49 protein-coding genes, 1 tRNA gene and 1 pseudogene (1 of these 51 cut by a window edge) are annotated in these 57671 nt (G+C 48.6%); 24 read left to right on the top strand and 27 right to left on the bottom strand.

Annotated features, from left to right (window positions below; genetic code table 11):
• Positions 1 to 472: the 3' portion of a Mov34/MPN/PAD-1 family protein gene (locus METTU_RS22515; protein ID WP_006892171.1), read on the top strand. 29 nt of this gene lie to the left of the window's left edge; the window shows 472 of its 501 coding nt (coding positions 30-501); the start codon falls outside the window, past its left edge; the stop codon is at positions 470 to 472.
• Positions 473 to 526: 54 nt separating this feature from the next.
• Here METTU_RS22515 and METTU_RS13110 read toward each other — a convergent pair whose 3' ends face one another.
• From METTU_RS13110 to METTU_RS13095, 4 genes are all read right to left on the bottom strand, one after another.
• Positions 527 to 937 (bottom strand): PIN domain-containing protein, encoded by a 411-nt coding sequence (locus METTU_RS13110; protein WP_006892170.1) that lies wholly within the window; start codon positions 935 to 937, stop codon positions 527 to 529.
• The gene (locus METTU_RS13105; protein WP_006892169.1) at positions 924 to 1157 is read right to left on the bottom strand and encodes an AbrB/MazE/SpoVT family DNA-binding domain-containing protein; all 234 of its coding nucleotides are present in this window, start codon (positions 1155 to 1157) and stop codon (positions 924 to 926) included. The genes METTU_RS13110 and METTU_RS13105 overlap by 14 nt, the downstream gene beginning before the upstream one ends.
• A gap of 485 nt (positions 1158 to 1642) precedes the next feature.
• Positions 1643 to 2902, bottom strand: a complete 1260-nt coding sequence (locus METTU_RS13100; RefSeq protein WP_006892168.1) for an IS1096 element passenger TnpR family protein — start codon at positions 2900 to 2902, stop codon at positions 1643 to 1645.
• Positions 2899 to 5715: an ankyrin repeat domain-containing protein gene (locus METTU_RS13095; protein ID WP_006892167.1), complete on the bottom strand. Its 2817-nt coding sequence runs from the start codon at positions 5713 to 5715 to the stop codon at positions 2899 to 2901. Before METTU_RS13095 ends, METTU_RS13100 begins: the two co-directional genes overlap by 4 nt.
• Positions 5716 to 6200: 485 nt before the next feature.
• Here METTU_RS13095 and METTU_RS13085 point away from each other — a divergent pair, with 485 nt between their 5' ends.
• From METTU_RS13085 to METTU_RS13070, 4 genes are read left to right on the top strand one after another with little or no spacing between them, the layout of a single operon-like run.
• Positions 6201 to 7175, top strand: a complete 975-nt coding sequence (locus METTU_RS13085; protein WP_254257920.1) for a hypothetical protein — start codon at positions 6201 to 6203, stop codon at positions 7173 to 7175.
• A complete protein-coding gene (locus METTU_RS13080) occupies positions 7175 to 7600 on the top strand; it encodes a type 2 periplasmic-binding domain-containing protein (RefSeq protein WP_006892165.1) in 426 nt (141 codons plus the stop codon). The genes METTU_RS13085 and METTU_RS13080 overlap by 1 nt, the downstream gene beginning before the upstream one ends.
• Positions 7601 to 7612: 12 nt before the next feature.
• Positions 7613 to 9541, top strand: a complete 1929-nt coding sequence (locus METTU_RS21805; protein ID WP_006892164.1) for an ATP-binding protein — start codon at positions 7613 to 7615, stop codon at positions 9539 to 9541.
• A 2-nt stretch (positions 9542 to 9543) separates the two neighbouring features.
• The gene (locus METTU_RS13070; RefSeq protein WP_006892163.1) at positions 9544 to 10530 is read left to right on the top strand and encodes an HD domain-containing phosphohydrolase; all 987 of its coding nucleotides are present in this window, start codon (positions 9544 to 9546) and stop codon (positions 10528 to 10530) included.
• 212 nt (positions 10531 to 10742) lie between these two features.
• Here METTU_RS13070 and METTU_RS13065 read toward each other — a convergent pair whose 3' ends face one another.
• The 3 genes from METTU_RS13065 to METTU_RS23685 form a co-directional block, all read right to left on the bottom strand.
• On the bottom strand, positions 10743 to 11576 hold the full coding sequence (locus METTU_RS13065; RefSeq protein ID WP_006892162.1) for a quinoprotein dehydrogenase-associated SoxYZ-like carrier: 834 nt from the start codon (positions 11574 to 11576) through the stop codon (positions 10743 to 10745).
• Positions 11577 to 11759: 183 nt separating this feature from the next.
• A complete protein-coding gene (locus METTU_RS13060) occupies positions 11760 to 12674 on the bottom strand; it encodes a quinoprotein relay system zinc metallohydrolase 2 (protein ID WP_006892161.1) in 915 nt (304 codons plus the stop codon).
• Positions 12675 to 12705: 31 nt separating this feature from the next.
• Entirely contained in the window at positions 12706 to 12855 is a 150-nt protein-coding gene (locus tag METTU_RS23685) for a hypothetical protein (RefSeq protein ID WP_006892160.1), read from the bottom strand.
• A 159-nt stretch (positions 12856 to 13014) separates the two neighbouring features.
• On the opposite strand from METTU_RS23685, the gene METTU_RS13055 reads away from it, so the two are divergent.
• The gene (locus tag METTU_RS13055; protein ID WP_006892159.1) at positions 13015 to 13755 is read left to right on the top strand and encodes an SGNH/GDSL hydrolase family protein; all 741 of its coding nucleotides are present in this window, start codon (positions 13015 to 13017) and stop codon (positions 13753 to 13755) included.
• Between the two features lie 115 nt (positions 13756 to 13870).
• Here METTU_RS13055 and METTU_RS24975 read toward each other — a convergent pair.
• From METTU_RS24975 to htpG, 14 genes and pseudogenes are all read right to left on the bottom strand, one after another.
• Positions 13871 to 14195: pseudogene (locus tag METTU_RS24975) on the bottom strand (DUF6855 family protein).
• 172 nt (positions 14196 to 14367) lie between these two features.
• Positions 14368 to 14862, bottom strand: coding sequence for a thiol peroxidase (gene tpx / locus METTU_RS13050; RefSeq protein WP_006892158.1), 495 nt, complete (start codon positions 14860 to 14862; stop codon positions 14368 to 14370).
• Positions 14863 to 15181: 319 nt separating this feature from the next.
• Entirely contained in the window at positions 15182 to 16579 is a 1398-nt protein-coding gene (gene der, locus METTU_RS13045; protein WP_006892157.1) for a ribosome biogenesis GTPase Der, read from the bottom strand.
• 4 nt (positions 16580 to 16583) lie between these two features.
• A complete protein-coding gene (bamB, locus tag METTU_RS13040; protein ID WP_006892156.1) occupies positions 16584 to 17834 on the bottom strand; it encodes an outer membrane protein assembly factor BamB in 1251 nt (416 codons plus the stop codon).
• A complete protein-coding gene (locus METTU_RS13035) occupies positions 17834 to 18475 on the bottom strand; it encodes a YfgM family protein (protein ID WP_006892155.1) in 642 nt (213 codons plus the stop codon). Before METTU_RS13035 ends, bamB begins: the two co-directional genes overlap by 1 nt.
• 116 nt (positions 18476 to 18591) lie before the next feature.
• Entirely contained in the window at positions 18592 to 19866 is a 1275-nt protein-coding gene (gene hisS / locus METTU_RS13030; protein WP_006892154.1) for a histidine--tRNA ligase, read from the bottom strand.
• A 134-nt stretch (positions 19867 to 20000) separates the two neighbouring features.
• The gene (gene pilW / locus METTU_RS13025) at positions 20001 to 20762 is read right to left on the bottom strand and encodes a type IV pilus biogenesis/stability protein PilW (protein ID WP_006892153.1); all 762 of its coding nucleotides are present in this window, start codon (positions 20760 to 20762) and stop codon (positions 20001 to 20003) included.
• The gene (gene rlmN, locus METTU_RS13020; protein WP_006892151.1) at positions 20752 to 21864 is read right to left on the bottom strand and encodes a dual-specificity RNA methyltransferase RlmN; all 1113 of its coding nucleotides are present in this window, start codon (positions 21862 to 21864) and stop codon (positions 20752 to 20754) included. Before rlmN ends, pilW begins: the two co-directional genes overlap by 11 nt.
• Positions 21839 to 22270 (bottom strand): nucleoside-diphosphate kinase, encoded by a 432-nt coding sequence (gene ndk / locus METTU_RS13015; RefSeq protein WP_006892150.1) that lies wholly within the window; start codon positions 22268 to 22270, stop codon positions 21839 to 21841. The genes rlmN and ndk overlap by 26 nt, the downstream gene beginning before the upstream one ends.
• 88 nt (positions 22271 to 22358) lie before the next feature.
• Positions 22359 to 23285 (bottom strand): protein translocase subunit SecF, encoded by a 927-nt coding sequence (gene secF, locus METTU_RS13010; RefSeq protein WP_006892149.1) that lies wholly within the window; start codon positions 23283 to 23285, stop codon positions 22359 to 22361.
• A 66-nt stretch (positions 23286 to 23351) separates the two neighbouring features.
• The gene (gene secD / locus METTU_RS13005) at positions 23352 to 25199 is read right to left on the bottom strand and encodes a protein translocase subunit SecD (protein ID WP_006892147.1); all 1848 of its coding nucleotides are present in this window, start codon (positions 25197 to 25199) and stop codon (positions 23352 to 23354) included.
• A gap of 116 nt (positions 25200 to 25315) precedes the next feature.
• The gene (yajC, locus tag METTU_RS13000; RefSeq protein ID WP_006892146.1) at positions 25316 to 25666 is read right to left on the bottom strand and encodes a preprotein translocase subunit YajC; all 351 of its coding nucleotides are present in this window, start codon (positions 25664 to 25666) and stop codon (positions 25316 to 25318) included.
• 178 nt (positions 25667 to 25844) lie between these two features.
• Positions 25845 to 26960, bottom strand: a complete 1116-nt coding sequence (gene tgt, locus METTU_RS12995; RefSeq protein WP_006892145.1) for a tRNA guanosine(34) transglycosylase Tgt — start codon at positions 26958 to 26960, stop codon at positions 25845 to 25847.
• Between the two features lie 178 nt (positions 26961 to 27138).
• The gene (htpG, locus tag METTU_RS12990) at positions 27139 to 29067 is read right to left on the bottom strand and encodes a molecular chaperone HtpG (RefSeq protein WP_006892143.1); all 1929 of its coding nucleotides are present in this window, start codon (positions 29065 to 29067) and stop codon (positions 27139 to 27141) included.
• A 101-nt stretch (positions 29068 to 29168) separates the two neighbouring features.
• Between htpG and METTU_RS12985 the strand changes: the two genes are divergently transcribed.
• Positions 29169 to 30791, top strand: coding sequence for a tetratricopeptide repeat-containing response regulator (locus tag METTU_RS12985; RefSeq protein ID WP_006892139.1), 1623 nt, complete (start codon positions 29169 to 29171; stop codon positions 30789 to 30791).
• 9 nt (positions 30792 to 30800) lie between these two features.
• On the top strand, positions 30801 to 31487 hold the full coding sequence (locus tag METTU_RS12980) for a sensor histidine kinase (protein ID WP_006892138.1): 687 nt from the start codon (positions 30801 to 30803) through the stop codon (positions 31485 to 31487).
• Positions 31488 to 31611: 124 nt separating this feature from the next.
• Here the strand turns inward: METTU_RS12980 and holA are convergent, their stop codons facing one another.
• The 3 genes from holA to leuS all read right to left on the bottom strand — a co-directional run bounded on the left by holA (position 31612) and on the right by leuS (position 35854).
• A complete protein-coding gene (holA, locus tag METTU_RS12975) occupies positions 31612 to 32625 on the bottom strand; it encodes a DNA polymerase III subunit delta (RefSeq protein WP_006892137.1) in 1014 nt (337 codons plus the stop codon).
• 1 nt (position 32626) lies between these two features.
• Positions 32627 to 33124 carry an LPS-assembly lipoprotein LptE gene (locus tag METTU_RS12970; protein WP_006892136.1) on the bottom strand — a complete coding sequence of 166 codons (498 nt, stop codon included), beginning with the start codon at positions 33122 to 33124 and terminating at the stop codon, positions 32627 to 32629.
• A gap of 231 nt (positions 33125 to 33355) precedes the next feature.
• Positions 33356 to 35854 (bottom strand): leucine--tRNA ligase, encoded by a 2499-nt coding sequence (gene leuS, locus METTU_RS12965; protein WP_006892135.1) that lies wholly within the window; start codon positions 35852 to 35854, stop codon positions 33356 to 33358.
• 84 nt (positions 35855 to 35938) lie between these two features.
• On the opposite strand from leuS, the gene METTU_RS12960 reads away from it, so the two are divergent.
• From METTU_RS12960 to METTU_RS24970, 4 genes are all read left to right on the top strand, one after another.
• Positions 35939 to 36424 (top strand): zinc ribbon-containing protein, encoded by a 486-nt coding sequence (locus METTU_RS12960; RefSeq protein ID WP_006892134.1) that lies wholly within the window; start codon positions 35939 to 35941, stop codon positions 36422 to 36424.
• Positions 36425 to 36482: 58 nt separating this feature from the next.
• Positions 36483 to 37265 (top strand): ParA family protein, encoded by a 783-nt coding sequence (locus METTU_RS12955; protein ID WP_006892132.1) that lies wholly within the window; start codon positions 36483 to 36485, stop codon positions 37263 to 37265.
• A 194-nt stretch (positions 37266 to 37459) separates the two neighbouring features.
• Complete coding sequence (lnt, locus tag METTU_RS12950) at positions 37460 to 39052, top strand: apolipoprotein N-acyltransferase (protein ID WP_050897780.1); 1593 nt, start codon at positions 37460 to 37462, stop codon at positions 39050 to 39052.
• Positions 39039 to 39233, top strand: a complete 195-nt coding sequence (locus METTU_RS24970) for a type II toxin-antitoxin system RelE/ParE family toxin (RefSeq protein ID WP_169624907.1) — start codon at positions 39039 to 39041, stop codon at positions 39231 to 39233. The genes lnt and METTU_RS24970 overlap by 14 nt, the downstream gene beginning before the upstream one ends.
• 644 nt (positions 39234 to 39877) lie before the next feature.
• Here the strand turns inward: METTU_RS24970 and METTU_RS12945 are convergent.
• Together METTU_RS12945 and METTU_RS12940 are read right to left on the bottom strand one after the other, a co-directional pair.
• Positions 39878 to 39964 (bottom strand) — tRNA-Leu (locus METTU_RS12945).
• A gap of 95 nt (positions 39965 to 40059) precedes the next feature.
• A complete protein-coding gene (locus METTU_RS12940) occupies positions 40060 to 40623 on the bottom strand; it encodes a Slp family lipoprotein (protein ID WP_006892126.1) in 564 nt (187 codons plus the stop codon).
• 162 nt (positions 40624 to 40785) lie between these two features.
• On the opposite strand from METTU_RS12940, the gene METTU_RS12935 reads away from it, so the two are divergent.
• From METTU_RS12935 to METTU_RS12885, 11 genes are all read left to right on the top strand, one after another.
• Positions 40786 to 44037: a DEAD/DEAH box helicase gene (locus METTU_RS12935; RefSeq protein WP_006892125.1), complete on the top strand. Its 3252-nt coding sequence runs from the start codon at positions 40786 to 40788 to the stop codon at positions 44035 to 44037.
• Positions 44038 to 44237: 200 nt separating this feature from the next.
• Positions 44238 to 44444, top strand: coding sequence for a DUF2281 domain-containing protein (locus tag METTU_RS12930; RefSeq protein ID WP_006892123.1), 207 nt, complete (start codon positions 44238 to 44240; stop codon positions 44442 to 44444).
• The gene (locus tag METTU_RS12925; RefSeq protein ID WP_006892122.1) at positions 44434 to 44847 is read left to right on the top strand and encodes a PIN domain-containing protein; all 414 of its coding nucleotides are present in this window, start codon (positions 44434 to 44436) and stop codon (positions 44845 to 44847) included. The genes METTU_RS12930 and METTU_RS12925 overlap by 11 nt, the downstream gene beginning before the upstream one ends.
• Before the next feature lie 371 nt (positions 44848 to 45218).
• On the top strand, positions 45219 to 46577 hold the full coding sequence (locus tag METTU_RS12920; protein WP_006889238.1) for an IS1182 family transposase: 1359 nt from the start codon (positions 45219 to 45221) through the stop codon (positions 46575 to 46577).
• A 169-nt stretch (positions 46578 to 46746) separates the two neighbouring features.
• Positions 46747 to 50160: an SIR2 family protein gene (locus tag METTU_RS12915; RefSeq protein ID WP_367301504.1), complete on the top strand. Its 3414-nt coding sequence runs from the start codon at positions 46747 to 46749 to the stop codon at positions 50158 to 50160.
• A gap of 126 nt (positions 50161 to 50286) precedes the next feature.
• Positions 50287 to 50535 (top strand): type II toxin-antitoxin system Phd/YefM family antitoxin, encoded by a 249-nt coding sequence (locus METTU_RS12910; protein WP_006892121.1) that lies wholly within the window; start codon positions 50287 to 50289, stop codon positions 50533 to 50535.
• Between the two features lie 20 nt (positions 50536 to 50555).
• Positions 50556 to 50837, top strand: a complete 282-nt coding sequence (locus tag METTU_RS12905; protein WP_006892120.1) for a type II toxin-antitoxin system RelE family toxin — start codon at positions 50556 to 50558, stop codon at positions 50835 to 50837.
• Between the two features lie 181 nt (positions 50838 to 51018).
• Entirely contained in the window at positions 51019 to 53157 is a 2139-nt protein-coding gene (recQ, locus tag METTU_RS12900; protein WP_006892119.1) for a DNA helicase RecQ, read from the top strand.
• Between the two features lie 252 nt (positions 53158 to 53409).
• Positions 53410 to 54099 (top strand): TIGR04283 family arsenosugar biosynthesis glycosyltransferase, encoded by a 690-nt coding sequence (locus METTU_RS12895; RefSeq protein ID WP_006892118.1) that lies wholly within the window; start codon positions 53410 to 53412, stop codon positions 54097 to 54099.
• Positions 54087 to 54878 carry a sterol desaturase family protein gene (locus METTU_RS12890; RefSeq protein ID WP_006892117.1) on the top strand — a complete coding sequence of 264 codons (792 nt, stop codon included), beginning with the start codon at positions 54087 to 54089 and terminating at the stop codon, positions 54876 to 54878. The genes METTU_RS12895 and METTU_RS12890 overlap by 13 nt, the downstream gene beginning before the upstream one ends.
• Before the next feature lie 330 nt (positions 54879 to 55208).
• A complete protein-coding gene (locus tag METTU_RS12885) occupies positions 55209 to 55856 on the top strand; it encodes a TIGR04282 family arsenosugar biosynthesis glycosyltransferase (RefSeq protein WP_006892116.1) in 648 nt (215 codons plus the stop codon).
• Positions 55857 to 55961: 105 nt separating this feature from the next.
• Here METTU_RS12885 and METTU_RS12880 read toward each other — a convergent pair whose 3' ends face one another.
• Positions 55962 to 56471, bottom strand: coding sequence for a YkgJ family cysteine cluster protein (locus METTU_RS12880; protein WP_006892115.1), 510 nt, complete (start codon positions 56469 to 56471; stop codon positions 55962 to 55964).
• Between the two features lie 275 nt (positions 56472 to 56746).
• Between METTU_RS12880 and METTU_RS12875 the strand changes: the two genes are divergently transcribed.
• On the top strand, positions 56747 to 57622 hold the full coding sequence (locus METTU_RS12875) for a tyrosine-type recombinase/integrase (protein WP_006892114.1): 876 nt from the start codon (positions 56747 to 56749) through the stop codon (positions 57620 to 57622).
• Positions 57623 to 57671 lie beyond the last annotated feature (49 nt).

Genomic DNA, 57671 nt, shown 5'->3' with positions numbered 1-57671 from the left:
ATTACCCAAAAATGAGCTAGTGATAATGCCAACATCGGTTTTAACTAGGTTACACCAATATCGACAACTTAAATTTTGGCACAAAGAAAAAGGCGGAATTTTTTTGGGGAGATACAGGGGGCAATATATTGAAGTCACTGATGTTACTTTACCCCAGCATGATGATATTTGTGGCAGGTTTTTCTTTAATAGATGCTCATCCTTACACCAGCAAACTGCCTATCAACAATGGCAGAATAGTAATTCAGAAATAACGTATGTTGGTGAATGGCATACGCATCCAGAACAATTCTCTACCCCATCCACTCAAGATATAACTGAATGGCAATCGAAATTATCTGGTAGCTTTGAGTCAATGCTACTTTGTATAGTAGGGCAATCTACAGATTGGTTTGGCTGTTTTCAAGATGGGGTTATTTCAAAGGAAACGAGCTCAAGCCTTACATCTTGCCCACAAAACTACCAGCTATAAATATTTCACGGTTATTTTCAACAATGCACAATACAAGCTCCTATCGGTTCTCCCTTAATTATCCAGAAAAGGATTTACGACCATTAATTGACCATCAATTTCTTGACCATGCTGCATATCTTCGGAATACAAAATATCACAGCCGCATTGCAGCGCTGAGCTCACGATCATACTGTCGTACAGAGAAAAACCGAATCGTTCCACAATATCCAGGCCCTGATCATGGGTATCAGCAGTCAGCGCTTGGATTTGACATACGGCACGTACCGTCCCCAACACATCGCGTATTTCGGCATAACTCATCCCAAGTTTTCGCGATGCAACCGAGGCGAATTCATTGAGCACCTGAACGCTTATGATGCCGCCTAAAGCAATAATCGCTTCGGCTCGATCCGCTTTGCGGTTATCTTCGGACAATAAACACAACAGAACGTTGGTATCGAAAAACGGCCTATCGGTTTTCATGGGCTTCCAAGCGGTCGAACTTGAAGTCGGCGGGTAAACGCCCTCGATATTTGCGTAATCGGGCTAACAACTCTTGCGGACTGGGTTTCTTCTCAAGTTCGAAAATCCGCTCACCGGCGATATGAATCTCGATGTCATCGCCTTCTTTAAGTTGAAGTGCTTCGACAACCGGCGCAGGCAATCTTACGGCCAAACTATTACCCCATTTTGCGACTTGCATGACAGACTCCTAGAGTTAAAGATATACAACTTTTATTGTATATCTGCGCTAATTGACTGTCTAAGAATTTCGCCATAAATAACCTCCTTTTATGCTTCCCACGCTTCGCGCTCGTCGTTATACACAAGTCTATAAAAGCACGTCATTCCGGCAGGGATTGCCGGAATCCACGACTGCACGGATGCAGGAGGTAGAGCAACGCAGGAGCGGTTGCCGAGAGCACAGGGATGTGAATGCTCGTCATTAGGCAATTCCCGCGTTGCAAGACTTACTGCCAGTTTGGACATTGCCATCCATGGCTTCTGGATCCCGGCAATCCCTGCCGGGATGACGTTGTCACCCAGACACTTGTGTATAACGACGAGCGCTCCGCGTGGTAACGATAAGCATTGGCTGTCCAATGCCTCTTTATTTGTTTATAAGCGGCCGCAGCCTTTGCCTGCCGGAATGACGACGTAACTTAACGGTATTGCCCTACCCGCCGATCAGTCATCATCCTCATATTCATCTTCCCAATCCGTATACTGCTCAGGCGGCGTCCCGCGTTTTTCAATCACCGTCAGCTCGGAATAATTCGACTCTGCCGACGGCATGGCTTCAACCTGGATTTTAAATTCCCAATCATCGCCGAAATCAAAATGGAAAATGAAGGTCATGCCTTTATATAAAGGCAAGTAACCGACCGGGCAATCCGCGGTGCAATACTCGTGGGTACGATCCGCATAAGGATGTGAGATGCTTTCCTCTATGCCGTATTCGTTTTTATAAATAAATTCATACAAATGATCGTCATCAAAATCGAAGGCCGCCAAAATGCCGTACGCCAATTCATCGAGACTGATGTTGGCGGGAACGGCTATTTTGCAACTTGCTTTACCCAACGACACGTTGAAAATATAAGCTCCTTCTTCCGTTATTTTGCGCTCGACTTGAATCAAGCTTTTTTCCCAGGCTGGAATATATTTTTTAAACTCGTTTTCCCAGGTGCCTGATCCGGCCTGATCGTGCTCATCGTCTTCAAGAAACGACATGACTAAATTATTTTGTACAAAATAGCCGAATATCGCGCGTCCCCAATCGGTGGGCTTAATGACAGACAGCGGCCATGTTTCGTTCTCATCGGCGACGGCACATTCAATGTCAATAAAACCGAATAGCTCCATCAATGCCAGATTGTGCAAACCGGGACTAAAGCGCAGACGATACATAGTGTCGCGATGGCTCTTAACATCGAGCCTATCCCCTAAATATTTCTGAAAAAATAACAAGCAATCGTAAAAGCAGGTCGGACTAAGAAAACCTTGTCTTTCCCCCAGCATTGCCGCGTCCGCACGGTAATAAAACGCTTGCAGCAAAGAAAAATAGCATTCCGCCGGAGTCAGTTTGTTCCAGTCGGCAAGAACGTCTTCGTAGAGCATTAATTTGGTTTTTTTACCGTCGGGAACCACGTAACTCAGGCCCGAGCTGCGTAGCAGCAGGTAAAGTCCGTTAATATAAGGAAAGGATTTTTGCACCGGGCGTTTTAATTTAACATCCAAAGGATGCGTTAACCGCCGGTTTATATCTGCCAGCGTATTCAGGGCAAATAACTGCGTTTTTTCGGAAACGGCAATGCCTGTTTTTCCGATAAATTCCAACAGGCTGTTAAAGTCTTTTAACAGCGTTCCCGGTTCTGTGGCGCTAAACTGTTGCTTTTTCAGAATCTCGATTTGTTCGGGCGTACAGGGAGTTAGTTTGTCGGTCATGGTTTTTCTCCTGTTTGTTCAGCAATCAACTGTTTCAATAACTCTTTACAGAGAACCATGCCTTTTTCATTATATTCGTTCCACCAATCCAGATTAGGTTTATAGACCGGCGACAGCCTGTCAATAATCAACAAGTCGTAAATATTGACCCATTCGTCTTCCACTTTAAGCGCTAGCCGCGGGTTGAAAATATAAGCGCCGTGCTTTACCCGATAGAACAGTTTGCGGTTGTGCTTGTCGTCTTTATCGATTTCGTTTTTGGACAAAATGCTGGATAGATAAGCCCGTTGTTTGCGCCGTTCGGGAAGCACGCAATGGGGGATATGTTGCACCGCATCGATAAAATCCTGGGTCGCAAAACCGTCGAGCCGGTAGGTCATTTTGTTCGGCATCACCCGGTAAAACAGCGCGATCATCAGATTCAGCATGAAAAACTCCATGCTGTGCTTGTCCAATTTGACCAGGCGGCCATCGACCTGGATGCTCATGCTGGTCGGTTCCAGCAGTTCATAAATATCGGCCAGTTTCTTTTTGGCGTAGGCATCGCTACGGTCCGTTTGCGACAACGCGACTTGGAAAGCGGTCAAGCCGTTGCCGTCGACTTTTTCGGTATCTGCGCCCAGCTCAAACAGCGCTTTGATAACCTCGACATTGCCCATCCAGGCGGCGACCATCAACGGCGTTTGATTGAAGATATTGCGAAAATCCGGGCCGTATTGATTGACTTGTTTGAGTACGGCATCCGGCTTTTTAAAGCTGTAGGCGCTGTAGTGCTTTTGTTGCAGCATCTGCAAGCCTTTGTCGGGCTGTTTGGCGGCTTTGAATTCTGTCTTCAGCAGAGTGTTGATGACGTCGCGGTCTTCATAAACCAACGCGTACTCAAACAACGTTATTTTGGCGTTTTTGTCGTTGCCTTCGAAGGCTTTGCGTTTCAGGTCGGACAAGGCTTCGGCGGTAATAACCTGCCAGTCCGGCGTTTTTTGCTTGAGGATTTCGTTGCGAATCCGCTCGGCCTGCTCTTGTTTGCCTTGCAGTTCCAGTTTATGCGCTTCCTGACGCCAGGCATCCAAGGTCGAGTTTTGATTGGCGAGTAGCAGGCTGCCCTGAGCATCGCGCAAGCCCAGCAGATCCAGCAAGGGTTGTTTGGGACTGCTTTCAATCCAGTACAGGTTTTTAACGGCCCGCGTTATCGCGACATACAAGGCATTGATATAGAACTTGTAAACTTCCAGCGATTTGTCGGTTTTATCCTTGGCGCGGGCGTATTTAATGTCCCGTTCCAAATCGGCTGGGCTGACGCCTTTGCTGATTTCGCGGTAGCGGGTTTCTTCCTGGCTTAAAAAGTTGTAGAGGATGATGTTTTCATATTCCAGACCTTTGGCCTCCTGAATGGTAAAGACCAACGGCGTGCTGAAATGCTGCTGTGCGGCCGGTTTTTGGTCGACCGTCATGACGATGACCGCAAACTGCGTGGAGGCTTTGGTTTTGCTGTCCAGCTCCTGGCGAATCGACGCGGTGTCCTGCAAAAACAGCACCTCGCCCTGGGTGTGTCCGTTGCTTTCGACCAGATAATGGCTTTCCTTATCGATGGAGCCGAAACGCTGGTTCTTGATTTTCAGAATCTTGTTGGCAATGTCGGTGACTTGCGGCGAATTGCGGTAATTGGTGTTCAGGATACGGATCAATTCGTCCGAGGTCTGCAAATCCTCCTGCCGGTAAAACAGGCTTTTCACTTTCGACCAGGAAAAAAAGTTGGGATGGACAATCTGGTTGGAATCGCCGCACAAGATAAAATCCTGGGCCTGGCGCAGCGATTTGATGATCAAATAAAGCTGGATGTTGGTTAAGTCCTGCACTTCATCGACAACGACAAAATCGTAACTGGGTTGGACGTGCTGCAAATACTGGTGACTGACGATGTTACTGTCGTAAAGCCGCTGCTCCTGTAAAAAGCCCAGGTATTTTTCAAAAACGTCGTACACCGCATCGCGCTCTTCGCCCAGGAAGATCGATTCCTTGACGCCCAGATTCAGGTAGTCTTCACGGCTTAACCAGCTTTTATCGGTGGCAGGCCCGGTGATGACGCCGCGAAACTCCTCAAACAGTTTGTGCGCATCTTTCAGTTGGCCCTGGCGAAAGCGGCTAAACCACTGTTGAAAAGCCTGGAAAGTAACCGGCTTGCCCGCAGGCACCCGGATACTCTCCAAAAACTCCTGGAACGATAAAAAATCGATCTGCTGGTCGGGATTGTCGTAATGGTGCGCGTAATACAAATCGCGGGAGTTTTTAACCAGATAAGCCGACTGGGTCACATACAGCACGTCGCCCACCGCCTGTTTCATTTTTTCCAGCGTCAGCGCCGTTTTGCCGCTACCGGCCGAACCGATAACAATCAGCGGCGGCTGCAAGTCGTAAATCGATTGTTGGCGGTCATCGAACGAGATGATCTTATCCAGCAGGTTAAATGCGTTATGACCGGGATTGAGATAAACCAGCTCTTTTTCCCCGGTTTCGTCGGGCTTGAGCATGACCGGGATTTTATCTTCATCGATACTGCTGACCTGACGCAAAAAACGCGAGTCCTGGTAAGCGTGGTTTTTAATGAACTCCAGAATCAACGCATAGTTTTGTTGCTGATGTTGATAAATCGAGAACAACAAGCGATCGCGCTGATTAAGCCTGGCCCGGTACAGGTTATCGCCGACTTTTTTGACTTCCGCCGATTTGAAGTCATCGTCTTGCAAGTATTTTTTCAGCTTGGCGAAGCCGGGAATGGTTTTGGGGTTGAGTTCGTTATATAAGAGAACTTTCATGAAATGTGTTTTGTGAGGACTACTGCATTGCGGTAGAGGTTAAAAAAAATATGCCTATATAATATTTTCATTATATCGGCTTTCACTGAAGATCATTTCCAGCTTTTTTTAAACAAGTGGGTAAGTGTCAGTTGAGCATTGAAGCGTGCTGACTGCTGAAGTGCTGGCTCGCCTGCAAGCGCAAGCGCTAAAGCAGCCGCTTTACGACTTTTATGATCAAAACCAAGCAGGAGCAATTGCCGAAACGAAGCCTGTATTCCCGTGTCCCGGTGCAATGGCTCGACTGTTTTACCCGATAGAATGTTTCCAGCTCGTTCGATTTCGGCAATGAGGACAATACTTTGCCGTCAACTTTCGAACAATGAACAATTTTGAGCAGGCGATGAGTATAATACCGCCATGCTACTTATCTACTGAATTTTACCGTTATGTCGTTTTTGCTACATTCCAATCGTCGCGCGCTTGTCTGTGCGTTCAGTTTAGCGATGATTTATTTCGCACCGCCGTTATATGCCGATAAGTCAGCATCATGGCTGGATGCCGTTACCGTTTCGGGGTACGCCAAACTGACAGCCAGTTCACCTAATCGCGCTCCCACTGCCGTTGAATTAGATGATTTAAGTTTGTTCGTCTCGGGCAAATTCAATCGCTGGCTCAATCCTTTTTTGGAGGCCGAAGCCTACAAAATGCCGCTTTGGGAAGCAGGCAAAGGCGCACAATTCAATAGCGCACAACTGGTCGTTGAACGGCTGTATAACGATATTCAGGTCACCGAAAACGACACCTTACGCGCGGGTAAATTTTTAGCGCCGATCAATCATTGGAATATTGTCCATGCTGCACCGTTAGTATGGACGACCAATCGCCCGGTCACGTCAACCTATTCCCGCGCCAACTACGTGACAGGCGTTAACGTGCGCCACGATTTCGATGCGTTATCCGGTCACGCGCTGGAAGTCTATTGGCAACCGGTCGAAGAATTTAATCCTAAACCGCTAACTGAACATGAACGCCATTATCAAACCGTCGCCGGCGCACGATGGATTGCCCATGAAGATTTGGATTATTACCTGGGCGTATCTTTTCAACATGCCGACGTTGCAAAAAGCAATGAAATCCGTAATTCCATCAGCGTAGACGGCAATTGGCAGCACAAGTGGTTTGAGCTGGAAAGCGAATTACTGTTCACGCAGGTTGATACCGATCAGCTCCATTATCGCAATCATGACTGGGGCGGTTATGTGCAAATGGCGGTGCCGTTGGTCGAGCATTTCAACCTGATCGGCCGCTACGAACATTTTGAATTTGCCAACAAACTGGCTGCTACCGATACCGCGTTAGGCGGCATTGTGTATCGCCCGGTACCGCGCTTATCGTTCAAGCTTGAATGGCAACAAACGCAAGGGAGTATTTTTCAAAATCAAACCGGACTTTACAGCTCGATTGCGGTGTTATTCTAATGAAACGATTGATTGTTTTAGGACTGACTGCCGCGTTAATGCCGTTTTCAATCGCGTGGGCGGATTTGTACATCATTGCCAATAAAGATTTGCCTGCCACGCAACTCGATAAAGAGGATATTGCGGCGATTTATTTGCTCAAGAAAAAACATTGGGAAAACGGCGACGACATTATGCCGATTAACCTGCCCCCACAAGCCGATGCCCGTACCCGTTTTACCGCTGAAATTTTTGACAGCACGCCGGACAAATTGGGCAGTTACTGGGATAAAATGCTGTTCAAAGGCGAGACTCCGCCGGTCACCCAAAACTCCGAGCAGGCCGTTATTTTGTTTGTAGAACGAATTAAAGGGGCGATCGGTTATGTCGAAACGAAGCCGCAAAGTCCGCAAATCAAAATCCTGCAACAATTTTCAAGTAAGTAACCGGGTAAATTCATGTCTCGCTTTTCGCTTTCAGTTCGTTTAACGCTGTTTTTTAGTTTGATCGTGTTATTGGTAACCACGACCTTGAGTGCGGTGGTGTTCTATCAATTCGGCGAAAAAATCAATCAGCAGATTGAACGCAATCTTACCGACACTGCCGACCATAAAGCCGCAGAAATCAGTAATGTCTTGTTGTTCGAGCGCACCAATTTACTGTCCTGGCGAGCCTCGTCGGTGATGCTGGACGTGGTGGTGGATGATTTGGATAAACGCATCACCACCGAGCTGATCAATCTCAAGCAGTATTACCAGCTACAAGGCGATCTCTATGTGTTCAATGCGGCAGGCGTACTGATCGCTTCGACGCAACCGGATGTATTAAAAACCCAATTGCCACCAGCATGGCAAACGCAACAGGATTACGCGCTGGTATTTAAACATGAGGTGCCTTTTATTAACGGCAGCGTCATCGCTCATGTGACGGCGTTAAAACCGCCGCAATTAAAAACCCAGGGCTATTTAGTCATGACCCATTCCTGGGAGGATATTAGCCGACTACTCGCGCCGAAAGACAGCAGCTTTGCGCTGCATAAAGCACATGAAGGAAACCACGGCAGCGCTGACCTTTTTACCGCTAACGGCGTGCAAACAATTGAAATAAATGATGACTTTTCGGAACGGCCCTTATGGATTTTTGACGGTATCAGCTATTTGGGTTCGATTTCGAAATCGGTATCGGTCGGCGATTTCAGTTTCCAAATTGCGGCGTTCATGCCCAAAAAACTCGCACTGGAGCCGTTGCTTGAATTGACCAAAAATTTGTTACTTGCCGCCGCTTTGGTCGGCGTACCGATGATTGTGCTGGTCAGCTTGCTCAGTCGTCTTCTGGTTACGCCGATCAAAAAATTGACCGCCACCATCCGCACCATTGAAGATTCCAACGATTTATCAATCAAAGTGCCGGTTTCGGGCCGCGATGAAGTGGCCGATTTAGGCCATGCGTTTAATCGCATGACGACGCGGTTAGGCGAGCTGTTTAATAAATTCGTCGTGGTGGAAAAAGAATTGGAAGACTTGAATCTTAGCCTGGAACGCCAAGTCATCGATCGCACCCAGCAATTGCAGGATGCGCTGCTAAAGCTGCAATCCGCACAAACTCAATTGGTACAGTCCGAAAAAATGGCTTCGTTAGGTCAATTGGTTGCCGGTATCGCCCATGAAATCAACAATCCCATCGGCGCCATTTACGCCAATATGCCGCCATTGGAAGAATACATTGACGACATTAAAGGCACGGTCGAATTCGCCCAAAGTTGTATGGACGAAACGGAGGCGCAAAAATTAAACGCCCACATGGCGCAAATTGACTACACGTTTGTCACCGACGACCTGGCTAAATTGCTGAACAGCCAAAAGCAGGCGGCGGACCGTATTCGCAACATCGTGTTGTCGTTGCGTAATTTTTCCCGTCTCGATCAAGGCGAGGTTAAAACGGTGCGGCTCGAAGAAGGCCTGGATTCGACCCTGCAAATGCTGCATCACCATTACAAGGATCGCATTACCGTCGAGAAAGACTACGCGCTCAATGAAATGGTCGAATGTTATGCTGGCGAACTCAACCAGGTTTTTATGAATATTCTCGCCAATGCGATTCAGGCCATTCCCGATAAAGGCCGCATTTTCATCACCACCGCCAAGATGAACGATCAAGCGGTCGTCAGCATCGCCGACACCGGTACCGGGATGCCTGATGAAGTCAGGAAAAAAATCTTCGACCCTTTCTTTACTACCAAAGAGGTGGGCGAAGGCACCGGGCTTGGCTTGTCGATTTCTTACGGCATTATTGAAAAACACCAAGGCATGCTCACGGTTGAATCCGAATTGAATCGCGGCACACGCTTTATTATTGCTATTCCACTTCGCTTGATTAAGGACGCTTAAAGATGCATACGCTGTTACTGGTTGATGATGATCCCGATGTGCTGGCGACGTTAACGCGCAGCTTTCGCAAAGGCTACAAAACGCTATCGGCCAATGGCGGCGAGGAAGGCATTGCGTTTTTAAATGTACACCCGGTCGATTTGATTATTTGCGATCAACGCATGCCCAATATCAGCGGCGACCAGGTATTAAGCCATGCGTTGCAAATCCAGCCCCACGCCATCCGCATTTTACTGACCGGTTATGCCGATGTTGAATCGCTGCTGACCTGCGTCAATGACGCTCACATTTACAAATACGTCACCAAACCGTGGGACCCGGCCGAGCTCAACTTGACCGTGGTGCGGGCGTTGGAGTCGCTGGTTTTAAAACGCGATTTGGATACGGCGCGCGACCAATTGGAAACCGCCTACAAAGACGCGGTGGTGATGTTATGTCTGGCGGCCGAGGGTAAAGACCAGGACACCTCCAGCCATTTATACCGCGTACAGCATTACACCGAAGCGTTAGCCGTCGCCATGGGCGTTGCTAACGAGACAGCCGCGCACATGGGCTTAATGAGCATGTTGCACGACATCGGCAAACTCGCCACGCCCGATGCCATTTTGAAAAAGCCGGATAAACTGACCGAAGAGGAATGGGATATTATGCGAGAGCACCCACTGGCGGGGGTGCGCATTTTAGGCAACAATCCGTTTTATGAAACGGCGCGGGAAATTTCCGCGGGTCATCATGAAAATTATGACGGCACCGGTTATCCGCACCGCTTACGAGGCGATAATATTCCGCTCTCTGCGCGTATTGTAAAAATCGTGGATGTCTTTGATGCACTAACGACAAAACGCCCCTATAAAGAACCCTGGCCGATGGAAGAAGCTATAACGCATATCGAATCACATGCCGGCATCATGTTCGATCCGGCGATGGTGGAAGAACTAAAAAATCTGTTTATCGACGGGACGCTAACGCGGATTAAGTCTGCGTTTTAATAACTGTAGGGCGTGCCGTGCGCGCCTCTAAGCGGGGCGGGGTTGCAACCCCGCTCCTAGCGTTTTTTGCGATACCGGAGCTAAGTACGCTTCGAACGGAGCAACCTACCCCATCCGTCAATCAATCCTCTCCCCCTATTCGCCTTCTTAATCCTGGTAATACTCAGGCGATGTTTCGTGTCTCAATCAGGGTTTAACACTTGCTTTTAACACTACGGCTGGATTTTAAACGTTTCAGTATAAGTATCGCCTTTAGTGCAAACGTCTCTCTTGGTTGGCGTTTCGCAAGAGGTATCGGTCACTTCGGCTTTTAATTCACCCGCTTTTTCCGGCACGAAATAGAACCTGAAATTAGGATCGGTGCTGACGGCAATATCGGTTTTCGCGGTTAAAACCGGTTTGCCGTTAAACGAAACCTTAATGTCCTTAACAAAATGCGCTTTTTTAACAAAGCGTGTCACTTGATCCATTTGCATGCCGGTAATATTCGGATGGCTGATCATTAACTGCACTGAGGTTGGCTCGCCGACTTTGATATCGCCATCCAATCTGAATTTCATTTTGCCTAAACGTTTCATCGCTTCATCTAAATTGGCGCCGATCGGAGCGGAACAGCCGCCGCTGGCTTTGACGAATTTTTTAGTCATGGTCAATTTGCCGTCATTCGTTTGGGCAATCGCGCGAATATTGCTGTTGCTGTTAACCCGTATCCGCATCGCAATGTCGGCCTTGCCGCTTTCCGGTGTAAACTCAAAGTCGCCGACGAATGGAAAAGGATTGCTATCGACTAACACCAGGATTTTTTTGATGTAGTGCTCCTTGGTTTGCTTGATTTTGCTGACGATTTTAAACGGCACTAAAGCAGGGTCTTCAGCGCGTACAGGCGCTTCCAGTTCAATCACGTTATCGGATTCTTCAATTGCTTGCTGGGCAAAGTATTCAGGCTTCAAAACGTTATTCCAAATTTTTTCATCTTCAGCAGCGATAGCGGCAAACGGTAATAATGCCGTGATGAAGATTGCCGATAAGAGTTTTGAGTATTTCATGGTCTTTTCCTATTTTGTTTTAGCTTTGCGGGGTGTTAACAATTAATACAGGTTATTTTGTAACTATTCAGCAAATTGAAAAACCCGAAAATCGCTGAAAGCTTGCTCCCCTCACCCTACCCTCTCCCGCTGGAGAGGGATGTTGTGCTTCGCGCGAATAATTACGTTATTTTTTGTAGCCGATTAATCTTCCCATTCTAATTCGGCAAAAGCAGTGGTGACGTTTTTGCGGTGATATTCATCGAACAAGGCCCAATTGTTTTTCTCGGAATAACCGATGGTTTTCACGGCATCCTCTATATGCTGCCCTTTTTTAATTGCAGCGCGAATTTCAGTGAGCAACAAGGTTAAATAATGCTTTTGCGCCTGCATACTCTGCGGCCAGTCCGTGACTAATTCGCCATGTCCCGGAACTACATAACGAAAAGACTGTTTTTCCAGTTTGTCGATTTCTGCAAGCCAGCCTTTTAAGCTGCCGTCCAGCGTTGGCACATGCTCGGTAAACAATAAATCCGACAGCCATATTGTATTGGTTTTTTCGTCGTACACGCTCAAGTCATTATCGGTATGCGCGGTAGGATGGGCTTTTAAAATCAAAGTCCGTCCGCCCAAATCCAGTTTCAAGCTGTCTTTGACTTCGATATCGGGGGGAATTAAATCGGCAGCATTCATTTTGACGCTTAATTGGTCCGCAGCTTTGTCCAAATAGTAGGAACCGCGTGCCGCCATGGCTCCGGCTAATTTATGATGGCCGACGAATTTAACGCCAGCCGCTTTAAAAGCGCTGTTGCCGTTGATATGGTCGGGATGAACATGGGTGTTGATCACATAACAAATCGGTGTATTTGTGGTTTCGGTAACGGCTTGCTTTAAAGCTGAACCCTGCTCGGGATTGCCGCCGCTATCAATGACTGCCACGCATTTTTGCCCGACAATAAAACCAAGATTGGCGATTTCGCCGTGGTTTTTGCTATCCGGGAATTGATGTTTGCCAAAATGCACGTACACGCCAGCGGTAATTTCTTTAACCGGCAAAGTGGTGGCGGCTGTGGCCTGTACGGATACCATGGATAAAGCAAACAGCAATAGAACTCTCATTAGTTTTCCTTTTTTCTGAATACGTTTTGATTTACGAATAGCGCGGAGACGAAGCGTGAACTCCCGTTTCCCGTTGCAATACCTGGATTGCTTTGCCTGAACCTAATACAGCATGGGCTGTCTTCAATGCTTTGATGACAAAGCCATATAGAATGGCACCCGCCGGTTCGGTTTCAATCATGATCATACCTTACCGTACAACACAAACCATGGTCAATTTTGAACAATCGATGGGTATAATGCAGCCAGATTACTTATTTTCTGACTTCTAAAGCTATGCCACCCTTTCTACAGTCTAACCGTCACGCGCTGGCCGGTGCTCTGCCGAGGAAACGGCATCATGGCTGGATGGCATCAGGATTTCAGTGCCGTGCGAACTAAGCCCCGCACGGCACGCCCTGCTTATACTGAACAAAAATTGGATGAGGCCAAAATGCAGGAAATATTAATTCTGGGCGATTCGCATAGCCCTATTTTCAACCACCCCTTGTTCAAGGAAAAATTTCCGAATCTGGTCTTCAATGTCCTCACCGTCATCGGCGCGACGGCATCGGGACTGGAAAACCCCAATTCAACAACCCAGGCCTATCCCGTCTTCAGGGAAGCCGTCAGGCAAACCGCCGCCAAGCAAATCATTGTGATGCTGGGCGAAGTCGATACCGGTTTCGTCATTTGGTACCGGGCGCAAAAATACCAGGAGTCCGTTGCCGCACTGATGGACAAAGCCATATCCAGTTATTCCCGGTTTCTGTCTGAATTGAACCGGAATTTTGAAGTTGTGTGCATCAGCACTCCGCTGCCCACCATTCAGGACGGCAACGACTGGGGCGATATTGCCAACGCCCGTCGGGAAGTCACCGCATCGCAAGTGGAAAGAACGGTGCTAACCCTGGAATTCAACCGGATTATGCAAGAGTTTTGTTTGCAAAACGACATCCGCTATATCATGCTGGATGATTTATCTCTCGGCGATGGCGGCATCGTCAAGGCCGGGCTGCTCAACAGCGATTGCAATGACCATCACTATAATCCTGAGCAATATTCACGGTTGCTGCTTGAGGGGTTAACGGGGGTGGTTTGATACTGGTAACAATTAGGTGGGCGGACAAACGATGAAACCGTTTGCCCACCCTACCCTGCTATTTTTAATAGCGTTTGACGTAAAATAGCTTAAAAAGTTTTTTAATTTTTCTTAATTAAGGGAGGTTATGCCTTGTGCTCACTTGCCCAGAAACTTCAGTTATAGCTCGAATGCGATTATTTATATGGTTATGCTCAATCTCAACGAGCCCCATATATTCTAATATTGGGGGTACAAATGTTGCGAATCTCCCCTTAAGAGACTTAGTAAGTCCATAGAAATCATGTTGGATTGTCTTCAGATCGCGCCCATTCTTCAACGGTTCCTGAGTTTGGAACTTCCTGCTGATTTTTGGCGCCTAATAACACCCATTCGCCTTTTCTCTCATTTTTCAGCCACCAATAAAGATCTTTGATTGCCTGTAGGCGATAACAAAATATATTTCCTGCGGGGATACTGGTAATTTGTATTTAATTTGATGCTGAGATTCCAAATTCATAGGTTTTGAAATTTTGTCTAGGAGTTTTTAAAATAATTCCCATTTGATTTTCCTAATGTGTTGTTCTTTTCTTCAATTAAGCCGTGGGTAGAGTGAGCAATTGAAAACCAGCTTTACAACACCGCCAATGCGCTTTCATAATCCGGCTCATTAGCAAGTTCACCGACCAATTGCGTATAGATCACTTTGTCATGCTCATCGATAATGACAACGGCACGGGCGGTCAAGCCGCGCAGAAAGGTATCGGCAATGGTTACACCGTAATCGTTAGAGAAACTGGAACGGAAAGTTGACAGGGGTATGACATCTGTTAAGTCTTCCGATTCGCAAAAACGGCTTTGCGCAAAAGGCAGGTCGGCGGAAACGGCTAACACGACGGTATTGTCCAGATGCGAGGCTTTCTGGTTGAATTTGCGCGTTGATGCGGCGCAGGTTGGGGTGTCCAGGCTGGGTACGATGTTCAGCACCTTTCTTTTTCCGGCATAGGTTGTCAGGGTAACGTCCACTAACTCGCGACTGGTCAGGGAAAATGCCGGTGCATCGCTGCCTACGGCAGGTAGTTCGCCGCACGTGTTGAGGGGTTTGCCTTGAAATGTGATTGTAGCCATGGTTGTTTCCTGTGTTGTTGATTTAATAACATGCCTTAAGACATTCATGCGTCGACAGGCTTAGACAGCCTTGGGCCGTGTTTATTCCCCCTCCCCCTATGGGCGACTGCGTGGATGCAGGAGGTAGAGCAACACATGGAGAGGTTGCCGAGAGAGCTTTAGTCGTAGGCCGGAATAAGCCGGTTTGAGCGACAGCGAAAACAGGCGTTTCCGGCAAAGCCTCCCTAATTCGCCGGAAACGCTACCTCGCGCTACGCTTGGGTAGTCTTATTCCGGCCTACGCCTTTCGCCTTTCGTCTTTTACCTTTCGTCTTTTACCTTAATCCCTCTTCTTACTCTTAACCCGCTTCATCAAGCGTTCCTTCTTTTTCACCTGCCACTCAGTCAGCTTGTTCTTTTGCCCGTGAAACGGATTGACCGCCGACTTGAAGACTAACCGGATCGGCGTTCCGACCAGCCCCATTTTGTCGCGGTAATAGTTGATCAAGTAACGCTTGTAAGACTCCGGCAAGGAGTCTGTTTGCACACCGTGGATAACCACGATAGGCGGATTCCTGCCGCCCTGATGCGCGTATTTCAGCTTAACACGACGACTATTCACTATCGGCGGTTGATGCGCGGTGGTGGCTTCTTTCAGGATACGGGTCAAAACTGGAGTAGACATGTCGAGCATTGCCGCTGCATACAATTGCTGCACGACATCGAACATTTTGCCGACGCCGCTGCCATGCAATGCGGAAATTGGGTGTTTTTCGGCAAACTCAAGAAAGGACAGTTTGACGTCGAGCTGCCGATGAATGGTTGCCTTCTGGTCGGCGCTGATGCCGTCCCATTTATTCAGGCCGATAATCAAGGCTCTTCCGGCTTCCAATACCAGACCTAATAGATGCGCATCCTGATCGGTAATGCCTTCCCGTGCGTCTATCAGGTAAATGACGACATTGGCTTTTTCAATCGCCTGCAACGATTTAATGACGCTGAACTTCTCGATGGTTTCGGCTATTTTCGATCTTCTGCGCATTCCGGCGGTATCGATCAGGGTGAACTTCTTGCCGTTGCGTTCAAAAGGGATGTAGATACTGTCGCGCGTGGTGCCCGGCTCATCGAATACGATTACCCGTTCTTCACCCAGCAGGCGGTTGACCAGCGTCGATTTGCCGACATTGGGCCGTCCGACCACGGCGATACCGATACCGCTATGCGCCTCTTCGACTTCGCCTTTGTCCGGCGGCAGCAGCTGGTTAACTTTTTCCAATAATTCGGGTATACCCTTGCCATGGGACGCGGCGATTTTCACCGGCTCGCCCAACGCCAGCGAGTAAAAGTCCGATGCGGCAGTGCTGGCATCCAGGCCGTCAACCTTGTTGGTGACCAATATGACCGGCTTTTGCAACTTTCTCAGGGTATCGGCAATCACTTTGTCGGAAGCGCTCAGCCCTTCGCGCGCGTCAACCATGAAAAATACGATGTCCGCTTCTTCCAGCGCGACCTGCACCTGTTTTCTGGCAAAACTTTCTATGCCTTCCGCGTCATCGGCTATACCGCCGGTATCGACGACCAGGCAGGGACGGTCGCCCAGCTTTACCCGGCCGTATTGCCGATCACGGGTCAGTCCCGAAAAATCCGCAACCAGTGCATCGCGGCTTCGGGTTAAATAATTGAATAATGTGGACTTGCCCACATTGGGTCGCCCTACTAAGGCTATTACAGGTAACATATTTTTATTTAACTTTTAAAGCGGCAAGCGTGCCGTCTTTTGCATAAACATAAACGGTATTATCTACCACGATAGGCTTGGCATCGATTGCACTGTCAGTCACTTGTACGCGACCCAGTTGCCTGCCGTCGGTGTTGGACAGCCAATGCACATAGCCTTCAAAATCCCCTGCCACTACATAATTTTCATAGGCGGCGGGAGCTGTCAATCTTCTTTGATGTAAATCCTTTTGCTTCCACAAGGCCGCGCCGCTGCGCTGATCCAGCTGCATGACATGACTTTCCGAATCGGTCAGGTATAAATACCGGGAGTCGTTACTCAAGCCTGAATGCGATGAAATGGTTTCATTGCGCCACAATATATCGCCGTCCAATTCCGAAATAGCCGCTATGCCGCCCTGATAGCTGGCAACGTAAATCACGCCGTTAATCACGATGGGATCGACATCCAGATCGACCAGACGTTCAATTTCGGAGCGCCCTTTGGGAATGGCAATGCTGGTTTCCCATACATATTTGCCGTCAGCCAAACGCAAGGCCATTAATTTGCCGTTATCGTAGCCGCCGATAACGTTATCCTCAACAATCAGCGGCGATCCGGTTCCGCGTATGCTTAAAGCCGGTACGGTGCGCTCATAACTCCAGCGCTTGCCGCCGGTCTTCTCGTCAAGAGCGATCACGGAGCCATCCGTGGTGCGGATGATAACAATACCATTGGCGACAACGGGCACCGAAAGCACTTCGCTGGATACTGCGGATTTCCACTGTACCGCGCCGGTTTCAATGTCCAGGGCAACGACTTCGGCATCGCTGGAACCCAAAATCACGGTGCCTGCGCCAAGACCCGGCCCGCCGGAAAAATGAACGTCGGTCTCAACCTCCCAGATTAAATTACCGGTCGTCAGGCTTCTGGCCTGTACCAATCCTTCCCGATCCGCCGCCAGTATTTTTCCGCTGCCGATGACCGGAATCAGTTTTAAGGATTGCTCGTCAGCGCCGACCCCCACCGATTCCTTCCAGACCACTTCAACCTGGATTTCAGGAGTGTATTCAACCAGAACGCTCGGTGGATCGGCATTGTCTTCGCCGCCACGAAAGTAATCGGTAATGCCGGAAACAGATTCGCCAACAGTATCAATAGCCGCACAGCCTGTTAACAAGGTAAAGGCAAAAGGCAAAAGGCAAAGGGCAAAAGGCTTTTTCGTCTTTCGCCTTTCGCCTTTCGCCTGACTCATATAGGTTGGATTGTTACTCATTATTTTTGAGTTTCTAGTTTTTCTTGAGCGGCCAGGTCATCAATTTTGAACTGTAACAATGGTGATGGCTGTCCATTTCTCAGGGCATTTTGATACGACGTGCGCGCCTCATCCAATCGATCCAGAGCTACGTACAAATCGCCTACCAATTCATCATAATTGGCTGAGTAACTGGCCGCCGCTTTGGCATCCACTTCGTTAATGACCTGCAAGCCCTGCTCATATTCGCCGGTAGCCAACATTAAGCGCACCAGTCTTATCTTGGCGATATTGCTTAACTGTTTATTCGGCTCTGCCGCAATAGTCTTCAAAATCTGCTTTGCTGCGGCGAAATCGCCTTGCTGAGACTTTAATTTGGCCTGGAATAATCCACTGAATGCCGCATATTCGGTACCCTTAAATTGCTCCTGCATGCGTTGGGCCAGCTTGTCTACGCTGTCATTCTTATTTTCATCCAACGCTTTCAGTAATTGATCATAAGTTGCGGAAGCTTGCGCTGACTGCGCTTTCTTATGATCCTGCCAGTAATTCCAGCCCAGAATAATGACAATACCCATGACCAAACCCACGATGGTAGCGGTTGAGTTTTCTTTCCACCATCTTTTTAAGGCTTCAACCTGTTCTTCTTCTGAATCGTACATTTCCACTTGTTTTTCTCTTGTTTGATGTTTAAAAAAAGGCGAAGGACGAAAGGCGAAAGGCGAAAGGCGCAGTTCTTTTGCCCTTCGTCCTTTGCCTTTCGCCTTTTAAAGCCGTGTCATCGGTGTTCTATCAAAAACTCAATCGCCTGCTGCTGTGACATATTCTGTTGCTCCAGCTCGCTATTACGCAGTGGCTTGACACTGACCTCGCCACGGCTGACTTCATCGTCTCCCAGGATGATCGCAAATTCGGCACCGCTTTTGTCGGCTTTTTTAAACTGACTTTTAAAACTGCCGCCGCCGCAATTGACCTGTAATTTCAAGCCGGGAATTTCATTCCTGACGGTCTCGGCAAAGCGCATGCCTTCCTGTTCTGCGGTTTCACCGACCCGAATCATATACACATCAACGGGTCTTGCAAGCTGCACATTATCCAGCGTTTCCATCAAAGCCAACAAGCGCTCCATGCCCATCGCAAAACCGACCGCGTGATTGGGTTTGCCGCCCAGCTGTTCTATCAATCCGTCATAACGCCCGCCCGCACACACGGTGCCCTGCGAGCCCAGTTCATCGGTAACCCACTCGAAAACGGTCTTGCTGTAATAATCGAGGCCGCGCACCAAGCGTGAATTGATCTCATAGCCGATGCCCAGATCATCCAATATCGTGGTGATTGCCTTAAAATGCTGACGGCTCTCATCGCCCAGATAATCCATCAATTCCGGTGCGTTAGCGACAACCTGCCGCATCGCCGGATTTTTGGTATCCAGAATCCGTAGCGGATTGGTTTCCAGCCGACGCAAACTGTCTTCATCCAATTGATCAAGCTGCCCTTGAAAATAGCCGACCAGACTTTCCCGGTACACGATACGCTCGGCAATCGTGCCCAAGGAATTGAGCTGTAGGCGAACCTTGTCTCGGATGCCCAGTTTTTTCCACAACCGGTCCATGATCAGGATCAACTCCGCATCAATATCGGGGCCTGCCATGCCGTAGGTTTCGACACCCAGTTGAAAAAACTGGCGATAGCGGCCTTTTTGCGGCCGCTCATGTCGATACATCGGTCCGTAATACCATAACCGATGCACCTGATTGTGCAATAAGCCATGCTCCAGACAGGCTCTGAGGCAACCGGCCGTGCCTTCCGGACGCAAAGTCAAGGAGTCGCCGTTGCGGTCGTCAAAGGTATACATTTCTTTTTCGACGATGTCGGTTACTTCGCCGATAGAGCGTTTGAAAAGTTCGGTTTTTTCGACGATCGGCAGCCGGATTTCACTGTAACCATAAGCGCCGAGTACGTCTCTGATGCAGAGTTCAGCATACTGCCAGAGCGGCGTCTGTTCGGGAAGCACATCGTGCATCCCTCGAATTGCTTGAATGTTATTTGCCATATTTAAATAGGGATGCCACGGATTTAAATAATCCTCTCATTAATAACAGGTAAATATCAAAAGAGACGAAAGGCGAAGGACAAAAGGCGAAAGCTGTGTTTTTTTGCCCTTCGCCTTTTGCCTTCGCCCATTAATTAAAAATCTTTAACTGCTACGATTTTTTTTGCTTCATTTGAAAGCGGAAATTTTTCCAGTAATAAGTTTTTATATTCCCTGGCAAGCTCTTTATTACCCAATGCCCGCTCAGCTTGCGCTGCAAACCATAAGGTTTCAGGTGTATGGGTTGCAACGCCCAGATAACGCTGCAAAAAGCCTTTTGCCGCCCAATAATCGCCTTTTTCGTAAGCGATTTTTTGCATTTCCGATAAGGCCGCCGCATACGTGCTATTGAGTTGCAACGCTTGCCTGAAATAATTCTCGGCTTGCTGTTTTTGCCCCATGCTCAGTCCGCATCGTCCGGCATTCGTTAATGCTAACCACTGCCTGTCGTTTAACGGATTTGAACTGGCCCGAGACAATAATTCCATGCCTTCTTCAAGTTCTCCATGTTCACAGAGAAAACGACCGAAATTATTTTGCACGCCCAAATCATCAGGCGTCAAATCCAGGGCGGTCTCATAATGCTCTTTGGCCTTGTCGGGCTGATTTAATTTTTCATACAAAAAAGCCAAGGCATTGTGCGCCTGTGTATTATCTGAATTATTTTTCAAGGCCAGCAGCAAGTTCTCCTTAGCCAATTCCAGCTTATTCATGCTTAGATAGCGCACTCCCAGCTGTAAATGCACATCTTCGGAATTATTACTTTTAGTGCTGCTCGCTGAACCACAGGCAACCAAAGCCGTAACCAACAACACTAGCGCAACCCGATTAATCAGTTTTGCTAAATCACGCGGCACGTTCGGAACCAGCCGGTTGGATTTTCAAGTGTCTGCGGCTTTTATCTTTAACCTGTCCTACCAACTGGCCGCAAGCGGCATCAATATCTTCGCCGCGCGTCTTTCTGACCGTGGTGACTATGCCTGCGTCGTTTAACAGCGTTTTAAAGCAATTAATCGCTTCTTTACTGGAACAGCGGTAAGCAGAATTGGGGAACGGGTTAAAGGGTATTAAATTGATTTTTGACGGCACCGTTTTTAACAGCTTAACAAGCCCCCGCGCATCCTGTAGCGAGTCGTTAATGCCATCGAGCATCACATATTCAAAGGTGACGGTGCGCCGTGGCGCTATTTTTGCGTTATCCCGGCATGCTTCCATTAGCTCCTTCAATGGATATTTTTTATTGATCGGGACCAGTTCATCCCGTAACTCATCGGTTACCGCATGTAACGACACCGCAAGACTGACATCGCAGACCTGGGTTAAGCGGTACATGGCCGGCACTACGCCCGAAGTACTGATGGTCACCCGGCGCTTGGACAGCCCGAAGGTGAAATCGTCCATCATCAGGTTCATGGCCGCGACTACATTGTCGAAATTAAGCAGCGGTTCGCCCATGCCCATCATCACCACATTGGTAATTCTGTTTCCCGGGCCCAAGCGTTTTTGCGCAACGAATAACTGGCCGATGATTTCAGCCGTGGTCAAGTTACGATTAAAGCCTTGCTGGGCGGTAGAACAAAAAGTACAGGCCAACGCACAGCCGATTTGCGATGAAACGCACAAAGTGCCGCGTCCCTCTTCAGGGATAAACACCGTTTCTATCCGGTTGCCGCAACCGGTTTGCATGACCCATTTACAGGTACCGTCCGTTGCGACTTTTTCAAGCACGATTTCAGGCGTTGCTATATAACAGTTTTCAGTTAAATAAGCACGCAATGACTTGCTCAAATTGGTCATCAGGTCGAAGTCTTCGACACCTTCCTGGTAGATCCATTTAAGCAACTGCGTCGCCCGGAAAGGCTTCTCGCCTAACTCGACAAAAAAGGCCGCAAGGCCTTTTCTGTCGAAATCGAGCAAATTGATGGTTTTTGTATTAACGGGTTCTAGCACAGATTTCATTGTCTGAGAAAAAGTAAGCAATTTCCCTTTGAGCGGTTTCAACAGCGTCTGAGCCGTGTACGGCATTCTCATCGATGCTGCTGGCGAAATCGGCGCGGATAGTTCCGGCAGCCGCTTCTTTCGGGTTGGTAGCGCCCATGATGTCGCGATGCTTAAGAACCGCGTTTTCGCCTTCCAGCACTTGCATGATCACGGGACCTGAAATCATAAATGCCACCAAATCATTAAAGAAACCGCGCTCGCTGTGTTCTGCGTAAAAACCTTCGGCTTGTTCTTTGGTCAGGTGCAGCATTTTTGCAGCAACGATTTTTAAATCGTTCTTTTCAAAACGACTGTAAATTTCACCGATTACGTTTTTTGCTACAGCGTCAGGTTTAATGATTGAAAAAGTGCGTTCTATCGCCATTTTTTAAAACTCCAAATTATGAATAAATATTTATTAAGCGGCTGATTATACCTGATCAGCCGCTGTATTTTAAAAATACCTGATCCGGTTAAGGCCTATTATCCAGTTCTGCGCCTTCTTTTACCGGGATCATCAAATCCTCTGGACTGAGACCCAACAGCAAAGCCACAGGGCTGGCGATAAAAATAGAGGAATACGTACCGAAAAATACGCCGAACAGCAGCACAATGGCAAAGTTATGTATCACTTCCCCACCCAAAAAGAACAACGAAACCAGCACCAACAACACCGTCAACGACGTCATGATGGTGCGGCTTAAGGTGACATTGACCGAAATATTCATGATTTCCTCGGTCGATTTATTTCTTAATGCCCGGAAATTTTCCCGGATACGGTCATAAACCACGATGGTATCGTTCAACGAATAACCGATCAGCGCAAGAACCGCCGCCAACACCGTCAGGTCAAACTCCAGCCCTAAAATAGAGAACAGTCCCAGCGTAACAATGACATCATGCAACGTCGCTATGATCGCACCGACCGAGAACTTCCATTCAAAACGCCAGGCGATGTAAATCAAAATACAAATTGTTGAATACAAAAGCGCCAAAAAACCGTCCTCAGCCAGGTCATCGCCGACTTGGGGACCGACAAATTCAACACGGCGCACACTGGCCGGTTCTGCAGCATTCTTGTTGATGGCCTCAAGTACCTTGGAACTTAATTCGACGCTGCTAACCCCTTCTTGCGGTTTCAGGCGAATCAGGACGTCTTTTGTGGTACCGAAATTCTGCACCGTCGCATCGCTAAAACCTTCAGCATCCAAGGTGTTACGCAGCACGGTTAAATCGGCTGGTTTTTGATAGCCCACCTCAATCAAGGTGCCGCCGGTAAAATCGATGCCCATCTGAAAACCATGTACAGCAATCGCCACTATCGAAAAAATCGTCAGCACAGCGGAAAACATCAGCGCTATGTTTCGGTTACCTATAAAATTTATATCTTTTTTAAACATATTTAATCTTCTATGTAAAAGTCATGTAAGCCGGATTTAGCACAAGGCGTGTCATCCGACACTTTACTAAATAGATAGTTTCTCAACCCTGCGGTTACCGTATATCCAGTTAATAACCATCCGCGTACCGGTAATTGCCGTAAACATCGATGACAAAATCCCGATAATCAGCGTCACCGCAAAACCTTTAACGGAACCGGTGCCGTAAGCAAACAACACCACCGCCACCACAAGATTGGTAAAGTGGGAGTCCAGAATGGTGGCAAAGGCTTTCTCATAACCGATAAATATAGCAGACTGCGGCGTGTTGCCATTTTTGAGCTCTTCCTTAATCCGCTCGAAGATCAACACGTTGGCGTCAACCGACATACCCACGGTCAGGATGATCCCGGCAATACCCGGCAGCGTTAAGGTTGCTTGCAACATCGACAAAATCGCCACAACAATGACCACGTTAAACGCCAGTGCAAAGTTGGCGATCATGCCGAATAACCGGTAATAAACCGCCATAAACAGCACAACCAACGCAAAGCCCACCATAAAAGACAACATGCCCTTATCGATATTGTCCTGGCCTAAGCTCGGACCCACGGTGCGCTCTTCGACAATATCAACGGGAGCTGCCAGCGCACCGGCTCTTAACAATAACGACAGGTTACGCGCTTCCTGAGGACTGTCTAAACCGGTAGTCTGGAAGCGATGACTGAAAACGCCCTGGATAGTCGCCACGTTGATGACTTTTTCAACCTTCTGTTTATGACGGACTTTTTGGCCGTTCACCAACTTGGTTTCAACTTTATATTCGATGAACACCACCGCCATCGGCTTGCCAATATTAGCTTGGGTCAATTTACCCATTTTGGCTGCGCCGACGCCGTTCAGGGAAATATTTACCGAAGGTCTGCCATCCTGATCAACGCCGGAAGAGGAATCGACGATTTGATCGCCGGTTACGATAACCCGTCGATCCAACAGGATAGGATTACCGTTACGCTCGGTATACAAGCGACTGCCGACCGGAACATGCCCTTCGACCGCTTTTTGCACATCGTGTTCCACATCAACCAGACGGTATTCCAGAGTCGCGGTTGTGCCCAAAATCTCCTTGGCACGGTTGGTATCCTGTACGCCGGGCAACTGAACCATGATACGGTTTTCACCTTGTTGCTGAATCACCGGCTCCGCAACACCTAATTCGTTGACGCGATTACGCAAGGTGGTCATATTTTGCGCTACGGCAAATTTCTTAATATCCCGCACTTCTTTTTCGGAAAGCTTCAACCAGACTTGATCCTGCTCTTTGGGTTCGGTAACCTCCAGCGCGCGAAAATCTTTACCCAGCACCTTCAACAGCGCAGGTTTGTCGTCAGCCGAGTTCAGCTTAACCTTAATAAAGCCGTCGTCTTTGGAAACCGATTGATAGCGTAATTTTTCGTTTCTTAACGCCAAGCGCACATCATCGTTGTAGCGGTCTTCGGCTTGCTTGACAGCAGCATCCATGTCCACTTCCAGCAGGAAATGCACCCCGCCGCGCAAGTCAAGACCCAGATACATGGCATCCGCCCCCAAAGACCTTAGCCAAGCGGGTGTCGTCGGCGCCAGATTTAACGCGATGTTATAATCGTCGCTCATTTTATCCCTGAGCAAATCCGCCACTTTCAGCTGATCGTCGGCGCTGTTAAACCGGGCTAAAATATGGCCGTCTTTAAACTCAAATGCCTTTATATTAAATCCGGCCGTCTTAATGACAGTCTCGATCTGATTTGCCTGCTCCTGCACCAATTTGGTAGGGTGTGTCGATGACACCTGAACAGAAGGATCGTCGCCGTACAAATTCGGCAACGCATAAATAATCCCGACCGCAAAAATAATCAGGACCAATAAATTTTTCCAAAGTGGGAAATGGTTTTGCATGTGTTATTCCAACAATTCAACTATGTCGTAGAGACGTTGTGGGCGCGAATGTATTCGCGCAGCAGATTAAAAGCGTGAATACCCTTAAGGGCACAAGTAAATTCGCGCCCACAGCATTAAACTTTAGCGACTTTCTTAGTTATCGCTTTGTAAGTTCCTTTCGGCATCATGCTCTCAATACTATGACGCTGTACTTGAATAAAAGTATTGTCGCAGATTTCAACCTTGACGAAATTATCATCCAGATCAACGACCTTGCCCAAAATACCGCCCGAAGTAACCACTTCGGAGCCTTTAGTCATGGCGGCAATCATTTCTTTCTTCTCTTTGGCGCGCTTGGATTGCGGACGCAAAAACAAAAAGTAAAAAAACACCAGTATACCCAGTGGAAACAGCATGCCTTCAATGCCGGGTGATTGGGAGGCGGGGGCAGCTGCAGCTACAGCGTCAGAAATAAAAAAACTCATGATTATCCTCGGGGGTTATTATTATAAAAAAGTGTTACTACGCAGTAGTCCAAAATGGAACGTTGATAATGATGATTAAACCAAGATTTTTCATGATTTATCTGCGTCATCTGCGTTCCATTGTATTTAATGGCACTGAGTCATTACAAAAAAGCGTTGTAATTAAAAAATTTCGCCATTATGCCACAGTCGGCACGGCTTTTCCTCGTTGTTGGTAAAATTGCTTGACAAAAATATCCAGCTCTTGCCTTTCAATCGCATCGCGCAAGCCCTGCATCAGGCTCAGGTAATAATAAAGGTTATGAATGGTATTGAGCCTTGAACCCAGCATTTCCTTGCATTTGTCCAGATGGCGCAAATAGGCTCTCGAATAATTCCGGCAGGTATAACAGCCGCAGGATTCATCCAGCGGGCCGGTATCGAACTCATACTGACTGTTCCTGATTTTGACCACGCCGAAGGTGGTAAATAAATGACCGTTACGGGCATTACGGGTCGGCATCACGCAATCGAACATATCGATACCGCGCCTGACCGCTTCCACCAAATCTTCCGGCGTGCCCACACCCATTAAATAGCGCGGCTTATCGACCGGCATTTTGCCATGCACCACATCCAGCGTCGCCATCATTTCTTCTTTGGGTTCGCCAACCGACAATCCGCCGATCGCGTAACCGTCAAAACCGATGTCCACCAAACCGGCTATCGACTCCTGCCGCAGATGTTCATACATCCCGCCTTGTACAATGCCGAATAAAGCCGAGTCATTACCCTCATGAGCCGCCTTGCTGCGCGCCGCCCAACGCAACGATAAGCGCATCGAATCGGCCGCTTCATGAACCGTCGCGGGATACGGGGTGCATTCATCGAAAATCATCACGATGTCCGAACCCAAATCGCGTTGCACCTGCATCGACTCTTCAGGCCCCATGAAAATGGAACTGCCGTTGATCGGCGATTTGAAAGTCACGCCTTTTTCGGTAATTTTCCGTAGCGCGCCCAGGCTGAATACCTGGAAGCCGCCGGAATCGGTCAAAATCGGCTTGTCCCAATGCATAAAATCATGCAAATCGCCGTGCGCCTTGACCACATCCATACCGGGACGAAGCATTAAATGAAAGGTATTGCCCAGAATAATCTGCGCGCCGATACCGGTCAGCTCATCGGGCGTCAGCGATTTAACCGTCCCATAAGTGCCGACCGGCATAAAAATGGGCGTTTCCACGATGCCGCGGGCAAACGTAAGCTGGCCGCGCCGCGCATGACCATCCGTATTGATTAATTTGAAGTCCATAAAAATTTATGAGTGCATTGAAGGCTGGGAATTATCCAGACTTTTTAAATCAATGTACATGTGAACAGTTAAAACTTTACTTCACCACTGGGCAATGATGCTCACAATGCAGCCCCTGCAAAACCATCCCTCATAAAAAAGGCTGGATACTCTCCAGCCTTTTCCGTTTGTCAGATGCTTAGTGCAACAAGCCCTGCAATAAGCCGTTCAGCTTATGCACAAAGGCCGCCGGATCATCCAATTGGCCGCCTTCACTCAGAATGGCTTGATCGAACAGGATATGGGTCAGGTCGGCAAAACGACTATCGTCTTGCTCTTCTTTCATCTTGACCACCAACGGATGGGTCGGGTTAAGCTCGAAGATCGGCTTTCTGCCCATTCCCATGCCCAAGCCTTGTCCGGCATCCTTCATGATTCTTTCCATATTCAGGCTCATGCCGTAAACATCGGCAACCAGACAGGCGGGCGATTCGGTCAAGCGATGACTCAAACGCACTTCGCTGACTTTATCGGCCAACACGTCTTTAATCTGCTTGAGTACCGCTTCAAAATCCTTATTCACTTCTTCCTGGGCGGCTTTGTCTTCTTCGGCATCCAAAACGCCCAAGTCCAGATCGCCTTTGGCGACAGACTGGAGATGCTTACCGTCGAATTCGTCCAGATTAGACACCAGCCATTCATCGATACGATCTGATAACAATATGACTTCAATGCCTTTCTTGCGGAAAATTTCCAAATGCGGGCTGTTTTTTGCCGCCGAGAAGCTGTCTGCGGTGACATAATAAATCTTGTCCTGCCCTTCTTTCATGCGACTGACATAAGTTTCCAGCGAAACATCCTGTTTGTCGGTATCGGCATGGGTTGAAGCGAAACGCAGCAATTTGGCGACACGCGCTTTATTGCCATGATCTTCAATCGGGCCTTCTTTAATAACTTGACCGAATTGAGCCCAGAAGGTCTCATATTTTTCCGGCTCATTCTTGGCCAAATCTTCGAGCATACCCAGCACTTTCTTGACTGCGCCGGATTTGATCGTGCTGATTTGCTTGCTTTGTTGCAAGATTTCCCGCGATACGTTCAATGGCAGGGAATTGGCGTCGATAATGCCTCGGATAAAACGCAGGTAACGCGGCATTAACTGCTCGGCATCGTCGGTAATAAACACTTTGCGGATGTACAGTTTTACGCCGTGCTTGGCGTCTCTGTCCCACATATCGAAAGGCGCATGTGACGGCACATAAAGCAGCAAGGTGTATTCATTGGAGCCTTCGACTTTGCTGTGTACATGCGTTAACGGGTCTTGGTAGTCGTGGCCTACATGCTTGTAAAATTCATTATACGCTTCATCGGAAATCTCCTGACGGGCTTTGGTCCATAATGCGGAAGCCGAGTTAACGGTCTCTTCAACGATTTCCGCCGGTTTTTCTTCGTCGCCCTCTTCAGCCATAGATGGCGGAACTTCTTTGTCCATCACGATAGGCAGGGAAATATGATCGGAGAATTTTCTGACGATAGAACGGATGCGGTAGCCGTCCAGAAACTCGCTTTCGGCTTCTTTCATGTGCAAGACGATTTCGGTGCCGCGTTGTGCTTTTTCTACGGATTCGAGTGTGTAATCGCCCTCGCCCGCAGACTCCCAGCGCACACCGTCGCTCTTGTCGGCACCTGCTTTGCGGGTGGTTAAGGTCACTTTATCGGCTACGATAAACGCCGAATAAAAACCCACGCCGAACTGGCCGATTAATTCGCTGTCTTTAGCTTGGTCGCCGGTTAAAGCTTGAAAAAACTGTTTGGTGCCTGATTTTGCAATGGTGCCGATATGTTCCTGAACTTCCGCACGGGTCATGCCGATACCATTGTCGATAATGGTAATGGTGCGTTTGTCTTTATCGTATTCCAGGCGAATTTTCAGCTCACTATCGCCTTCATACAAACTGTCATTGGACAGCGCTTCAAAGCGCAGTTTGTCTGCCGCATCCGACGCATTGGAAATCAATTCCCGTAAGAATATTTCCTTGTTACTATATAATGAATGAATCATTAAATGGAGTAGATGTTTAACTTCAGTTTCAAAGCCTAAGGTTTCTTTTTTTGCTTCAACAGTCATTTTTATCAATCCTGATTAATTATAAGATTAACGCCAATATTGGGACGCATTGGTTTTTTTCAAGTCCAAACCAGACAGATGAAATATAAGATTAATTCCTTATGACAATAAACCTCGCGTCAAAAAAAATATTGGTCGTCGAAGATCAAGCGATCATGCGCGAAACCATTAAACATATCCTGGGTTCATTTGGCGCCCGCTTTATTGTTGAGGCGGAATCCGGCATCAACGCAATAACGGCGATGCGCATTGACAGGTTTGATATTGTGCTCTGCGATTACAATTTGCTCAGAGGGAAAAACGGCCAGCAGGTTCTGGAAGAGGCTAGACATCTTAAGTTATTGCCGGTTAATGCTATTTTTATCATAGTCACTTGTGAACAGAGCCAGGAGATGGTGCTGACTGCCATCGACAACAAACCCGACGATTATCTGATTAAACCCTTTAACCGGCAGCAACTATTGAGCCGTATTGAACGGTGCTATGCCCGCAAAAAATACATGGCCAGCATTGAAAATGAAATAGACAGCGGCAATCTTTACCTGGCCATACATAATTGCGAACAACTGCTTCAACGCGATGATAAAAAAATGCGTTTGCAATTATTAAAGATACACGCCGAACTGACCCTTAAGGTTGGCGACTTTAATACGGCCGAGGAGATTTATCAGGACATCCTGCACGAAAGAGAACTGCCCTGGGCCAGATTGGGTTTGGGCGTTGTTGCTTTTTTTCTCGGCTATTACGACCAAGCTATCAAAACTTTCCAGGATCTCATCGAGCAATATCCGGTGATGCTGGAGGCTTATGACTGGCTGGTAAAAGCGCACGAATCCATGGGTAACGATGAACATGCCGTGTCTTCGCTTAACTCAGCCGTTGCGCTTTCGCCTATGTCCATCTTAAGACAAAAAAAGCTGGCTTTGCTGGCGGACAAAACCGAAAACTTCGCTGTTGCCAAAAAAGCCTACGCGGCCACCATTAAACTGGGCAAAAACTCCATACACGGCTCATCCGCCGATTATTCGGGCTTGGCCAATGTCCACTTAAAAAGCAATGCCGCCAACGAGGCGCTAAAAATATTGTACGAGCTGAATCAGCAGTACCACAATGATCCCGAAGCCAAGCTCAGGGCCGCCCTGTTGGAAACCGAGATTCATCAGGCAAAAGGCAACAAGGCACTGGCTCAGCAAGCCTATGCCAAGACCTTTAAACTAAACGAACAATTTAACAAGCAGATATCCAGAGAACTACGTCTGGAAACGGCAAAAACTTTTTATCTGAATGGCAACGGCGAAATTTGCGATGAAATTCTTAATGATTTAATTAAAACCAATATTGATGATAAGCTTTTTATCAAAGACATCGTAACAATGTGCAACGCCATTACCGGCGAAAACCATGCGGAAACGCTGATTCAGCACATCAAAAAAGAACTGGTCGACATCAACAACAAAGGCGTCAGCCTGTTTCAGGAAGGCAACATTAAGGCCGCTCTCGCAGTTTTTGAAAAGGCCATTGCAAAAATGCCTAATAATCAAACGATCATTTTAAATATGATAAAAATCATTATTCATGATATTAAAACATCTAAACACGGCCCTGAAAAAATCATAAGCGCCCAGTCCTATATCAATAAAGCCATCCAACTAGGCATACCTCACAACCAAATCAGCGGCCTTCAAATAGAGCTGGACACCATTCAATACAACACCAATCCATAACCCGCCCAGATGACCAATACTCATATACTTTCAATCGGTTTTCCCGCCATCCTGGCCTCTTCAGTGCATGACATAAAGAACTCATTGACAGCTCTTCGGGCGCTCCTCAGCCAACTGGAAACTGTCTACCAGGACCCGAAACCTACTGAATTCAGGCAACTGGAATTTGAAACCAATCGCATGAACAATTGCCTCATGCAGTTATTGACGCTCTATAAAATCGATTTATCCCAATTCAGCCTGTCTATAGACGAGCATAGCGCCGCCGACATATTGGAGGATGTTGTCGCCCAGCAATCTACTCTATTATCCTTAAGTAACATTCAACTGATTACCGAATGCCATGACGAGCTATTTTGTTATTGCGACAACGCACTGATCAGCAATGCCCTCTGTACGCTGGTCAATAACGCGCAGCGCTATTGTCAGAGCAAGGTTCTGCTTTCTGTCGTCCAGGAAGATGACTATATTGTTTTTTGCATCGAAGATGATGGCAAGGGTTATCCGGAAAGTCTTATATCGTCCGATTACAAACAACTCCCCCAGATTGACCTGGCTAACGGCAACACCGGATTGGGTTTGTTTTTTACCGAGACCATTGCACAATTGCATATCAAAGGTGACAAACGGGGTTTTATTATGACCGACAATAATAGTCAGTTTGGCGGGGCCAGATTTAAACTGTATTTGCCGTGATTATGTTCAGCAGTTAGAAAGGGATAAAAAAGACGAAAGGCAAAGGGCGAAAGGCAAAAAAAAGCTTGCCTTTAAGTTCAAGGGATATTTCAATTTTTCGCCCTTCGCCCTTCGCCCTTCGCCTTTAACCTTTCGCCTTTATCGCAAACATCAGGCAAACAGCCAACAACGTTTCCCAGGGCTCCCCTTGCTGCTGCCCTTTAATCTGCCGATCCGCCTTTGCACTCAAGGTAAGGATACTATTGAGATCGCTGTCGCCCAATCTGTTCAACGCATCGCTAACCAACTGCTGGCGCTTGTCCCAAATCTGGTTGTTTTTAAAGACCACCGCCCTATTTTGCCCTTGAGCCAGCGCCTGCTTAATCCTGATTAACACCCGAGCTTCCCGCGTCAAAGCCCATAACACCACCGGGGCCGCAACGCCTTCCGCCTGCAAGCCGGACAAGATCTTGAAAATCCGCCCTACTCTGGCCGCCAGTACGCTATCCATCAGCTTAAACACATCGAATCTGGAACTGTCCGCCACCGCATCGGAAATCTGCTGATTGCTGAGGCGACCTTCACCGTATAACACATACAGTTTTTCTATTTCCTGAGCGGCCGCCAACAGATTACCCTCAATCCTGGAAGCCAATATCTTTATACCTTCCGTTTCAGCCTGCAGCCCCCGCCGCTGCATTCTTTGCTGCAACCAGCGAATCAAGTCTTGACCTTCTAACGGCCAGACCTGAACAACACAACCGACCTTATCCAAAGCCTGAAACCAGCGCGCTTTTAATGAAGCACCGGCCATCTTTGCTGCGGTGATCAGTAACAGCGTATCTTCCGGCAAGCGTTCGCAATAGGCGATTAAAGCCTTTGAGCCATCCGCGCCCGGCGTACCGGAGGGCAATCTTAAATCGATGATTTTTTTATCGGCGAAAATAGATAGCGAACCTGCCGACTCCGTTAATTCATTCCATGAAAAGCTAGAGTCGGCAACAAGAACTTCGCGGCTATCATAACCTTCCTTTCGCGCCGCGGCCCTGACCGCATCAGCCATCTCGCCCAGCTGCAACGGCTCGTCGCCGCTAATAAAATAAACCGGCGCCAAACCCTTTTGCAACGCCGCCGCTATCTGTTCGGGCTTTAGCCGCATGTTATTTAGCGCCCGCCTCTAATACGACCCTGGCACGGTTAATAATGGTTTGCACGACCTGTTGATACATTTCATTACGTATTACCGCTTCTTCGTTATCTTTGGCAATCATAAACTGCTGATCATTGTAATACTCGCGCCTGACTTCAACAGGCTGCCGCGCCATCAACTGGGCATCTTTGGCATTAGCAAACTCATAATCCAGGCGATAAACAAGCTCAAACTCGTTAGACTTGCCTCGGGTACTCAACGACAACACGCGCCGATTAAAATCTTCGTTAAAGATCTTGATAACAATACCCGCCCCCTTGCGGGAATCGGCGAGCTGCCCGGAAGATGTCTTCATGACCTGGCCGAATTGTTCGCGTAGCGGCCCTGATCCACCCTCCACATAAATATTTTTCATATTTGCAGGCAATTCAAAAGCGCCCCGCAAATGATAGCCGCAAGCGCTCAATAACAACGCAGCAACAAAGATGACTGCTTTTTTTGTTAACACACACTCTCCCATAAATAAATAGAACACAGGTGATACTGAAAAGGCTAAAGGCTAAAGGCTAAAGGCTAAAGGCTAAAGGCTAAAGGCTAAAGGCTAAAGGCTAAAGGCTAAAGGCTAAAGGCTAAAGGCTAAAGGCTAAAGGCTAAAGGCTAAAGGCTAAAGGCTAAAAATTGCAGCGCTCCTTAAACCCAAATGCAAGCTTTTTTTCGCCCTTCGCCCTTCGTCTTTCACCTAAACAACAATATTGACCAATTTCTTAGGCACCACGATCACCTTTTTGACCGGCTGGTCTTCAATAAAGCGCTTGATATGCTCATCACTCAGCGCCATAGTCTCTATTTCATCTTTAGATGCATTGACCGACACCTTCATCTTGCTGCGCAATTTGCCGTTGACCTGTAACACCAGCTCCAGGGTATCCTGCTCCAAAGCCGTTGTATCAACCTCGGGCCATGACGCGCTGACCACCGCCTGCTGATGCCCCAAATCCAGCCACAATTGATGACAGATATGCGGCACTATCGGCGATAACATCAGCACAATGGCTTCCAATGCTTCATGTCGAACCGCCTTGCCGTTGTCGGAATCATCATCAAATTTGGATAAAGTATTGATCAGCTCCATATTCGCCGCAATAACGGTATTAAAGGTATAACGCCTACCGAAATCATCAGTTACTTTCTGGATAGCCAAATGCAGCTGGCGACGGACGCCCTGCTGCTCTTCGGTTAATGCCTGTTTATCCAGCGGCACCGTAGAACCGCCCGCCTCACAATGCTGATAAGCCTGCTTCCAAAGCCGTTTCAGGAACCTGAACGCACCCTCTACGCCACTGTCGGACCATTCCAGCGATTGCTCAGGCGGCGCTGCAAACATGATAAACAGACGCACGGTATCGGCGCCGTATTGGTCGATCAGGCCTTGCGGATCAACGGTGTTGCCCTTGGATTTGGACATTTTGCTGCCGTCCTTGAGCACCATGCCTTGAGTCAACAGCTTTTTGAACGGCTCATCGCAAACCAGCAAGCCTTCATCGCGCAGCAACTTGGTATAAAACCGCGCATACAGCAAATGCAAAATAGCGTGTTCGATGCCGCCGATATAATGATCGACCGGCAACCAGTATTTAGCGCTTTCATCGAGCATGCTGTCCGGATTGCTGCCTGCAAAGCGCGCAAAATACCAGGACGACTCCATAAAAGTATCGAAAGTATCGGTTTCCCGGCGCGCCGCTTTGCCGCAGGTTGGACAGGTCGTATGGGAGAAAGTCGGATGAGCGACCAGCGGAGATTGCGAGCCGTCCAGCACCACGTCTCTAGGCAGTTCGACCGGCAAATCCTGCTCGGGAACCGGAACCGTGCCGCAGTCGTCGCAATAAATAACCGGAATCGGTGCGCCCCAGTAACGCTGACGGGAAACGCCCCAATCGCGCAGGCGGAAATTGGTTTTCCGCTGGCCTTTGCCGTCTTTTTCCAGCGCTTCTGAAATGGCCGTAAAAGCCTGTTCCGAGGTCAAGCCGTCAAACGCGCCTGAGTTTTTCAACACGCCCTTTACGGTGTAAGCCTGCTCTGAACAATCGTCGGCAATCGCTCCCTGCATTGCTCTACCTCCTGCATCCATGCAGTCGTCGTCCCCGCCGTCTTTGGCAAAAATCACCTGTTTGATGGCGATGCCGTACTTAAGCGCAAATTCGAAATCGCGTTGATCATGAGCCGGAACGGACATCACCGCGCCGGTGCCGTAACCCATCAACACAAAATTGGCAATCCACACCGGAACTTGCTCTCCGGTGATCGGATGAACCGCTTTGATGCCGGAATCGATGCCGCGCTTTTCCATGGTTTCCATGGCCGCTTCCGAGGTTTCCATCATCTTGCAGTCATCGATAAACGCGCTGATTTCAGCATTGGTTTCTGCGGCTTTCAACGCCAGAGGATGTTCCGCCGCCACAGCAAGATAAGTCACGCCCATCAGCGTGTCGGGACGCGTGGTATAGATGCTCAAAGGCTGATCCGCCTCAGGCACCGGAAAACTCATTTCCACACCTTCGGAGCGCCCTATCCAGTTGGCCTGCATGGTTTTGACCTGTTCCGGCCAGCCGTCCAGGGTTTCCAGCGAGGCGAGCAATTCATCTGCATAGGCGGTGATTTTTAAAAACCACTGGGCGATTTCTTTACGTTCGACTTGGGTATCGCAACGCCAGCAGCAGCCATCGATAACCTGCTCGTTAGCCAGAACGGTCATGTCATGCGGGCACCAGTTGACTGGCGCGGTTTTTTTATAAACCAGGCCTTTTTCCAGCAACTTGAGGAAGAACCATTGCTCCCACTTATAATAAGAGGGATCGCACGTAGCTAATTCGCGATTCCAGTCATAGCCGAAACCCAGCCGTTTGAGCTGGTCGCGCATATAGTCGATGTTGCTGTAGGTCCAATCGGCCGGATGTACGCCGTGCTGCATCGCGGCATTTTCCGCCGGCAGGCCGAATGCGTCCCAGCCCATAGGCTGCAACACATTCTTGCCCAACATGCGCTGATAGCGGCTGATGACGTCGCCAATGGTATAGTTGCGGACATGCCCCATGTGCAGCTTGCCGCTGGGGTAAGGGAACATGGACAAACAATAATATTTATCTTGTGTTGACGATTCAGACACATTAAACACGCCCGAAGCGTCCCAGGCGGCCTGTACTTCTTGCTCGATTGCCAACGGCTTATAATTTTCTTGCATCCTTCTCGTCTTTTACCAGTCAAAAGCGTTAGAATACCGTACAGTTGCTTAAATCTAAAGCGTCATTTTCAGGAGTTGAACCCCATGAATAAAAACAAACTTGTCACCGCCTATACCGATTTTATGAAGCATCTCCATGAAACCATGGAAGATACGCTGCATTCGTTTGCCGAAGCGCTGGAAATTTCAAAAGAAAAAACCAGAAAAGACAGCGATTTGACCAGCGATGAACTGGACAGAGTTTCAGAGTATGTTAAACGCGACGTTGAACATGCGGCTCAGGGTTTATCAACCGAGGAAGATAAGGACTCGTTGTCTGAATGGTTTAAGTTCGATGTTGAGCTGATTGAAAATTTCGCGCTGGACGCTTTTTTGAGCGTTGCCGATAAAACTCGCCTGGAACTGGCAAAACTGGAAGAATTGGCAAAAGCACACACCTATCACACCGGCGACATTACCGTGCCGGGCACTTTTATCTGTGACGACTGCGGCAAGGAAATTGCTTTTAAAACACCGAGCGAAATCCCTGAATGCCCGAAATGTCATGGCAAAACCTTTATCCGCATTTGATATTACCGGTCCAAGCCTTATAATGCGACTTTCAACTATTTGATTTAACGGGGATAACATGCGCAGAGTCATTTTCAACCAGAAAGGCGGCGTCGGCAAATCTACTATTACGTGCAATTTAGCCGCCATCAGTGCTGTTGAAGGCAAGCGTACATTAGTTATCGATCTCGATGTTCAGGGCAATTCAACGCAATACCTGCTCGGCAATAAAGTCAGCGATAGCGACAAAACCATTGCCCACTTCTTTAAAGATACCCTGAGCTTGTCCCTGTTTGGCGGCGGTTCATCCGGGTCAGGTCTTGAAAGCGCCATACATGAGACGCCGTTCCCCAACCTGTTTGTGATTCCATCCCACCCCGAGCTTGAACCGTTGCAAAGCCGCTTGGAATCGCGGATGAAAATCTTCAAATTAAAAGAAGCACTGGAAAAGCTCGAAGGCTTTGACGAGATCTATATGGACACGCCGCCGATCCTGAACTTCTACAGCCAGTCCGCGTTAATCGCGGCCGAAAAATGCCTGATTCCTTTCGATTGCGATACCTTTGCCAGAGAAGCCCTGTATTCACTGATGCAGGTGGTGGCGGAAGTCAAAGCCGACCACAACCAGAATCTTGAAGTTGAAGGCATCATCGTCAACCAATATCAAAAACAAGCCAATATGCCCCGTCAGATAGTCGAAGAGCTTATTGCCGAAGGGCTGCCGGTATTGGCCGCAATGATCTCGCCATCGGTCAAAGTCAGGGAGTCGCACTCAGAATCAAAACCGCTGGTGCATTATGTTCCCAATCATAAACTGACTGACGAATACCGCGCGTTACATGCAGAGATTCATGGCAGTTAAGTTGTAAACGCATTCATCGTTCCCGCGCTCCGGCGTGGGAATGCATCCAGTACCGCTCCAGCGATGAGGAAAGCAGATTAGGCGGAAAAATGAAAATTGCCGGTTTGGGCTTACTCCCAAGCTCCAGCTTCCCGTCTCACGAAACTGGAAACCAGCGCCTTCCCCCGCACAATCACACCACAACCCTTAACACTATGAACAGCGCTACACCCGGCAACCTAAAGCCCTGGCTACTGCCCATCCTATCCGGCGTCCTAATCGGTACCAGTTACATCCCCTTCCCGCCCTGGGCTTCGTTATTCTGTTTCATTCCATTATGGATTTTCTGGAATCAGCAAACCCGCCTAAAAAACGTTTTTCTCGGCGGCATGATCACCTCTTTCGTGTTCACGCTGATCGGCTTTAACTGGGTCACTTACCTGTTACATGAATTTGCCCATCTGGACTGGCCTGTAGCGGTTATCGGCATGTTGGTTTATGGCTTAATAGCCCACCTGTTTGTGCCGTTGGCCGGTGTATTGTGGTTTTGGGGGCGAAACAAATTCCAGTGGTCAAAACGGCTTTCGCTGTGGCTGATGGCGCTGATCACTATTCTCTGCGAAGCCTACTCGCTGACCCTGTTCGACTGGAACTTCGGCTATTCCTGGTATGGCGCAAATATTCCCGTTTACCATTGGGCGGAAGTAATCGGCTTTAGCGGACTCAGCGCCGCGACACTGCTTTGCAACCTGCCGCTTTATATGGCCTGGGAACAGCGCAAACAGAACGCCGGTAAAATCATACTGGCGACTGTCGTGACAGGCTTTATCCTGCTGAATATCGGCGGCCTGTGGCTTAAAAACAGACTGCCGCAACCGGATGCGTCGTTTAAAACGCTGATGATTCAGGCCTATATCGAAAACGCGGAAAAACTGGCCGCGGAATTAGGCAAAGGCTACGGCAAGGAAATATTCAATCGCTATATCACGCTGACCGATAACGCACTCAAAACCCATCAAGACGCAAAAATCGACTTCGCGATGTGGCCTGAAACCGCATTCCCGGCATTACTGGGCGAGCAATTTAAATTCGATCCCTACCCCGTAGCGCTCGCGCAATTTCTCCATGATCGACAATTGCCGCTGATTACCGGCGCATATAGTGTCGAGGAAGAATCCCGCCTGATTACCAATTCCTTGTTTGTACTGAATAAGGACGGCGAGATAGTGCCGCCGCATTACAGCAAATCGATCTTGCTGGCGTTTGGCGAATACATTCCCGGCGAACAGTTATTCCCCGAAATCCGCAAATGGCTGCCGCCCACCGGCCACTTTGCCAGAGGCCACGGCCCGACCGATTTACTGCACTGGAACGGCTATAAAATGGGCGCGCAAATATGTTACGAAAGCCTGTTCCCCGGATTCACCCGCTCACTGGCTGAACTCGGCGCACAGTTCATCGTCAACGTCACCAACGACTCCTGGTACGGCGCATGGCAGGAACCCTACCAACACATGTACATGACTTTGGCGCGCGGCGTGGAATTTCGCCGTCCGGTATTGCGCGTCACCAACACCGGCATTTCCACGGTATCGCTGGCATCGGGAGAAATCCTGGAACGCTCGCCGATACATCAGACTTGGGCAGGCCTATACGAAGTGCCTTATTTGAAGAATCCGCCTGCCACTTTCTACCAAAACTGGTTCTGGCTGGTGCCGGGTTTATTGTGGGGGGCGTTGGTTTTGTTGCTAGGGATCGGGGTTGTAAATCGATTAGGTAATAACGACACTCGCAGTGCGCGCAATTAGCGCTGATCCTGAAATCGATGAAGAGCGAAGGCTGGAGACTTGTCCGGTGTGCGCGTTTACAAGTTTCGCCTATCGAACCTACCTACAGGCTTACCGCCCCCTCGACGAAGACAACCTGAAGCTGCTAACTTTCGGCTCACACGAAAATTTTTATCGAGACCTCCAGCGACTCGATGAATGATAGATGACGTAACCCGGCATTTTCCATCATCAGATACTCTCTACCCCCAATTATTTCAAACTGCATCGCCTAAATTTTACCTTTACAGTAGCAAAGGACACAACATTACCTGCCGAATGCAAAGTCACTCCCAGCAACCTTACAATATGCTCCCAACGCAACACCACGATCACCCGATAGGTAATAGCACCTATTGATTGAAAAAATTGAACTCTCTATCCTACAGAAACCTATCCAAAACTAACTTTGTTTTAGGTTTATGCGCGTTAGATTTGAATTTTCATTCAACTAAAGCGATTTATTGCGCCATTTTCGGCTTAGATTGAGGGATAAAATGATGCTTAGAAAATTAACAATGGAAGCATGGATTCTTTATCTAAAGATATTAAACGCCGAGCTCATCTCGGATTTTTCAATAGACTGCATGGATAGGCAGTACAGATTAGCGGATCGGGCTTATTACAGATACAGACGGCGGCGAGCATCAGATACTTAAATAACGACGATAGCCGGAAAAGACGTTTACGCGGCTAAAACAGCTTCTTATAGGTGGATTTTTACTTTGAGCTGCCCGGCCAATGCCGCATAGAAAACGACAGGCAATAAAAAAGAGCTTGTCAGATTGACTAAGCCCTTGATTTTTATGGTGCCTCGGGCCGGAGTCGAACCGGCACGTCCTTACGAACGAGGGATTTTAAGTCCCTTGCGTCTACCAATTTCGCCACCGAGGCATCGATAACTTTGGTAAGCCGCGTATTATATAGCAACAAAAAAAATAAACTAGACCTATATCCAAAAAAGGTTACGTCCGACTTAAATACAGCACTTAACGAGGGCGAAAGGCTGGGCGCATGAAGGGGCTGGCGGACGGCCAATAGTAACTCCCCCAATAATAAGGATAACCGCCATAGTAGGGGTTGTAACCATAACCATAGCCGAAACCATCGTAACGATTGTCGTACACATAAACCGGCCACAGGTGAATGGCCGTGGCTGAAATCAACGGTAAACGCATAACTTTTTTGCCTATCGTGCGTTCAAGATCGCCTGCAAGCGTTCCCGCAACAGTAACTTTCGTGTTTACGGTGTAAACAGCCGGATCGAGAAACTCGGGGCTTTTAATAAGGAATCGCCCTTCATTCGGTTGATCTGTCTGCGGCTTACCGCCACTGTCGAGAGGATAATACAGCACCTGCACCAGGCTGAAATTTTGTTCATTTTCCACATTAATAATAAGGCCGCCCCAACGCACCGGCGCATCTTTATAATTGGAAATCTTCTGGACTGCCTGGGAATAGGAAATATCAAACTGCGGAGGATTTTTTATCGCCAGCGGCAAATTCGAGCAAGCATTCAACAATAAACAGATGAGTAATAAGTACCGTCTCATATTCTTTCTCCTGATATTTACAGATTTTCAATCAATATTTCCTGATCGTACTTAATCAGAAAACCGGCGATACGTCTATTGTTGAAGACACCTATTCCATTCCGACAACTCCATCGGATTGCAGTACAATAAGCGCCCTGTCCAACTGTTCGCCCGCCTCTTATGAATAAACAAAAAAAACTGCTACGTTCCGATATACGCTACGAATGTGGCGACGCTTTTTATGAGCGTGGGCGTAACTATTTTGAAAAAGGCATGGTGATCAATCTCACTGTTGCAAACGAAGGCGCTCTTTTTGTACAACTTAATGCCGCCGTTAAAGGCAGCCAAAAAGATCCGTACCGGCAAAATATTCGCATCGTCTGGCGACCGGACTATAGTGCGGCAGAAATTGAAGGCGACTGTACTTGCCCTATCGGCTATAACTGTAAACATGTTGCCGCTGTTTGCCTGATGTACCAAAATGCCAAGCAAGGCCTTTCTGCACCAAATACAAAATCCAGCTGTCTGGATTGGCTCGACAGCCTTCATGAGCAAGCACCGGGGCAGCACGACGCCCATCAGGATTTCATCGCTTACATCCTCAAGCCCGGCAACGCAAAACATGAATTCACCATTGAATTTCTAATCACCAAAGCAAAGAAAACCGGCGGTTTGAATAAGGGCAGAAGAACGACCTTAAACAACCTCCGCTACAGCTATTCCTATCTCAATTACGTTCAACCGGAGGACCAGGAAATTGCCAAACTGCTGACTGCACTTAATCCCGCTTTTAAGGATGAACCTCTGATTGCCGGCGCTACCGGCTATTTAGCCTTGTCCAAATTACTGAAAACAGGTCGGCTGTTCTGGCAAGACACTGAGCAAGCGCCGTTAATAAAAAGCGCCAACCGCGATTTAAAATTTAACTGGCGGACAGCCGACAACGGCGCTTATCAATTAACTGTCGAAATCGACCCGCCTGCAATCTTGCTGCTGACCGATCCGCCGCAATACCTGGACGACGTTTTGGGCGCGATAGGCGCAATCAACACCCACAACCTCTCGACCGATCAACTTAAAAGCATCCTGGCCGCCCCGCTCATCCCGCCCGAATATGCCGATGAATTCAGCCAACGCCTGATTATTGAACACCCCAGCCTACCGCTACCCGCTCCCAAAAAAGTCGAGTTGATCGAAGCCGATCAGCTGACGCCTGCGCCCAAACTATTGCTGTTCGGCCATCAGGTCTCGCCCCAACAGTACACCCATTTTATGGCAGTCGGTTTCAATTACGGCGAATGGACCATTTCCGCGATCCCCCCGGAAGACCACAGCGTGGTAAAAACCAAGCAGGGACTGGTACGGATTAAACGCGACGCGGAAACCGAACAACGGGCAATACATCGTCTGACCGACCACGGCTTTGCCCCCGCCCCTGCCGTGCAGATCGGCGCGCAAGAACTGTTTTTATACAGCCCGGCACAAAGCGTAATGGACAGCGCCGCACGCTGGGGAGACTTTCTCCAAAACACCCTGCTGGAGCTGGAGCGGGACGGCTGGATTATCGACATTGATGAAAGTTTCCTGCTTAACTTCCAGACCGCCCAAAACTGGGACGCTCAAATCAGCGAAAGCCAGCAGGACTGGTTTGAAATGCGCTTTACCATAGAAGTTGACGGCCAGCCCCTGCCGCTACTGCCGTTGATTATGCCGGTACTGGAAAACTACGACCCGGAAAACCTGCCGGAAATACTCAGCATCCCGATGGGCGAGCACAGCTACCTGAATTTACCCAGCGACAAGATCAAACCGTTCCTGAACGTGTTGATCGAGCTGTTTAACAGCAGCACCCTGGGCAAAGACGGCTCACTGAAACTGTCCCGATTTAACGCCGCCGCACTGGCCGACCTGGAAGAGCAAAACCAGGGCTTGTTCAGCATCAACGGCGGAAAAGAATTGCGGGAACTGGGACAAAAACTCAAAAACTTTACCGGCATTGAAGATGTGGCCCTGCCTGTCAACTTGCAGGCGGAACTGCGCCATTACCAGCAACAGGGACTCAACTGGCTGCAATTTTTACGGGAATATAAATTCTCCGGCATACTCGCCGACGACATGGGTCTCGGCAAAACCATACAAACCCTCGCCCACCTGTTGCTCGAAAAACAAGGCGGACGAATGAGCCTGCCCAGCCTGATCATCGCGCCGACCAGCCTGATGAGCAACTGGCGACGGGAAACCGAACGCTTCACCCCCGACTTGAAAATCCTGATCCTGCAAGGCACCGAACGCAAACAGTTGTTCTACAAAATCAGGGACTACGACCTGATCCTGACCACCTACCCGTTGCTGTCACGAGACGAAGAAACCCTGCTGGAGCACGAGTACCATTACCTGATTCTGGACGAAGCCCAGACCATCAAGAATCCTCTGTCCAAAGCCGCGCAATTGGTTCGTCGCATTAAATCGAATCACCGGCTTTGTCTGACCGGCACCCCGATGGAGAATCATCTGGGCGAACTCTGGGCGCAATTCGATTTCCTGATGCCGGGCTTTCTTAGCGACAGCGCCACGTTTAAAAAACGCTACCGCACACCTATTGAAGTACATGGCGATAGCGAGCAAAGAGCGCGGTTGTCACGCCGGGTTGCCCCGTTTATGCTGCGCCGCACCAAGCAGGAAGTCGCCACCGAATTGCCGCCTAAAACCGAAATCATCCGCTCCGTACCGCTGTATCCAAAACAGGCCGCCTTATACGAGAGCATCCGCCTGACCATGGAGAAAAAAGTCCGCGATGCAATTGCCCAAAAAGGCCTGTCGCGCAGCCACATCACCATCCTGGATGCCTTGCTTAAACTTCGCCAAACCTGCTGCGACCCGCGCACCCTGTCGCTAAAGGAAGCGCAAAAAGTGCAGGAATCCGCCAAACTCGACCTGCTGATGGAGCTATTGCCGGAACAGCTGGAAGAAGGCCGCCGGATTTTAGTGTTCTCTCAATTCACACGGATGATTGGGCTGATTGAAAATGAACTAAACGACATGAAAATCGGCTATGCCAAACTGACCGGCCAAACCCGCAATCGCGATGAAGCCATCGAACGGTTTAAAAGCGGTGAGGTGAATGTGTTCCTGATCAGCCTGAAAGCGGGCGGGGTCGGCCTAAACCTGACCGAAGCCGATACCGTGATCATATACGATCCGTGGTGGAACCCCGCCGCAGAAAGCCAGGCCGCAGACCGCGCCCATCGAATAGGCCAGGACAAACCGGTGTTCGTCTACAAACTCATTACCGAAAATACCGTGGAAGAAAAAATCATCGCCATGCAGGACAAAAAGCGCGCGCTGGCCGAAGGCATTTACAAAGGCGGGGCAAAAGAGGAATCCTTGAAGCTGACGGCGGAGGATTTGACGGCTTTGTTTGAGCCGTTGTGAGGTTCCCCCTCTCCTGATGGAGAGGGGTGAGGTGAGGGGAATTAAAAACCGAATTGCACGACTCTATTCCTACTGCTCTTCAAATCCAGAAGGTCGCAATTCTCGAATCTGGTATAGTAGCAATGAGTCAGTGGATGCATGCTGTTTTATATCCACGCGAATGGATTTCTTCATAATAACTCAACCAATGAGCTAATCTAATGAACATTGCCGAACGCATTTATGAAACCGTCAAAACTCTACCCGAACACACCGCTGCCGAGGTACTCGATTTTGCTGAAAGCTTAAAGGCCAAACAAGCCGATGATGAGCGTATACGCAGAGAAAATGCACTAGCCACTTTGGCGAAATATCGCGGTCGCTTCAAAGCAGGCAAATTTAACCGCGAAGAGTGCTATGACCGCTAGAGTCTTTGCCGACACCAACCTGTTTATCTACGCCGAATCGCAAGATCAGGATAAATCGTCCCGCGCCATTGAAATCATTCAGGATGCACCGGTAATCAGTACCCAAGTAGTCAATGAAACAGTTAGTGTTTTGATTAGAAAACATGGTTTTTTATTATCGGAAGCTCACGAAATAGCCGAAAGTTTGCTGGATTTATGCGAAGTGGTAGCCGTCGATACCGACACGATTCGTAAAGCCATCGACTTGGCAAAACGATATTCGCTATCGCACTGGGACAGCCTGATTATTGCCGCCGCATTGCTTGCAGATTGCCGGACGTTATTTTCCGAAGATATGCAGCACGGACAAGTATTTGATGGTCAATTGACCGTTACAAATCCTTTTGAAACCGACTTGTCTTAAATTGATGCTGTATTTCGTACCTTATGTGACAAGCTAAGCTTGTCATTTCTTGCAAGGCAACCATTCAGGTTTACGTGTGTAGCCAAACCTCTGGCATAATGCGCACCAATTAAATTGATATTAGGCAAAGCCCCTACCCCTAAATGGACAACATTCCCCAAAGTTTACAAGAAGCCATCAAATCAAAGCGGCTGATTCCCATAGTAGGAGCAGGCGTATCAAAATCAATAAAAAATAAAAAAGGTGATCCGGTATTTCCTAGCTGGACTGAGTTGCTCAGGCTAGCAGCAACTGAGCTAGGAGACTGTCGGATTTAGCAGTGCAAAAAGTGTTAAAATAACCCTATCGAAACACCAAATCAAAAAACAAAAATGGCTACCCAATTCATCCTGATTGATCGCGATACCCCCTACATTCTGCCCCCGTGTGTTCAGGATTATTTGCCTGAAGATCATATGGCCCGTTTTGTTGTCGAGATTGTCGATCAACTGGATTTACGGACGCTATCAGCCGTCTATGCGGGCAAAGGAAAGCGCCCCTATCATCCGGCGATGCTGTTGGCGTTGCTGTTCTACGGTTACGCGACCGGCGTATTTTCCAGTCGCAAACTGGAGAAAGCCACTCATGACTCGATGGCCTTTAAATACATCTGCGCCAACGAAAACCCAGATCACGACACCATCAACAGCTTTCGCAAGCGCTTTGGCAAAGAGATCGAAAGCCTATTTGTCGAGATATTGGTACTTGCACAAACCTTGGGGCTGCTTAAGCTGGGTACGGTGAGCCTGGACGGCACCAAGATTAAAGCCAATGCCAGCAAGCATAAAGCCTTGAGCTGGGATTACGCCAATCAACTGGAAGCCCAGTTCAAACAGGAAGTTGAAACCTTGATGAAACTGGCTGAAGCCGCCGACAATTCCCCGCTTCCAGAAGACATGGATGTACCCAAGGAACTCAAACGCCGCCAAGACCGTTTAGCAGTGATTGCCAAAGCCAAACAGGAAATCCAGGCCCGTGCCAAGGCGCGTTACGCGCAAGAAAAGGCCGAGTATGACGAAAAGCAGGCTAAGCGTGAACAACACCTGAGTGAAACCGGCAAGAAAATGGGCGGCAAAGCCCCCCAAGCGCCTACCGATGCGCCTCAAGGTAAAGATCAAGTCAGCCTGACCGATGAAGAGTCCCGCATCATGCCGACCCCTAATGGTTTTGAACAAGCCTATAACGCCCAAGCCAGTGTTGATATTGCCACCCACCTGATCGTTGCTCATCACATCACCCAACACACCAACGACAAACAAGAAATCGAACCGGCCTTAGCCAAACTGGAACAGCTCCCGGAATGCTTGGGGAGTGTTGACAACCTGTTGGCCGACACCGGCTACTTCAGCCAAGCCAATGTAAAGGCGTGTGCTGATGCAAAGATAAAACCGTACATCGCCCAAAAGCGGCAAAGCCATAACCAAGCCCTTGACGCCCGGTTTCAGCATCAGCCGGAAATAGGCGAAAGCACCTTACCGCCGGTTGAGGCCATGACCCATCGCTTAACAACCAAAGCGGGCAAAGCACTCTACGGCAAGCGAAAATCTACTGTCGAAACCGTGTTTGGCATCATTAAACACGTCCAGGGATTCAGGCAATTCCAGCTTCGAGGCCTGGAATCCGTCCAAAGTGAATGGAATTTAGTCTGTATAGGCTGGAATTTAAAAAGAATGCATGTATTAAGAGGGTGAGAGAGGAAAAAGAGCATTGAGCTGCCCATAAAACAGAACTATGGGCATTAAAAATCCCAATAAACCACTTTTTTAAATTTTAATCGTGATTAAGTGGGGAGGCTCGCTCTATTAATCCGACAGCCTCCTAGGGAATCAGACCGAAAAAAGTGATGCTCAATTAGTTGAAATATTTTTAGACAAACAAGACTATCAGCAGGCCGCAAGATATGCTTATGAAGGCCTAAAAGGCCCCAACTGGAATACCTTTTTCAAATCTCAATTTGACCCAGCACTTGATTCTTTAAATCCTAGCAGCGCATCCCTGCCCCAGGCAATCTGGCGGCTTAGCAACCAAATTATCACCCTAAACTATGATAAGACCCTGCAATGGGCGTATAAACAACCCGCACAAGTCTCGATAATTCACAATCATTCATTAGCTGAATTAGCCGATTTTCAAAAGCTCAACCACGACAAGCCTTTAGTCTGGCATCTGCATGGACATATTGATAATTGTGCCGAACTCATCCTTACGCCTAAGGGTTACCAAAAACTATACGCCACTGCCGCTGGCACTGAAAGCGACTACAAAGCCGCTTTAAAGACGTTTAGGACTGTAAGTACAACTCAGAGTTTATTGTTTATAGGATGCAGCCTGGATGATGCCGAATTACTCTCCGAAATTCATCAAGAACAAATTTTATTTGCTGAAAATACCGGGCCGCACTATGCGCTAGTTCATAAAGATGAAGAAGCTCTGATTAAAGCCAAACTCAAAGGAACCAATATTAAGCTAATACCTTTTGAAGACTTTGGCGATCCCTTAGTAAAACTAATTGAGGAGTTAGCTAATCACTCTCCTCAGCAATCAAAACCCATTATCGAGGCGCAATCTCCACCGCAGCCAACTATTAACCACAAAAAAATCGCCTTACTCTCTGCCAACCCTTTAGATCAAACCTCGGATGATCGTGAAAAAGACCGTTATGCCAACTTACTCAAAGAGTTTAAAAAAATACCCTGCTCCATCGATCATTTTTGCCTGAGCGTTGAAAACCTCAACAAACTGCAAGATTATGACTATGTATTAATTCTGTCAAAAGTCATCAAAAACAAGCTACTGATAGAAAATGAGCATCTGTGCAGTCAAAACATGTCATTCACTGAGCTTGAAGAGCAAATCGGCAATGACTCAGTGTCGGGGATTTTTATTTTTGTTGATCAACTACCCAATGAAACCAGCACCTCAGCATTAAGACTACCCACACTGATCTTGCCAAAACTTGAAAAAAGCGCGTTGGCAGGCCTTATATTTCAGTTATTTAAGAGAAACAATCTTAACTGTTTTAATAATGCTCAACTGCGTAACTCTGAAGCGTTTAGTTTTTCCCCTTTAACAGAGAAAAAGCCCAATAATCATTTTCACCAGCAAAAAACAGCGCTACCCGACAACATAGACCCAAAAACAGTACGCAACTTTATCGGGAGAACAAATGATCTTGAACAAATTTGCCGGAAACTATTATCGCTGGAAGATCAGAGTGGCGTATTGACCATTAAAGGTTCCGGCGGCATAGGCAAGACAACCATAATAAAAAAACTAACTGTCGCCTTAGCTGACCGAGGTTATTTTGCAGGCGGAATCAACTTCGTTGATGGTGAATTTATTACCGACTGTCAGCAGTTTAAAAACAAAGTGACCAGTGCTTTTAACCTTGAACAAGCCGAAGATGCCCAACAGCACTTACGGGAGCATCACGACCGTCAACCCCGGCTAATTATTATCGACAACCTGGAAACCTTGCTCTATCTCGATGACACCCTGCAAATAAAAGCTTTTCTATCGTTTATCTGTGACTATGCCACCCTGGTCGTCACCTCAAGGGAAACACTGCAAATTGAGGGCGAAATCGTTTATGAAATGCGCCAATTTACCACGGATGAAGCATTTGAGTTATTTACCTCGGGTATTGAGCAACGCAAAATTGCCGCCGATGAAATCGCTCTATTGCGGCAGGATATTCTTGAAAACCTGTTGGATAATAATCCGCTGGCAATCAAATTAATTACCGGAAATATGCCTAAAGGTAAAAGCCTAAGCGCATTAAAAGAAGAGCTGGAAACTAACCTTTTTAGCAAGATAAGTGAGACTGAATTAGAGCTATTTGATGACAAATCAGACCTTAATATCGCCAGAAAGAAATCAATCTATGGGTCAATCCTTTATTCATATAATCATTTAACCGATGATGAGAAAATAGCTTTTGAATTATTATCACTATTCCCAGATGGGATAAATCTGGAAACATTTAAACGATTAACCAGTGAACGGAACAAAAGCGGTGTACCTCATAAATCGATAATCACCGACAAGATCATTAAATCGCTGGAAAATAAATCCATGCTGGAAAACAATACCGGTCAGATTAAGTTGCAATCGATAGTTGGTAAGTTTGCCGAAGTACAGTTACATCAACGGGATAACTATACTAATTATTATCAAAACGCTTTTGAATATAACTTATCTCTGGCTGATGCTTTAGCAAATCACCTAGAAGAAAACAAAAGCCATGCCTTAAAAATATTCAATAGCCAACAAGGTAATTTTTTAAAAAGTATCTCTTACTGCAATCAAGTTGCTATTGATACATCAGAATTATTAGATTTTCTTGCTGATTTAAAAAGTTTCTTCGTACATATTTGTTCATTAAAAGGTTTTATTCGCGAGCTCAGTATCCGGTCTAATGACTTTGATAACATGGATAGATTCTGTGTAAACTCAATATTACTTACTGCTCGCTATTTTGATGGTAACTTTAAAAATGCCTTTGATGAATTAAAACAACTGGCTCCGCTGGAGTCGTTGGCTTCATTGGATAGATCAAAAGTCAACGAACGACTTTTGGTTGATAATGCACTCAATATTTATCGAATGGAAGGTGAGGCGTTATATGAGGCAAAACATGAGAAAGAAAATGATATTTTTAGGATTGGTTTTCCAGCTTTCTCATTATATTTAGGTGAATTTCACCAACAATTAGCTGAGAGTTATCAGGATAATTTTTTTCCCCTGGAAGTTCGTGCCAGTTTAGGTTTACTAGCTTATAAAGAAATCGATAACTACTTGGCGAAACTCTATGATAAAGACCATCTTGAACGTATGCAGGTTTCTTATACCCGCTCAAAAATAATGCCGTTAGCTCGTGAAAACATTGAAAAACTGGTCATAGTTAACCCCTATGCCCGCGGGCTTAAAAATCTAATGCTAGCTTTTATTGAGCCGGATGGAGAAACCAGCAATAAGTTATATCAACAAGCCATAGAGCAACTTGAGCATATCAAATATTATTATGTTGAAGCGCTGTATTTTTATGCCAAGTTTCTGCAAGAACAAGGTCAAGACGAGTTTGAGAGTATCTACAAAAAGGGATTGGCGCTTTCACAAAGACATCATTACCGTTTTTTACAATACCGTTTCGAGCAGTTAATTAACCCCACAGACAAACCTTACTCTCCCCACGATTATCCATTACCCAATAATGAAGACTTTACCGGCTATATCCAAAAGTTAATTAACAAAAGAAAGCATGCCAAAAATTAAAGGTCGTTAAAACAGGATTACGCTGAAGATTGGGAACCAGCCGACCATTCCATCTAAGGGATTTAGATTGAGGGATGCTAATAAACGTACTATTATGAGCACCAATATACAGCTTTGGAGTTTGTCATGGCACACATCATTTTGGCGGAAACCTCCGCAAGCGTCTCGGAATTAAAAAAGAATCCCATGGGTACGGTGGCAGCGGGCGAAGGCTTTCCCGTTGCCATTCTGAATCGCAATGAGCCCGCCTTTTATTGCATCCCTGCCAAAGCCTATGAAGCCTTACTAGAAAAACTGGAAGATATGGAGCTGAACGCCATCGCCGACGCACGCGAAAATCAAGCTGAAATCGAAGTCAATTTGTCCGACTTATAAGCGTACGGAACTATATACTTATGGCTTACAGCCTTGCTTTTAAGGAAGATGCGCTTAAAGAGTGGCACGTACTTGATAACACGGTACGGGAACAATTCAAAAGTAAGCTGGAAGAACGGCTCGCCAACCCGCACGTTCCGGCTTCAAAACTCTCGGGACAAAAAAACCGATATAAAATCAAACTCCGTAATATGGGCTTTCGGCTGGTGTACGAAGTGAGGGATGCTGAGTTAATCGTCGTTGTAGTGGCTGTTGGCAAGCGTGAACGCAACGCTGTTTATAAGGCGGCCGCGAAGCGATAGCGATTCCCAAGCTGGAGAGACGGTGAGCATGTAGGCCGAGATAAGCCGGTTCGAGCGACCGCGAGAACTGGTGCTTCCGGCAATCACTATCTAAATTCGCGCCGAATTCGCCGGAAACACCACCTCGCGCTACGCGCTTGGATGGCCTTATTCCGGCCTACCCAACTGATAAAAAGGCGTTATGAATAACAAACCAATCGAAATCCTCAAAACCGTTTTCGGTTATGACAAATTTAGAGGCCAGCAACAGGACGTCATCGAGCAGCTGATAGCCGGGCAGGATGCCTTGGTGTTGATGCCGACCGGCGGCGGCAAGTCGTTGTGCTACCAGATTCCGGCCCTGATCCGGCCCGGCGTAGGCATCGTCATTTCACCATTGATCGCGTTGATGCAGGACCAAGTCAGCGCCTTGCTGCAACTGGGTGTAAAAGCCGCTTTCCTCAACTCAACCTTATCGCTTGAAGAATCCCGAAGAATCGAGCAGCAGTTGCTTAACGGCGAACTCGATTTGCTATACATCGCGCCGGAACGATTGACCTCGGCGCGTACCGGCGCACTTTTCGAACGCATCAAAATCGCCCTGTTTGCGATTGATGAAGCGCACTGCGTTTCCCAATGGGGACACGATTTCCGGGTCGATTATCTGCAACTGTCCCTGCTGCATGAGCGTTTTCCGGACATTCCCCGCATCGCGTTGACCGCAACCGCAGACGACAAAACCCGCGAAGAAATCAAATTACGCCTGAATCTGGAGCAGGCACAGCTTTATCTTAGCGGCTTCGACCGTCCCAATATCCGTTACCGGATCGTGCAAAAACAAAATGCCCGCGATCAGCTGATCGACTTTATTCGCGCCGAACATACCGGTGATGCCGGGATTGTCTATTGCCTGTCGCGCAAGAAAGTCGATGCCACCGCGGAATGGCTCAGAACCAAAGGTGTCAACGCCCTGCCCTACCATGCCGGCATGGACGCCGGTTTGCGCGCCAAACACCAACACCAGTTTTTAATGGAAGAGGGTTTGGTGATTGTCGCGACCATCGCGTTCGGCATGGGCATCGACAAACCCAATGTCCGCTTTGTCGCGCATCTGGATTTGCCCAAAAGCGTTGAAGCCTATTACCAGGAAACCGGCCGGGGCGGGCGCGACGGCTTGCCCGCCGACGCCTGGATGGCTTACGGCTTGCAGGATGTGATCACGTTGCGAAAAATGCTGCAGGACTCCAATGCCGATGAAGCGCACAAGCGCATTGAATACCACAAACTCGATGCGATGCTGGCCTTATGCGAGCAGGTTCATTGCCGTCGCCAGGCTTTGCTCGGTTATTTCGGCGACCTGCTTGAGCAGCCCTGCGGCAATTGCGACACCTGCCTGGAACCGGTCAATACCTGGGATGGAACGGTGGCAGCCCAGAAGGCGTTGTCCTGTATCCATCGCACCCAGCAACGCTACGGCGTCGGCTATTTGATCGATGTGTTGCGCGGCAAGGCTACCGAGCGGATTGTCAAAGCCGCTCACGACAAGCTATCGACCTTCGGCATAGGCGTTGATATTGAAGAACAGCAATGGCATTCGGTGTTCAGGCAACTGGTCGCACGGGGACTGGTCGCCGTGGATTTCGACCGCTTCGGCGCGTTGCAGCTGACCGAATCCTGTCGGCCGGTTTTGCGCGGCGAACAGCAACTGATGTTGCGCAAGGATTTGAAAGCCGAGAAAGTTAAAGGCAGCAAAAAAACCGGCCGGGAGTTCGCTAAAACCGACGATACCCTGTTGTGGAATGCGTTGCGCGCCAAGCGCAAGATGATCGCCGATGCCCAGGATGTGCCGCCCTATGTTATTTTTCATGATGCAACCTTGATGGCGATGCTGGAAGCCAAACCGACCAATCGTCAGCAAATGGGCCTGCTGTCCGGTATCGGCGAACGCAAACTGGAACTTTACGCCGATGAATTCCTGGCGGTGATCAGCGAATTTGTCGACATCAACAAAAACGGGCCGATCGGCCTGTCGGATACTATGGCCGAATCGGTAGCCTTATTCCGGCTGGGTTACAGCGTCAAGCAGATCGCCCAGCAAAGAGAGTTGCAAGACACCACCATATACGGGCATCTGGCCCAGTCCCTGGAGCAAGGGATGCTGGTACTGGCCGATGTCGTTGAATTGCCCGAGCAGGAAATCAGCCGGATAGAGGAAGCGATTATCAACTTGCCCGAAGACCAGCGGAACGCGCTTAAGCCGGTTTATGATCTGTTTGAGGGGCAATACAGTTATGGGGTTTTGCGGTGTATCAGAGCGGCTTTGCAGCATCAGACGGGGTGATTGTGGGGGCGACTCAAAATTCTTTATTCACCACGAAGGCACGAAGGACACGAAGTTTTGTAGCGTTCCCAGACTCCGGCGCGGGGACGCAGTCCGTGACGTGCCAGCGCCGCGTTCGGCAACCTACGCGGGTTCCCAATCTCCAGATTGGGAACCCCAAAGGCGAAGCTCCAGCTTCGCGAAACGGGAAGCTGGAGCTTCCGATACTGAATTCCCAAGCTTGAGCTTGGGAACTAGCACCCTCCTCGCTCAATGAAATTTTCCATCATCATCCCAACCCTGAATGAAGAAAAAACCATAGCCTCGTGTTTGCTTCCGTTGCAGGCGTTACGCAGCAACTGTGAAATCATCATTGTTGACGCCACCGACAACCAGCCGCTTATTGATTCCCCCCATACCCGTTTGGCCGACCAAACCATAAGCTCGAAAAAAGGCCGCGCCCTGCAAATGAACATCGGCGCAAGCCATGCAAGCGGCGACATTTTGATCTTCCTCCACGCCGACACCACTCTGCCCGAACACGCCTTGCAACTGATCGAACGACACCTCGGCAACAAGCAATGGGGACGTTTCGACATTCGATTAAGCGGCAATCATGTCATGTTGAAAGTGATCGCCTGGATGATGAACCGGCGCTCCCGCCTGACCGGCATCGCCACCGGCGACCAAGTGATTTTTGTCAGGCGGGAAGCGTTTTCAGCGGTGGGGCAATATCCCGAAATCGCCCTGATGGAAGACATCGCCTTGAGCAAGACGCTACAAAAAATCAGCCCGCCGATTTGCCTTAACGCTAAAGTCACCAGCTCCGGCCGAAGATGGGAGCGCTATGGCATTTACAGGACTATACTGCTGATGTGGAGTTTGCGCCTGCGTTACTTCTTTGGCGCAGACCCGGAAACATTGGCCGCACTTTATTGCAGGGGGCAGTTTTGGAAACCATAATCCGTTTATCCGTAGCGCTGGGTATTTTCTGCATCATGATCGGCTGGGAATATGTCAGCCCCAGAAGAGTCCAGCACATCAGCCGCAAGCAACGCTGGCCGGTTAACCTGGGGCTCGCCGCATTCAACATGGCGGTCATGCGCTTAAGCCTCGGCGGTCTTGCCTATCTGAGCGCAGTCACCGCCGCAGGCCAAGGTTACGGCTTGTTAAACCGGCTGGCCGCCCCCGAATGGCTGTCGATTATCGCGACCTTGTTATTCCTTGATTTTGCCATTTACTGCCAGCACATCGTTTCGCATAAATGGCCGCTGCTTTGGCATTTACATCAGGTGCATCATACCGACCTGGAATTCGACGCCACCACCGCCGTGCGCTTTCACCCGTTGGAGATCATGATTTCCATGCTGTACAAAGTGCTGTGCATTGTTCTGCTCGGCGCGAACCCGTGGGCGGTCATCGCGTTTGAGATTATCCTCAACGGCGCGGCAACCTTTAACCACAGCAACATCAACATCCCGCCGGCAATCGATAAAAAATTGCGTTGGCTGATCATCACCCCGGACATGCACCGTATCCATCACTCGACTCTTCCGGCCGAAACCGACAGCAATTACGGCTTTTCGATTTCCTGTTGGGACAGGCTGTGCAGAACCTATGTTGCCGAACCCAGGCAGTCTCAGACGGCTATGGCTATCGGTTTAACGCCTTTCCGCGAATTACATGAATTAGGCTTTGTGCCGTTATTGCTGCTGCCTTTTAAGGCGTTGCGGAAACGATAACCGTGTCTGTAGCACTTAAACGATCGCGCAAGAGCATGAATACCCACACAAGTGATACTGCCGTCATCCCGGCAGGGATTGCCGGGATCCACGACTGCAAGGATGCAGGAGGTAGAGCAACGCAGGAGCAGTTGCCGAGAACACAGGGATGTGCTAAAGCGATCGTATGAAAAAAACAACTCAAAAATCGATTTCGTATAACAAGACTTTGAGCCTAATTTAGAATTGCCATCCATGGCATCTGGATCCCGGCATTCCCTGCCGGGATGACGCGTTGCTTAAATGCCTACGTATAAAAATGATTCTTCAACCGCCCACACCCCATCAATCATGACCTACAAATACCCCAACGCCGTCCTGATGATTTTTTGCAAAGCCCCGATTCCCGGCCAGGTTAAAACCCGGTTAATCCCGAAATTAACCGCCGAACAGGCCGCCGAACTTCATATCGAACTCAGCAAAAAAACACTGCAACGGGCGACACAAAACAACTTATGCCCCGTACAACTCTGGTGCTCACCGACAACCGACCATGCTTTTTTTACCGCATCGGCGGCAACCTATCCGATAACGCTTCAGCAACAACAAGGAGTCGATTTAGGCGAACGCATGCACCGCGCTTTTTGCTCGGCGCTTGCCGACTACTCCCACGCCTTGTTAATGGGCTGCGATTGCCCGTCATTAACCGAACAGGATCTGGAACAAGCGTTAACCGCTTTGAATCAGGAAAATGAAGTCGTGATAGCTCCCGCAGAAGACGGCGGCTACGTGTTGATCGGACTCAACCGGCCTCATCCGGAACTCTTTGATAACATGCCCTGGGGAACGACGCGAGTGCTGGACCAAACCCACAACCGCATTGAGCACTATAAGCTTCGCCGTCACGAACTGAGCGAACAATGGGATTTGGATACGCCGGAGGATTTGGAACGGTATCGGGCGCTTGCCCTAAGCGCTATGCCTTCAGATTTGACCTGATAGCGTAAAGAAATGATTTACTGATGTTACGCATTGTCTGTAACAGATGAGCATGCCCTACAGCCCTTATCGGAGATTGATATTCTGCGGACAATGCCGCCCCTTTCAAGCCACGTACCCGGCCTCCTTCCAGCGCGCGAACCACTCGGTCAAATCGCGGGTCTCGCCCAGACCGCAGAGACGGCGATCGACGGCGTCCTGGTTGCCCCACACCACCTCGGCCCAGCCGCCATCAGCCACGCGCGATTCGATGTCCTTACAGTAAAGCCCCTTATCACGCTGGACATAGAACCCGTACGTGCGGCAAGCCACCGGGCGGTGGACGTAGACCTGGCAGGCGCCCGCCGACCGGTCCAATAACGGGCAAACGATGGGGCGTGATGACTGCTCGGCCAGCGCGGCGATGTTCCGGCCAATTTCCAGAAGCTGCTCCGGGGGCAACGCGGCCAGTCCGTCCCGCAGCAAATCCCATTCCTCTGCCGTGAGCCGGGGTACTTCGGCGAGCCGTCGGCAACAGCCGTCGCAGCCCATGCGGCATAGCCAATCGAGATTGTCGTCACGGATAGTTCCTACGCGCGCTTCGATATCAGCATGGAGTTGGGTAAGTGTGTTCATCTGGGTATCCGGCCTTTTTAGTCGCGCTTTGAAAAAGCCCTTTATTATGGGCTGAGTAATAATGGAACTGACATTTCGAATGACCGGAATAATACCCTAAACCGACATTGACCGTTTAAGGATCTAAACCGATAGACTGGCTTGGGTCGTTGGACTAAACCGCTCACGCGGTATTGAGGCTGCGATCATAAGCTTGAGGGTGGTTGAAAGAGTGTGACTGTTTCCTATGTTAAGGAATGAGGCAATCCGCCTTGTTTCAAGATAGGAGCAGTGTCATGACTTCGACAAGTAAACCCATTACCCCGTTGCGCCAACGTATGATCGACGACATGCGGATGCGCAAACTTTCCCCCAAAACTCAGGCCAGTTATATCCGTGTTGTGAAGCGATTCGCTGGTTTCCTGAGGCGCTCGCCGGATACCGCCAGCGTCGAAGATTTACGCCGTTATCAATTGCATTTGGTTGATCACGGTATTTCGCCGATTTCACTGAATGCGACCCTCACCGGGCTCAAGTTTCTCTTTGAAACGACGCTAGACCGCCCTGAGTTGTTGACTAAGATGCACCCGGTGCATGTACCTCACAAACTGCCGGTGGTATTGAGTCGTGAAGAGGTGGCTCGCCTGATCGCCGCCGTTGACAATCTCAAGCACCAGACAGCGTTATCGGTGGCTTACGGCGCCGGCTTACGTGCCAGCGAGGTGGTGTCGCTGAAGGTCGGTGATATCGACAGCCAGCGTATGACGCTGCGCATCGAACAGGGTAAAGGCAGCAAGGATCGTTATGCCATGCTGTCGCCGGTGCTGTTGGAACGGTTGCGCGCCTGGTGGAAGTTTGCCCATGCACAAGGCAAAATGCTCCAAGGTGGCTGGCTATTTCCTGGCTTGGACCCCATCGATCCACTCAGCACCCGTCAACTCAACCGGGCCATCCATGCCGCTGCAGAGGCGGCGCGGATTGACAAGCGGGTATCGATGCATACGCTGAGGCACAGCTTTGCCACTCATTTGCTGGAACAGAAGGTGGATATTCGGGTGATCCAGGTGTTACTCGGTCACAAGAAGCTGGAGACCACGGCGCTCTATGCCCAGGTAGCCACCGATATCCTGCGTGAGGTGGTCAGTCCACTGGAGACATTGCAACCGGTGTAGACTAAGGTCATGGTGCGTCCCGCACTGGAGGTGGCGGATATCTTCCGCG

It is taken from the genome of Methylobacter tundripaludum SV96 (genome assembly GCF_000190755.2).
GTDB lineage: Bacteria > Pseudomonadota > Gammaproteobacteria > Methylococcales > Methylomonadaceae > Methylobacter_A > Methylobacter_A tundripaludum.
The sequence above is the reverse complement of the archived record's forward strand: the minus strand, read 5'-3'. Positions and strand labels throughout refer to the sequence as shown.

Bases quoted from the DNA above. Each gene is read 5' to 3' on its own strand.
- METTU_RS13110 (WP_006892170.1), bottom strand. From the start codon at position 937: ATGAAAACCGATAGGCCGTTTTTCGATACCAACGTTCTGTTGTGTTTA.
- METTU_RS13105 (WP_006892169.1), bottom strand. From the start codon at position 1,157: ATGCAAGTCGCAAAATGGGGTAATAGTTTGGCCGTAAGATTGCCTGCG.
- METTU_RS13100 (WP_006892168.1), bottom strand. From the start codon at position 2,902: ATGACCGACAAACTAACTCCCTGTACGCCCGAACAAATCGAGATTCTG.
- METTU_RS13095 (WP_006892167.1), bottom strand. From the start codon at position 5,715: ATGAAAGTTCTCTTATATAACGAACTCAACCCCAAAACCATTCCCGGC.
- METTU_RS13085 (WP_254257920.1), top strand. From the start codon at position 6,201: ATGATTTATTTCGCACCGCCGTTATATGCCGATAAGTCAGCATCATGG.
- METTU_RS13080 (WP_006892165.1), top strand. From the start codon at position 7,175: ATGAAACGATTGATTGTTTTAGGACTGACTGCCGCGTTAATGCCGTTT.
- METTU_RS21805 (WP_006892164.1), top strand. From the start codon at position 7,613: ATGTCTCGCTTTTCGCTTTCAGTTCGTTTAACGCTGTTTTTTAGTTTG.
- METTU_RS13070 (WP_006892163.1), top strand. From the start codon at position 9,544: ATGCATACGCTGTTACTGGTTGATGATGATCCCGATGTGCTGGCGACG.
- METTU_RS13065 (WP_006892162.1), bottom strand. From the start codon at position 11,576: ATGAAATACTCAAAACTCTTATCGGCAATCTTCATCACGGCATTATTA.
- METTU_RS13060 (WP_006892161.1), bottom strand. From the start codon at position 12,674: ATGAGAGTTCTATTGCTGTTTGCTTTATCCATGGTATCCGTACAGGCC.
- METTU_RS23685 (WP_006892160.1), bottom strand. From the start codon at position 12,855: ATGATTGAAACCGAACCGGCGGGTGCCATTCTATATGGCTTTGTCATC.
- METTU_RS13055 (WP_006892159.1), top strand. From the start codon at position 13,015: ATGGCTGGATGGCATCAGGATTTCAGTGCCGTGCGAACTAAGCCCCGC.
- tpx (WP_006892158.1), bottom strand. From the start codon at position 14,862: ATGGCTACAATCACATTTCAAGGCAAACCCCTCAACACGTGCGGCGAA.
- der (WP_006892157.1), bottom strand. From the start codon at position 16,579: ATGTTACCTGTAATAGCCTTAGTAGGGCGACCCAATGTGGGCAAGTCC.
- bamB (WP_006892156.1), bottom strand. From the start codon at position 17,834: ATGAGTAACAATCCAACCTATATGAGTCAGGCGAAAGGCGAAAGGCGA.
- METTU_RS13035 (WP_006892155.1), bottom strand. From the start codon at position 18,475: ATGTACGATTCAGAAGAAGAACAGGTTGAAGCCTTAAAAAGATGGTGG.
- hisS (WP_006892154.1), bottom strand. From the start codon at position 19,866: ATGGCAAATAACATTCAAGCAATTCGAGGGATGCACGATGTGCTTCCC.
- rlmN (WP_006892151.1), bottom strand. From the start codon at position 21,864: ATGAAATCTGTGCTAGAACCCGTTAATACAAAAACCATCAATTTGCTC.
- ndk (WP_006892150.1), bottom strand. From the start codon at position 22,270: ATGGCGATAGAACGCACTTTTTCAATCATTAAACCTGACGCTGTAGCA.
- secF (WP_006892149.1), bottom strand. From the start codon at position 23,285: ATGTTTAAAAAAGATATAAATTTTATAGGTAACCGAAACATAGCGCTG.
- secD (WP_006892147.1), bottom strand. From the start codon at position 25,199: ATGCAAAACCATTTCCCACTTTGGAAAAATTTATTGGTCCTGATTATT.
- yajC (WP_006892146.1), bottom strand. From the start codon at position 25,666: ATGAGTTTTTTTATTTCTGACGCTGTAGCTGCAGCTGCCCCCGCCTCC.
- tgt (WP_006892145.1), bottom strand. From the start codon at position 26,960: ATGGACTTCAAATTAATCAATACGGATGGTCATGCGCGGCGCGGCCAG.
- htpG (WP_006892143.1), bottom strand. From the start codon at position 29,067: ATGACTGTTGAAGCAAAAAAAGAAACCTTAGGCTTTGAAACTGAAGTT.
- METTU_RS12985 (WP_006892139.1), top strand. From the start codon at position 29,169: ATGACAATAAACCTCGCGTCAAAAAAAATATTGGTCGTCGAAGATCAA.
- METTU_RS12980 (WP_006892138.1), top strand. From the start codon at position 30,801: ATGACCAATACTCATATACTTTCAATCGGTTTTCCCGCCATCCTGGCC.
- holA (WP_006892137.1), bottom strand. From the start codon at position 32,625: ATGCGGCTAAAGCCCGAACAGATAGCGGCGGCGTTGCAAAAGGGTTTG.
- leuS (WP_006892135.1), bottom strand. From the start codon at position 35,854: ATGCAAGAAAATTATAAGCCGTTGGCAATCGAGCAAGAAGTACAGGCC.
- METTU_RS12960 (WP_006892134.1), top strand. From the start codon at position 35,939: ATGAATAAAAACAAACTTGTCACCGCCTATACCGATTTTATGAAGCAT.
- METTU_RS12955 (WP_006892132.1), top strand. From the start codon at position 36,483: ATGCGCAGAGTCATTTTCAACCAGAAAGGCGGCGTCGGCAAATCTACT.
- lnt (WP_050897780.1), top strand. From the start codon at position 37,460: ATGAACAGCGCTACACCCGGCAACCTAAAGCCCTGGCTACTGCCCATC.
- METTU_RS12940 (WP_006892126.1), bottom strand. From the start codon at position 40,623: ATGAGACGGTACTTATTACTCATCTGTTTATTGTTGAATGCTTGCTCG.
- METTU_RS12935 (WP_006892125.1), top strand. From the start codon at position 40,786: ATGAATAAACAAAAAAAACTGCTACGTTCCGATATACGCTACGAATGT.
- METTU_RS12930 (WP_006892123.1), top strand. From the start codon at position 44,238: ATGAACATTGCCGAACGCATTTATGAAACCGTCAAAACTCTACCCGAA.
- METTU_RS12925 (WP_006892122.1), top strand. From the start codon at position 44,434: ATGACCGCTAGAGTCTTTGCCGACACCAACCTGTTTATCTACGCCGAA.
- METTU_RS12920 (WP_006889238.1), top strand. From the start codon at position 45,219: ATGGCTACCCAATTCATCCTGATTGATCGCGATACCCCCTACATTCTG.
- METTU_RS12910 (WP_006892121.1), top strand. From the start codon at position 50,287: ATGGCACACATCATTTTGGCGGAAACCTCCGCAAGCGTCTCGGAATTA.
- METTU_RS12905 (WP_006892120.1), top strand. From the start codon at position 50,556: ATGGCTTACAGCCTTGCTTTTAAGGAAGATGCGCTTAAAGAGTGGCAC.
- recQ (WP_006892119.1), top strand. From the start codon at position 51,019: ATGAATAACAAACCAATCGAAATCCTCAAAACCGTTTTCGGTTATGAC.
- METTU_RS12895 (WP_006892118.1), top strand. From the start codon at position 53,410: ATGAAATTTTCCATCATCATCCCAACCCTGAATGAAGAAAAAACCATA.
- METTU_RS12885 (WP_006892116.1), top strand. From the start codon at position 55,209: ATGACCTACAAATACCCCAACGCCGTCCTGATGATTTTTTGCAAAGCC.
- METTU_RS12880 (WP_006892115.1), bottom strand. From the start codon at position 56,471: ATGAACACACTTACCCAACTCCATGCTGATATCGAAGCGCGCGTAGGA.
- METTU_RS12875 (WP_006892114.1), top strand. From the start codon at position 56,747: ATGACTTCGACAAGTAAACCCATTACCCCGTTGCGCCAACGTATGATC.